The sequence below is a fragment of the Streptomyces aureocirculatus genome (genome assembly GCF_000720475.1).
GTDB lineage: Bacteria > Actinomycetota > Actinomycetes > Streptomycetales > Streptomycetaceae > Streptomyces > Streptomyces aureocirculatus.
This window is the reverse complement of sequence record NZ_JOAP01000014.1, coordinates 1-57671: the sequence shown is the minus strand read 5'-3', so window position 1 is coordinate 57671 and position 57671 is coordinate 1. Positions and strand designations below refer to the sequence as shown.

General features: G+C 71.1%; 49 protein-coding genes, 1 tRNA gene, 1 rRNA gene and 1 pseudogene (1 of these 52 running past the window's edge). 22 read left to right on the top strand and 30 right to left on the bottom strand.

Annotated elements, in window-relative coordinates:
• The 3 genes from dapF to miaA form a co-directional block, all read right to left on the bottom strand.
• Positions 1-313, bottom strand: partial view of a diaminopimelate epimerase gene (gene dapF, locus IG78_RS0114740; RefSeq protein ID WP_030563088.1) — the 5' portion only. The gene continues 584 nt to the left of window position 1, outside the view; the window shows 313 of its 897 coding nt (coding positions 1-313); the start codon lies at positions 311-313; its stop codon lies off the left edge, out of view.
• Positions 314-445: 132 nt separating this feature from the next.
• Complete coding sequence (locus IG78_RS0114735) at positions 446-937, bottom strand: hypothetical protein (protein WP_030563086.1); 492 nt, start codon at positions 935-937, stop codon at positions 446-448.
• A 107-nt stretch (positions 938-1044) separates the two neighbouring features.
• Positions 1045-1983 carry a tRNA (adenosine(37)-N6)-dimethylallyltransferase MiaA gene (miaA, locus tag IG78_RS0114730; protein ID WP_030563084.1) on the bottom strand — a complete coding sequence of 313 codons (939 nt, stop codon included), beginning with the start codon at positions 1981-1983 and terminating at the stop codon, positions 1045-1047.
• 182 nt (positions 1984-2165) lie between these two features.
• Between miaA and IG78_RS44055 the strand changes: the two genes are divergently transcribed.
• Together IG78_RS44055 and IG78_RS0114715 are read left to right on the top strand one after the other, a co-directional pair.
• Positions 2166-2657, top strand: coding sequence for a hypothetical protein (locus IG78_RS44055; protein WP_051852644.1), 492 nt, complete (start codon positions 2166-2168; stop codon positions 2655-2657).
• A gap of 24 nt (positions 2658-2681) precedes the next feature.
• A complete protein-coding gene (locus IG78_RS0114715) occupies positions 2682-3002 on the top strand; it encodes an antitoxin (protein ID WP_030563082.1) in 321 nt (106 codons plus the stop codon).
• A 287-nt stretch (positions 3003-3289) separates the two neighbouring features.
• Here the strand turns inward: IG78_RS0114715 and IG78_RS0114710 are convergent, their stop codons facing one another.
• Genes IG78_RS0114710 through IG78_RS0114690 form a run of 5 tightly spaced genes read right to left on the bottom strand, consistent with a single transcriptional unit; the run spans position 3290 to position 7345 of the window.
• On the bottom strand, positions 3290-4060 hold the full coding sequence (locus tag IG78_RS0114710) for a class III extradiol dioxygenase subunit B-like domain-containing protein (protein WP_030563080.1): 771 nt from the start codon (positions 4058-4060) through the stop codon (positions 3290-3292).
• Between the two features lie 19 nt (positions 4061-4079).
• On the bottom strand, positions 4080-5612 hold the full coding sequence (gene miaB / locus IG78_RS0114705; protein WP_051852643.1) for a tRNA (N6-isopentenyl adenosine(37)-C2)-methylthiotransferase MiaB: 1533 nt from the start codon (positions 5610-5612) through the stop codon (positions 4080-4082).
• Positions 5613-5670: 58 nt separating this feature from the next.
• On the bottom strand, positions 5671-6009 hold the full coding sequence (locus tag IG78_RS0114700) for an Asp23/Gls24 family envelope stress response protein (protein WP_030563076.1): 339 nt from the start codon (positions 6007-6009) through the stop codon (positions 5671-5673).
• Positions 6006-6767 (bottom strand): hypothetical protein, encoded by a 762-nt coding sequence (locus IG78_RS0114695; protein ID WP_051852642.1) that lies wholly within the window; start codon positions 6765-6767, stop codon positions 6006-6008. Before IG78_RS0114695 ends, IG78_RS0114700 begins: the two co-directional genes overlap by 4 nt.
• On the bottom strand, positions 6758-7345 hold the full coding sequence (locus IG78_RS0114690) for an RNA polymerase sigma factor (protein WP_030563072.1): 588 nt from the start codon (positions 7343-7345) through the stop codon (positions 6758-6760). Before IG78_RS0114690 ends, IG78_RS0114695 begins: the two co-directional genes overlap by 10 nt.
• A gap of 429 nt (positions 7346-7774) precedes the next feature.
• Between IG78_RS0114690 and IG78_RS0114685 the strand changes: the two genes are divergently transcribed.
• The 7 genes and pseudogenes from IG78_RS0114685 to IG78_RS0114655 all read left to right on the top strand — a co-directional run bounded on the left by IG78_RS0114685 (position 7775) and on the right by IG78_RS0114655 (position 13559).
• Positions 7775-8290, top strand: a complete 516-nt coding sequence (locus IG78_RS0114685) for an Asp23/Gls24 family envelope stress response protein (RefSeq protein ID WP_030563070.1) — start codon at positions 7775-7777, stop codon at positions 8288-8290.
• A gap of 89 nt (positions 8291-8379) precedes the next feature.
• Complete coding sequence (locus IG78_RS0114680) at positions 8380-8565, top strand: hypothetical protein (RefSeq protein WP_030563068.1); 186 nt, start codon at positions 8380-8382, stop codon at positions 8563-8565.
• Positions 8562-9815, top strand: a complete 1254-nt coding sequence (locus tag IG78_RS49185) for a DUF6286 domain-containing Asp23/Gls24 family envelope stress response protein (protein ID WP_051852641.1) — start codon at positions 8562-8564, stop codon at positions 9813-9815. The genes IG78_RS0114680 and IG78_RS49185 overlap by 4 nt, the downstream gene beginning before the upstream one ends.
• Positions 9812-10396, top strand: a complete 585-nt coding sequence (locus IG78_RS0114670; RefSeq protein WP_157855799.1) for a hypothetical protein — start codon at positions 9812-9814, stop codon at positions 10394-10396. Before IG78_RS49185 ends, IG78_RS0114670 begins: the two co-directional genes overlap by 4 nt.
• Positions 10397-10555: 159 nt before the next feature.
• Positions 10556-11404, top strand: a complete 849-nt coding sequence (locus IG78_RS0114665) for an SAM-dependent methyltransferase (RefSeq protein WP_030563063.1) — start codon at positions 10556-10558, stop codon at positions 11402-11404.
• A 105-nt stretch (positions 11405-11509) separates the two neighbouring features.
• A pseudogene (locus tag IG78_RS42125) lies at positions 11510-12450 on the top strand (aminoglycoside phosphotransferase family protein).
• A gap of 113 nt (positions 12451-12563) precedes the next feature.
• A complete protein-coding gene (locus tag IG78_RS0114655; RefSeq protein WP_030563061.1) occupies positions 12564-13559 on the top strand; it encodes a TAXI family TRAP transporter solute-binding subunit in 996 nt (331 codons plus the stop codon).
• A gap of 155 nt (positions 13560-13714) precedes the next feature.
• Here IG78_RS0114655 and IG78_RS0114650 read toward each other — a convergent pair whose 3' ends face one another.
• Positions 13715-15121 (bottom strand): sensor histidine kinase, encoded by a 1407-nt coding sequence (locus tag IG78_RS0114650; RefSeq protein WP_030563059.1) that lies wholly within the window; start codon positions 15119-15121, stop codon positions 13715-13717.
• 9 nt (positions 15122-15130) lie between these two features.
• The gene (locus IG78_RS0114645) at positions 15131-15820 is read right to left on the bottom strand and encodes a response regulator transcription factor (protein ID WP_030563057.1); all 690 of its coding nucleotides are present in this window, start codon (positions 15818-15820) and stop codon (positions 15131-15133) included.
• Between the two features lie 449 nt (positions 15821-16269).
• Here IG78_RS0114645 and IG78_RS0114640 point away from each other — a divergent pair, with 449 nt between their 5' ends.
• The 8 genes from IG78_RS0114640 to IG78_RS0114610 all read left to right on the top strand — a co-directional run bounded on the left by IG78_RS0114640 (position 16270) and on the right by IG78_RS0114610 (position 23029).
• Positions 16270-17046, top strand: a complete 777-nt coding sequence (locus IG78_RS0114640; RefSeq protein WP_030563055.1) for an amino acid ABC transporter ATP-binding protein — start codon at positions 16270-16272, stop codon at positions 17044-17046.
• A 46-nt stretch (positions 17047-17092) separates the two neighbouring features.
• A complete protein-coding gene (locus tag IG78_RS0114635; protein ID WP_030563053.1) occupies positions 17093-18013 on the top strand; it encodes a glutamate ABC transporter substrate-binding protein in 921 nt (306 codons plus the stop codon).
• 184 nt (positions 18014-18197) lie between these two features.
• Complete coding sequence (locus IG78_RS0114630; RefSeq protein WP_030563051.1) at positions 18198-18845, top strand: amino acid ABC transporter permease; 648 nt, start codon at positions 18198-18200, stop codon at positions 18843-18845.
• Positions 18842-19723 carry an amino acid ABC transporter permease gene (locus IG78_RS0114625; protein ID WP_030563049.1) on the top strand — a complete coding sequence of 294 codons (882 nt, stop codon included), beginning with the start codon at positions 18842-18844 and terminating at the stop codon, positions 19721-19723. Before IG78_RS0114630 ends, IG78_RS0114625 begins: the two co-directional genes overlap by 4 nt.
• Before the next feature lie 341 nt (positions 19724-20064).
• Positions 20065-21873: an FAD-dependent monooxygenase gene (locus IG78_RS0114620; RefSeq protein ID WP_078964976.1), complete on the top strand. Its 1809-nt coding sequence runs from the start codon at positions 20065-20067 to the stop codon at positions 21871-21873.
• Positions 21776-22006: a putative leader peptide gene (locus IG78_RS52640; RefSeq protein ID WP_404827683.1), complete on the top strand. Its 231-nt coding sequence runs from the start codon at positions 21776-21778 to the stop codon at positions 22004-22006. Before IG78_RS0114620 ends, IG78_RS52640 begins: the two co-directional genes overlap by 98 nt.
• 70 nt (positions 22007-22076) lie before the next feature.
• Complete coding sequence (locus tag IG78_RS0114615) at positions 22077-22625, top strand: cupin domain-containing protein (RefSeq protein WP_030563045.1); 549 nt, start codon at positions 22077-22079, stop codon at positions 22623-22625.
• Positions 22622-23029, top strand: coding sequence for a rhodanese-like domain-containing protein (locus tag IG78_RS0114610; RefSeq protein ID WP_225882027.1), 408 nt, complete (start codon positions 22622-22624; stop codon positions 23027-23029). Before IG78_RS0114615 ends, IG78_RS0114610 begins: the two co-directional genes overlap by 4 nt.
• 74 nt (positions 23030-23103) lie before the next feature.
• Here the strand turns inward: IG78_RS0114610 and IG78_RS0114605 are convergent, their stop codons facing one another.
• From IG78_RS0114605 to IG78_RS0114585, 5 genes are all read right to left on the bottom strand, one after another.
• The gene (locus IG78_RS0114605; RefSeq protein ID WP_030563042.1) at positions 23104-23733 is read right to left on the bottom strand and encodes a DUF6629 family protein; all 630 of its coding nucleotides are present in this window, start codon (positions 23731-23733) and stop codon (positions 23104-23106) included.
• Positions 23734-23824: 91 nt separating this feature from the next.
• The gene (gene recX / locus IG78_RS0114600; RefSeq protein WP_030563040.1) at positions 23825-24631 is read right to left on the bottom strand and encodes a recombination regulator RecX; all 807 of its coding nucleotides are present in this window, start codon (positions 24629-24631) and stop codon (positions 23825-23827) included.
• A 3-nt stretch (positions 24632-24634) separates the two neighbouring features.
• On the bottom strand, positions 24635-25762 hold the full coding sequence (gene recA / locus IG78_RS0114595) for a recombinase RecA (RefSeq protein WP_030563037.1): 1128 nt from the start codon (positions 25760-25762) through the stop codon (positions 24635-24637).
• Between the two features lie 401 nt (positions 25763-26163).
• The gene (locus tag IG78_RS0114590) at positions 26164-27447 is read right to left on the bottom strand and encodes an AI-2E family transporter (protein ID WP_030563035.1); all 1284 of its coding nucleotides are present in this window, start codon (positions 27445-27447) and stop codon (positions 26164-26166) included.
• Between the two features lie 184 nt (positions 27448-27631).
• Entirely contained in the window at positions 27632-27826 is a 195-nt protein-coding gene (locus IG78_RS0114585; RefSeq protein ID WP_030563033.1) for a DUF3046 domain-containing protein, read from the bottom strand.
• Between the two features lie 79 nt (positions 27827-27905).
• On the opposite strand from IG78_RS0114585, the gene IG78_RS0114580 reads away from it, so the two are divergent.
• Complete coding sequence (locus IG78_RS0114580; RefSeq protein WP_030563032.1) at positions 27906-28847, top strand: hypothetical protein; 942 nt, start codon at positions 27906-27908, stop codon at positions 28845-28847.
• A gap of 12 nt (positions 28848-28859) precedes the next feature.
• On the opposite strand, the gene IG78_RS0114575 is transcribed toward IG78_RS0114580, so the two are convergent.
• From IG78_RS0114575 to IG78_RS0114565, 3 genes are read right to left on the bottom strand one after another with little or no spacing between them, the layout of a single operon-like run.
• Positions 28860-29168: an AzlD domain-containing protein gene (locus IG78_RS0114575; RefSeq protein ID WP_030563030.1), complete on the bottom strand. Its 309-nt coding sequence runs from the start codon at positions 29166-29168 to the stop codon at positions 28860-28862.
• Positions 29165-30109, bottom strand: a complete 945-nt coding sequence (locus IG78_RS0114570) for an AzlC family ABC transporter permease (RefSeq protein WP_078964990.1) — start codon at positions 30107-30109, stop codon at positions 29165-29167. Before IG78_RS0114570 ends, IG78_RS0114575 begins: the two co-directional genes overlap by 4 nt.
• Positions 30110-30165: 56 nt before the next feature.
• Positions 30166-31131 carry an AraC family transcriptional regulator gene (locus IG78_RS0114565; RefSeq protein ID WP_078964975.1) on the bottom strand — a complete coding sequence of 322 codons (966 nt, stop codon included), beginning with the start codon at positions 31129-31131 and terminating at the stop codon, positions 30166-30168.
• 79 nt (positions 31132-31210) lie between these two features.
• On the opposite strand from IG78_RS0114565, the gene IG78_RS0114560 reads away from it, so the two are divergent.
• From IG78_RS0114560 to IG78_RS0114550, 3 genes are all read left to right on the top strand, one after another.
• Positions 31211-35902 carry an Lhr family ATP-dependent helicase gene (locus IG78_RS0114560; protein WP_030563024.1) on the top strand — a complete coding sequence of 1564 codons (4692 nt, stop codon included), beginning with the start codon at positions 31211-31213 and terminating at the stop codon, positions 35900-35902.
• A 405-nt stretch (positions 35903-36307) separates the two neighbouring features.
• On the top strand, positions 36308-37108 hold the full coding sequence (locus tag IG78_RS0114555; RefSeq protein WP_030563021.1) for an Fpg/Nei family DNA glycosylase: 801 nt from the start codon (positions 36308-36310) through the stop codon (positions 37106-37108).
• Positions 37109-37203: 95 nt separating this feature from the next.
• Positions 37204-37980: an SDR family NAD(P)-dependent oxidoreductase gene (locus tag IG78_RS0114550; protein ID WP_030563020.1), complete on the top strand. Its 777-nt coding sequence runs from the start codon at positions 37204-37206 to the stop codon at positions 37978-37980.
• Between the two features lie 206 nt (positions 37981-38186).
• Here the strand turns inward: IG78_RS0114550 and IG78_RS0114545 are convergent, their stop codons facing one another.
• The 9 genes from IG78_RS0114545 to IG78_RS0114505 form a co-directional block, all read right to left on the bottom strand.
• Positions 38187-38657 carry a Dps family protein gene (locus IG78_RS0114545; RefSeq protein WP_030563018.1) on the bottom strand — a complete coding sequence of 157 codons (471 nt, stop codon included), beginning with the start codon at positions 38655-38657 and terminating at the stop codon, positions 38187-38189.
• A gap of 298 nt (positions 38658-38955) precedes the next feature.
• Entirely contained in the window at positions 38956-39330 is a 375-nt protein-coding gene (locus IG78_RS0114540) for a helix-turn-helix domain-containing protein (RefSeq protein WP_030563016.1), read from the bottom strand.
• Positions 39331-39439: 109 nt separating this feature from the next.
• Positions 39440-40138, bottom strand: coding sequence for a CinA family protein (locus IG78_RS0114535; protein ID WP_030563014.1), 699 nt, complete (start codon positions 40136-40138; stop codon positions 39440-39442).
• A gap of 125 nt (positions 40139-40263) precedes the next feature.
• Positions 40264-41061 carry a CDP-diacylglycerol--glycerol-3-phosphate 3-phosphatidyltransferase gene (gene pgsA / locus IG78_RS0114530; RefSeq protein ID WP_051852639.1) on the bottom strand — a complete coding sequence of 266 codons (798 nt, stop codon included), beginning with the start codon at positions 41059-41061 and terminating at the stop codon, positions 40264-40266.
• Positions 41058-42608 (bottom strand): 30S ribosomal protein S12 methylthiotransferase RimO, encoded by a 1551-nt coding sequence (gene rimO / locus IG78_RS0114525; RefSeq protein ID WP_078964972.1) that lies wholly within the window; start codon positions 42606-42608, stop codon positions 41058-41060. Before rimO ends, pgsA begins: the two co-directional genes overlap by 4 nt.
• Positions 42609-42692: 84 nt before the next feature.
• Complete coding sequence (locus IG78_RS0114520) at positions 42693-43574, bottom strand: helix-turn-helix domain-containing protein (RefSeq protein ID WP_037685331.1); 882 nt, start codon at positions 43572-43574, stop codon at positions 42693-42695.
• 245 nt (positions 43575-43819) lie between these two features.
• On the bottom strand, positions 43820-46615 hold the full coding sequence (locus tag IG78_RS0114515) for an FtsK/SpoIIIE family DNA translocase (protein WP_030563008.1): 2796 nt from the start codon (positions 46613-46615) through the stop codon (positions 43820-43822).
• A gap of 486 nt (positions 46616-47101) precedes the next feature.
• Positions 47102-47785: a response regulator gene (locus tag IG78_RS0114510; protein WP_030563006.1), complete on the bottom strand. Its 684-nt coding sequence runs from the start codon at positions 47783-47785 to the stop codon at positions 47102-47104.
• A 265-nt stretch (positions 47786-48050) separates the two neighbouring features.
• Positions 48051-53633: a HAMP domain-containing protein gene (locus IG78_RS0114505; protein ID WP_107054904.1), complete on the bottom strand. Its 5583-nt coding sequence runs from the start codon at positions 53631-53633 to the stop codon at positions 48051-48053.
• A gap of 304 nt (positions 53634-53937) precedes the next feature.
• Between IG78_RS0114505 and IG78_RS0114500 the strand changes: the two genes are divergently transcribed.
• Entirely contained in the window at positions 53938-56556 is a 2619-nt protein-coding gene (locus tag IG78_RS0114500; RefSeq protein WP_030563002.1) for a SpoIIE family protein phosphatase, read from the top strand.
• A 90-nt stretch (positions 56557-56646) separates the two neighbouring features.
• Here the strand turns inward: IG78_RS0114500 and IG78_RS0114495 are convergent.
• From IG78_RS0114495 to rrf, 3 genes are all read right to left on the bottom strand, one after another.
• A tRNA-Thr gene (locus IG78_RS0114495) sits at positions 56647-56722 on the bottom strand.
• A 78-nt stretch (positions 56723-56800) separates the two neighbouring features.
• Positions 56801-57496, bottom strand: a complete 696-nt coding sequence (locus IG78_RS0114490) for a DegT/DnrJ/EryC1/StrS family aminotransferase (RefSeq protein ID WP_225882025.1) — start codon at positions 57494-57496, stop codon at positions 56801-56803.
• A 79-nt stretch (positions 57497-57575) separates the two neighbouring features.
• A 5S ribosomal RNA gene (rrf, locus tag IG78_RS44050) occupies positions 57576-57671 on the bottom strand; the annotation flags it as partial.

The window sequence follows — 57671 nt, the reverse complement described above, 5'->3', positions numbered from 1 at the left end:
CCTCGCCGACGTGCCCCGCGTACTGCAGATAGCGGGCGAAGACACGCACGCCGTTGCCGCACATCTCGGCGATGGAACCGTCGCCGTTGCGGTAGTCCATGAACCACTCGGCTTCGCCGGCCAGGTGCCGTGCGTCCGGGTGGGCGGCGGAGCGCACGGCGTGCAGGACGCCGTCGGCGCCGATCCCCGCGCGGCGGTCGCACAGGGCGGCGACGGTGGCCGGGGACAGCTCGATGGCGTTGTCGGGGTCGGGGACGATCACGAAGTCGTTCTCGGTCCCGTGCCCCTTGAGGAAGGCGATCCGCGTGCTCATTCCTCGATCGTACGGGGTGGCTGCGACAAACCTTCGGGGGCCGTCCACGCGGCCGGGATCCCGCTGTGCGGGCGGGGCCGGGGCTCGGCGGAGCCTGAACTCAGCGCAGCCGGGGCTCGGCGGGTCCTGGCCTCAGCGGAGCCGGGCCACACGCCAGACGGCGAGCACCGCGACGAGCGCCACGATCAGCACGTACGCGGAGACCACCCGCCAGTCCGGCCGCCGCCCGGAGCCGCGCTCCGGCAGGCCGGGCCAGGTGTGGCCGACGCGACGGGCGGCCATCATGCCCCAGCCCGCGGCACAGGAGCTGATGAGCAGCCCCAGCATGGCCACGACGGCACCGCCGTCGCCGAACTCGAAGGCCAGCGGGAAGGCGAACATCAGGGAGCCGACGGCGGCCAGGATCACAATCGGCGCGAGCTGCCAGATGCGCAGCCTGCGCTGCGGCCGCAGCTCGACCTCGACCTCCGGCTCCGTCGCCAGGCCCTCGTCGGTGGGGCCGTCGTCGGTCACGCCTCCGGCCACGATCCCGGGGCTGTCCGGTCCGTCCGGGCTGAGCGACTCACCGTGTCGTGCGGTGTGCCGCTCGCCGTCATGTGCGGTGTCACGAGGGCCGGCCTCCATCGCCACGCGCCCTCCCACTCCGGACTCATCTGGTCGATCGATGGTCGATGATGGCACGCCGTCAGGTGCCCCGATGACCGGCGGAGCGTCCCGATGCCATCACGTGATCAGGCTGTGACCGCTCGTTCGACCAACGTCAGTGCGCTTGCCTGGAGTTCCCCGCGGTCGGCCACGGCGCCGCTCAGCCAGTGCACCCGCGGATCGCGGCGGAACCAGGAGTCCTGTCGGCGGGCGAAGCGCTTGGTGGCGCGCACGGTCTCGGCGCGCGCCTCGTCCTCGGTGCACTCACCGGCGAGCGCCGTGAGCACCTGCTGGTAGCCGAGTGCGCGGGCGGCCGTGCGCCCCTCCCGCAGTCCCTGCGCCTCCAGCGTGCGCACCTCGTCCACGAGTCCGGCCTCCCACATGCGGTCCACGCGCGTGGCGATGCGCTCGTCCAGCTCGGGCCTGCCCACGTCGACGCCGATCTGCACGGTGTCGTACACGGACTCGTGGCCGGGCAGGTTGGCGGTGAACGGCTTGCCGGTGATCTCGATGACTTCGAGGGCGCGCACGATCCGGCGCCCGTTTCCGGGCAGGATGGCGCGGGCCGCGTCCGGGTCGGCCGCGGCGAGGCGGGCGTGCAGCGCGCCCGGGCCCAGATGAGCGAGCTCCTCCTCGATGCGGGCGCGTACGGCGGGGTCGGTGCCGGGGAACTCCAGTTGGTCGACGGCCCCGCGCACGTACAGTCCGGAGCCGCCGACCAGGACCGGCCAGCGGCCCTCGCCGAGCAGCCGGTCGATCTCCGCGCGCGCCAGCTTCTGGTACTCGGCCACGCTCGCCGCCTCGGTGACGTCCCAGATGTCGAGGAGGTGGTGCGGAACGCCTTCGCGCTCGGCGGGCGTCAGTTTGGCGGTGCCGATGTCCATCCCCCGATATAGCTGCATCGAGTCGGCGTTGACGACTTCGCCGCCGAGGCGCTGGGCAAGGAAAACACCCAGATCGGACTTTCCGGCCGCGGTCGGCCCGACGACGGCGATGACCCGCGGGGCGGGAGCTGCGCTTCTCACCGCACCAGTCTCGCAAACCACGGCGCACGTGCCCGAACGAGCTACGTGACGGCACGGCTCCGGGGTCGTTGCCTGTTGCGAGGTTCCGGCCGCCGGTTTCGAGAACCGGTGACCCGGGCGACGCAATGGGACGCACCGGGCGGCGCGGGATTTCGCCCACACGAGTAACGTATGGAGTAGATATGGGCGTTTTTGCACGGTTCCGCCGGAAGTCCAAGGACACGGAGGAGGCCTCGGCCGCGGAGGCGGCGGCCGACCGCCGGACGGCCGAGCAGGAGGCGGCCGACGAGCCCTCCGAGGCCGAAGGCGGGGCCGCGGCGGACGACGCCAAGGTCGAGGCGAAGAGTGATGCGGACACCGAGTCCGCCTCCGCTTCCGCCTCTGTTTCCGCCACGGGATCCGACTCCGGACCCGACTCCGACGGTGCTTCCGCTTCCGGTTCCGGTTCTCAGTCCGGTTCCGGTTCCGGTTCTCAGGCCGGTGCCAACGCCGAGGCGACGGAATCGGCCGCGTCGGCTGTCGCCGACAAGGGCGGAAGCGCTGACGGCGCCGCGGATGCCAAGGATGCCGACGATGCCGCCGCTGCCGACGGCGCGGACAACGTGGAGATCCCCAAGCAGCAGTCCGCGCAGGAAGCGGCCGACAACGAGGCCGGTGAGAGCGCCCGCAAATGACTCCCCGCAAGGGAAGGTGACCCCATGGGCTTCCTGAACCGTCTGAAAGACAAGCTCGCCCCGGCCAAGGGCAAGGCCTCCGACCTCGCGCATCAGCACGGGGACAAGATCGACCTGGGCCTGGACAAGGCCGCTCAGCTTGTCGACCGGAGGACCAAGGGCAGGTACAGCGACAAGATCCGGACGGGGACGGGCAAGGCGAAGGACGCCTTGGACCGTTTCGCGGGAGAGGACGACGGCCGTAAGGAGGGCGACGGTCATAAGGATGTTGGCGGCCGCACTCCCCCCGGCGATACCCCGCCGCCGTCACCGCCGTCGTCACCGACGCCCCCTGCGGCTTCCTGAGCGCACCCTGCACAACCGGCTGACGGCCGCGGAGCGCACTCGGCTTCGTGGCCGTCGGCCTGTGTACGGAGGCCGGTGCGGGTACGGCTGCGCTCCGGGAGGGACGGCTGCGTGCAGGGCTGTGGCTGGACGGAGGCGCGGCTGAGTACCGGGGGAGCATCGCGACCCCGTACGGACGGCCGACCGCCCCGTACAGACGGCCAGCAGCCCCCTACAGACGGCCGGGGTACAAAAAACAGCGGCCGCGCGCGAAGCGCCCGCGTCTGCCCCGCGAGAAGGCCGGGCCCCTACGACCAGGCCGCCACCAGGTAACCCACGCCGTACGGCGCGTCATCGAAGAGCAGCTCGCCGCTCAGGTCCGCCCCGCCCTGGGCACCCGCAGCGCCCGCGAGCACCTGCCAGGGCGCGCGTCCGGCCGCCTTGAGCTGCCCCGCGAGGTCCGCGTCAAGCTCCTTGAGCGCCGTCACGTCCGCGGCGGCCAGCGCCCGCGCCACGGCCGCGTCGAACCCTGCCGCCCGCTCGTCCAGATAGCCGGGGGCCTTCAGGGTCCGGCACGCGCTGGCGTCACCCATCACGAGCAGTGCCACCCGCTCCGCGCGCGCGGCGATCTCTTCCCCGAGTCGGATACACCGCTCGGCCTCAAGAGGTTCCGCCACACCGAGGCCTTCGAGGGGCGCGGCCGACCACTTCGTGCGCTCCAGGAGCCACCCCGCGACGGCCAGCGACACCGGGAGCTCCCCCGCCGCGCCCTCTTCGCCCGCGTGGGGGTCGGCTTCGCCCTCGTGGGGGTCGGCGGCACCCGTGGGGGCCGCTCCCAGGCGTACGTCGAGGTCCACACCGAATCCACGGAACGAGCCGCGCGCCCCCTGGGCGTGCGTTCCCCGGCCGCGCGCTCCGGCGGGGCCCACGACGACCAGGCGGTCGGGCCGGGACGCCGCGAGCACGCCGAGCACGTCGGAGCACGCCGCCCGCGCGGCATCCAGTTCCGGTGCCGCACCCGCGGCGACCTCGGGGACGAGCAGGGGCGGGCAGGGGCAGACGGCCGCGGCGACAAGCATGATCCGCAGCGTAACGGGTCTAGTCGCAGCCGCAGCCGCTCCCCGCAGCCGCCGGCAGCGGCTGCGGCACGCCCACCTTGGGCAGGCCGAGCAGGACGCCCGCGGGCTTCGCGGCCTCCGCCGCGTTCCGCTTCTCCCAGGCGTCGCCCGCGCGGGTGCGCCGTACGTCGAGGACGGCGCCCTCGGCGAGGAGGTGGTGCGGTGCCGCGTACGTGATCTCGACCGTCACCACGTCGCCGGGGCGGACCTCGGTGTCGGGCTTGGTGAAGTGGACCAGGCGGTTGTCGGCGGCCCGGCCGGAGAGGCGGTGCGTGGCGCCGTCCTTGCGTCCCTCGCCCTCGGCGACCGTCAGCTCCAGGGTGCGGCCGACCTGCTTCTTGTTCTCGTCCCAGGAGATCTCCTCCTGGAGGGCCACCAGGCGCTCGTAGCGGGCCTGCACGACCTCCTTGGGGATCTGGCCGTCCATGGTGGCCGCGGGGGTGCCGGGGCGCTTGGAGTACTGGAACGTGAACGCCTGGGCGAAGCGGGCCTCGCGGACCACGTGCAGGGTCTGCTCGAAGTCCTCCTCGGTCTCCCCGGGGAAGCCGACGATGATGTCCGTGGTGATGGCGGCGTGCGGGATGGCGGCGCGCACCTTCTCGATGATCCCCAGGTAACGCTCCTGGCGGTACGAGCGGCGCATCGCCTTCAGGACGGTGTCCGATCCCGACTGCAGCGGCATGTGCAACTGGGGCATCACGTTCGGCGTCTCGGCCATCGCGGCGATCACGTCGTCCGTGAAGTCGCGCGGGTGCGGCGAGGTGAAGCGCACCCGCTCCAGGCCCTCGATCCGCCCACAGGCGCGCAGCAGCTTGCTGAAGGCCTCCCGGTCGCCGATGTCGGATCCGTAGGCGTTCACGTTCTGCCCGAGGAGGGTGATCTCCGAGACGCCCTCGCCGACGAGCGCCTCGATCTCGGCGAGGATGTCACCGGTCCTGCGGTCCTTCTCCTTGCCGCGCAGCGCGGGCACGATGCAGAAGGTGCAGGTGTTGTTGCAGCCGACGGAGATCGACACCCATGCCGCGTACGCGCTCTCGCGGCGCGTGGGCAGCGTCGAGGGGAACGCCTCCAGGGACTCGGCGATCTCGACCTGCGCCTCTTCCTGTACGCGGGCGCGCTCCAGGAGTACCGGCAGCTTGCCGATGTTGTGCGTACCGAAGACGACGTCCACCCAGGGCGCCTTCTTCACGATGGTGTCGCGGTCCTTCTGGGCAAGGCAGCCGCCGACGGCGATCTGCATGCCGGGACGCTGCGTCTTCCTGGGGGCGAGGCGGCCGAGGTTTCCGTAGAGGCGGTTGTCGGCGTTCTCGCGGACCGCGCACGTGTTGAAGACGACGACGTCCGCGTCGCCGTCGGAGCCCTCGGGCGCACGCACGTAACCGGCGTCCTCCAGGAGGCCGGAGAGCCGTTCGGAGTCGTGGACGTTCATCTGGCACCCGTAGGTGCGGATCTCGTAGCTTCGCGCAACGGCCACTTCGTCCACTGCTCCGCTCCGGACACTGCTGCTGGTCATCCCTCAAGGGTAAGGGGGCACCCGTGGTGCACCCTCACCCCCTCGTCCGCCCCGGCGGTCACACGACCCCGGTCACCGTCACCTTGACCTGCGCGGAGCCGTTCTCCCTCGCCTCCGTAAGGAGGGCGTCGAGGACGGCCGCACGCACCGCGCGGGTCACGTCCAGGGCGCGGTGCCCGCGGTTGAGCACCACGTGCACCTCGATGTCGAGGCCCTTGGTGCCCTGCCGCCGCACGCGCACCCCAGAAACCCCGGCCCCGCCCCGCGCCGCTCCGAGGCCCACCGAGGAGCGCAGGAGTTCGGCGAGGCCGGGTCGGAGGAAGGCCACACCGCGGGTGGCGAGGACGGCGGCGCCCACGGTGTCCGCAAGGGTGCGGGGTGCCTGCTGGTCCGTCATCGCTGCCGTCCTTCCGCCGCGTCCTCGTCCCCGCCGCAATCTCCCTTGCCGAGTCCGGTGCTGTCCACGCCGGAATCCGTTTCGTCCCCGTCGCGTCCCCCGCCGTCCCCTCCGGGTTCGTCCTCGTTCCCGTCGAGCAGGTCGGTGACCACGACATCCACCGCTGCGATCCGCATGCCGAGCTCGTGGTCCGCGGCCCCGACGATCCGGGCGCGCACCTCGTCCGCCACGAGCTGCAGGTTCCAGGAGAGCCCCGCCTGCACTTCGACGCGGACCCTGGCCGGCCCCCGCGGCAGCCGTCCCGGAGGCGGCGCGGCAGCGGACGCTTCCTGCGGGTCGGCCTCGACACGGCAGCTTCCCGCGCGGACTCCCGGCAGGGTGTCGACGGCGGCCCGGAACGTCCGCGCGGCCGCCGCCTCCACGATCCACGCGTCCTCGTCGACATCGCCGAGCGGGAGCGTGCGTCCGGGCCGCAGCTCCAGGCGGACCACGTCCATGACGCGGTCCGCCAGCGCGGCGGTGTCCCACGGCGGTACCGGCGGCTCGTCGTCACGCGCCCGCGCGACGACACCCTCCAGTGCCCGCAGGGCCCGCAGCGCCTCGGCGCAGTGCGCGCAGCCGGCCGTGTGCGGGTCCGGCTCGCCCGCCTCCGCCAGCTCCCACACCTGTGCGAGCTCCCGGCCGCAGGGCAGGAGCTCCTCTTCGGAGGCGCCGCCGAACGATGTGCCGCCCGGTGCCCCGCTCTCGTTCATCGCCATCCGGCCATCGCCTCCGTCAGGTAGCGCCGGGCCCTGAAGACACGGCCGCGGGCCGCCTCCTGGCTGATGCCGACCGTCTCGGCAATGGACTCATAGGGCACGTCGTCCAGCTCCCGCAGGACCCAGCACACCCGCTGCTCCGGAGACAGCTCTTCTATGGCCCGTGACAGGTCGGCGACGGCCGCGTGGGCCTCCGCCGCGCGCGGCGGGGACACCTGGTGTTCGGGCGCCTGCGGCTCCGGAACGCTGTCCAGGGCCGTCACCGGCTGCCGCGAGCGCAGCACGTTGAGGCACCGGTTGGTGACGATCCGGTGTATCCAGGTGCTGAACCGGGCGTCCCCGCGGAACTCCGGCAGCTTGCGCCAAGCGCTCACGAACGACTCCTGTACGGCGTCCTCGGCCTCTGTCGGACTGCCGAGCAGCCGCGTCGCAAGGCGCAGCAGGACGGGTGCGTGACGGTGTACGAGCGCTTCGAAGGCCTCTTCGTCGCCTTCGGCCGCGCGTACCGCCAGCAAGGCGTCCTCGTGCGGCAACGGCGCATCCGCGTCCTCCGGCTCTCTGCCCCGGTCCCCGGGCACACGCGGCTCCTCTCGCTTCGGTCGTGCTCGCTCGTACGACACACGACAAGCCGCCCGCGTTACGCGGCGCAGGCACGCTACCCGCCGGCAGAAGAAATTTCCGGGAGGCGCGTAACGGATTCTGGGCATCCGTGTCAGTAGGAGTGAAGGACTCGAAGAGCGTGCGGCGCTCACCCCGCGAACCGGTGGGAGTGCGGCACCCGCCCCAGGGCGGGCGCGGCGCGTGCTCCGGCGCACGGCGCGCATCCGGGGCAGACGTACGGAGGGAGGGGCAGTGATGACTCACCCGTGTACGTCGTGCCCGCCCACCTCGTACCCCGCGCGACCCACGCCCCGCTCCCCGCTCCCCACGCCCCTCGCCCCTCGTACCTCGTACCTCGTACCTCGTACCGAGCATCAACACATCGCACACGACTAGGAGATGCCGATATGGCGACACAGGAGTTCACCTCGAAGCCGACGACGTCCGGCGGCAGCGAGAAGGACCTCGCCGGCGGTTCGCGGACCGGTGAGGGAGCCACCACCCTCACCGGCCGCACCGGCGCCGACGAACCGGCGGCGACGCGCGGCAGGACCTCCATCGCGGACGTGGTGGTCGTCAAGATCGCCGGTATGGCGGCGCGGGAGATCCCCGGAGTGCACGACATGGGCGGCGGCCTCTCCCGCACCATCGGCGCGGTGCGCGACCGCGTCCCCGGCGGCCGTCCGAACGTGGGGCGCGGCGTGAAGGTGGAGGTCGGCGAGCGGCAGACGGCGATCGACCTGGACATCGTCGTCGAGTACGGCGTGCCCATCACGGACGTCGCCCACGACGTGCGCGAGAACGTCATCGCGGCCGTCGAGCGCATCACCGGCCTGGAGGTCGTCGAGGTCAACGTCGCCATCAACGACGTGCACCTGCCCGACGACGACCGGGACTCCAGCGCCGAAACCCGCGTGGAGTAGCACCGCGAGCACTGTCCCCGCTGCATGGCCTCGCGGATCCCTCCGGCGGCGCCCTGCCCGAAGTCCTTCTCTGCGGTGTGAGGTGAGTGATGAACAAAGCCCTGGTGGGCCTGTTGGTGGGCATGGCGCTGGGATTCGCCGGGTGGTTCGGCGGGTTCGGTGCGTTCCTGCTGGTCGCCGCGCTCGGCGCGGTCGGTTACGTCCTCGGACGCCTGATGGACGACGGCGTCGACGTCCGCGACTTCCTGTCGGGCCGTGACCGGGAGCGGCGATGAGTGGTTCCGCCGCGGAGCCCGGTCCGGCACCCGTCGCCGGGCGGGCGGCCGCCCCCGCCGCAGAGCGCGGCGCGACCACCGTCGCGGACCGGGCGGTGCGCCGCATCGCGGAACGGGCCGCCACGGAGGCCCTGGGGCCGGGCGACGTCCGGGTCGGGCGGGGTTCGGCGGCCGTGCGTGGCCGCCGGGCCCGGGTGGGGGTCACGGTGTCCGTGCCCTACCCGGGTGTCCTGGACGACACCGGCGCGCGCGTGCGGTCCCATGTCGTCGACCGCACGGCCCAGTTGACTGGCCTCTCCGTGGACGCGGCCCGGATCCACGTGCAGGAACTGTCCGTGCGGGAGCTGCCCGCGCGGGTGCTGCCCGCGCAGGAGGCCCCCGTACAGGAGGCCTTCGTACAGGAAGCCCCCGTACAGAAGGCCCGCCTACAGAAGAACGTGCCCGTACAGGCGGCTGCTTCGCTCCGGAAGGCTTCCGTCGCGGAGCCGCCCTCTACGGAGGTGCCGATTTCCCGCGGCGGTCGGCGGCCGTGGTCCGAACGCCGTGTGCCCGTGGCCGTGTTGGCCCTGGTCGCAGCCGCCGTCTCCGGAGTCGTGCTGTACGACGTGGTGGCGGTGCACGCGGCCGGGCAGCCGCCCGCGCGGTGGCGGGTCCGACTCATGGAGTGGCTTGCCACGCACGGCCCGGAGGCGGGAACGGCGGTGAACCTCGCCGCTGCGGCGGCCGTGTTCGCGGTCGGCCTGTGGCTGCTGTTCCTGGCGGTCACCCCGGGGCTCCGGCGCCGTCTATCGCTCACGCCACCGCTGCCCGGGGTGCGGGCCGTCCTGGAACGCGGGGCGGCCGCGGCCCTGTTGCGGGACGCCGTCGCGGAGGTGCCGGGCGTCACGAAGGTCCGGGTGCGGTTCGGCCGCCGCCGGGCCCGGGTGCGTGGCGGGGTGGAGTTCGGGGATCCTGCCGCCGCCCGCCAGGAGGCCCTCAGGGCGGCTCAGGAGGCGCTGGCGGAGATGGGTCTCGTCAGGACGCCCCGGCTGCGCGTACGGCTGCGTACGGAGCCGTACTGGCGCGCACCGGAGGCGTCGCCGCAGGCGCCGGAAGAGCCGCAGGCGCCGGAAGAGCCGCAGGCGCCGGAAGAGCCGCCGACACCGGAAGAGCCGCCGGACCCCGAAGAAGCGCACGGCCCAGAAGAATCACAGGACTCGGAAGACCCCGAAGACCCGCAGGAGCCCACCGGGAGGAACACCCCCTCATGAGCGCACTCCGTCGAGGCGTGAACCGCGCGACGCTGCTCTGCGCGGCGGCGGCGCTCCTGGGCGCCGGCGCCGCGCTCGCCACCGCGGCGGACCCCGTCCGCGACCGGCTGCCGTCCGGCTGGCCGCTCCTGGACACCGGCCGCGTCTGGCTGGGCGAGAACACGGTCGACGGCTGGCGCGACCACGGCTGGTGGACCCCCGTGGCGATCACCGGCCTGTCCCTCGCCCTGCTGCTGTTCCTGTCCTGGGCCGTTATGGAGTTCCGCTCCGGACGCCTGCGCGTCCTGCAACTGGGAAGGCCCGGTGTGACCCTGGCGGGACCGGCACTGGCTGCCGCGATGGCCGAGCGCGTACGGGCTGTCGACGGCGTGGCCCGGGCCCACGTGCGTCTCGTCGGCCGGCCCCGGCGGCTGCGGGCCCGCATCACCCTCGTCCTGACTCCGGACGGCACCCCGCGCGCCGCACTGCGTCAACTGTGCTCGCAGGCCGTGGCGGAGGCGCGTGCGGCCGCGGCCCCGCGGGAGCTGGAGGCGGAGGTACGGATGAGCGTCCAGACCCACAAGGCCCGGCGTATCCGCTGAGCAGTGCGCCCCGAAGCCGAAGCGGGACGCCCGCGCGCGTACCCCCTGCGCGCACGCGTAAGCTGCCCTTGCGCAAGTTGGTGCGGGAGCGACAAGTTCCGGCAGTAGATTGCCCGTTGGCGTCACCACCCTCATTACGTCACGCCAGGAGGCGATCACGTGACCGCGAGTTCATCCCCGCAGGGCGCATCCGGATCCCCGCAGGACGCGGCCGCCGCCGTGCGGGACCGGATCAACACCGCGCAGCCGCACACCGCCCGGATCTGGAACTACTGGCTCGGCGGCAAGGACAATTACGCGGTCGACCGCGAGGCGGGCGACAGCATCCGCGAACTGCACCCGGGAATCGGTGACTACGCGCGCGCGGACCGGCTGTTCCTCGGTCGCGCGGTACGGCACCTGGTGGCCGACTGCGGCGTACGCCAGTTCCTCGACATCGGCACCGGCCTGCCGACCGCCGACAACACCCACGAGGTGGCCCAGCGGATCGCCCCGGAGTCACGCATCGTCTACGTAGACAACGATCCGCTGGTGCTGACCCATGCGCGTGCCCTGCTGACCAGTTCCCCCGAAGGACGCACGGACTACCTGGATGCCGACATGCGCGATGTCGACTCCGTCCTTGAGCATGCCGCGAAGACTCTGGACTTCAGCCGGCCGGTGGCGTTGATGCTCCTCGGGGTGGTGATTTTCATCGAGGACGACCAGGAGGCACTCGGTCTCGTACGCCGCGTGATGGACGCGCTGCCCTCGGGCAGCCACCTGGTGCTCTCGCACACGATCACCAGTCCCGCGATGCCCGACGTCGACGCGGCCGTGGCCTTCTGGAACGAGCACGGAACGCCGAAGCTCACGCAGCGCACGCCTGAGCAGGTCGCCCGCTTCTTCGACGGTCTCGCCCTCCTCGATCCCGGCGTGGTGTCCTGCTCGCGGTGGCGCCCGGATCCGACCGACCAGGGCGAGCCGGACGAGGTGGCGATGTTCGGCGGGGTGGCCCGCAAGGACTGAATCGCCGCCTCGCCCGAGCCGAGCCGGGTACCGCCGCCACGGGCGGGCGACGCACCGCGGGGAATTCGCTTTCGCCGCGCCCCCGTGACGATCAACAATGCGCGCATGCAGTCGCCCACGCCGTCCTCGAACGACACCCTTCCGCACGACAAATTGCACGCCGGTGAACCGGACATCGACGTACCGCTGGTGCGCGATCTGCTCGCCGCGCAGTTCCCGGAGTGGGCCGACCTGCCGGTCGAGCGGTTTCCTTCGTCCGGCACCGTGAACGCGGTGTTCCGGCTCGGCGACACCATGACGGTGCGCCTCCCGCGCACCCCCGGGGCGCCGACGACGTGGCCATGGAGAGCCGCTGGCTGCCGTGGCTGGCCCCGCAGCTCCCGGTGGCCGTCCCGGCCGTGCTCGGCCGTGGCGAGCCCGGCGAGGGCTACCCCTGGTCCTGGTCGGTGCACCGCTGGCTCGACGGCGAGCATCCGGTCGCCGGTGAGCTGACGGCGCCCGGCCCCCTGGCCGCTGACCTGGCCGCGTTCGTCGCGGCGCTGCGCCGCGTCGACACCGCCGCAGGGCCGCCCGCCTATCGCGGAGGCCCGCTGGCGGGGGAGGACACCGAGACGCGGAACGCCATCGCCGAGCTGCGGGATCTCGACGAAGGCTTCGACCTGGACGCCGCGACCGCGGTCTGGGAGTCGGCCCTGCGCGCCCCCGCCTGGGACGGCCCGCCCGTCTGGGTCCACTCCGACCTCATGCCCGGCAACCTCCTGGTCCGCGGCGGCCGCCTCGACGCGGTGATCGACTTCGGGACCGCGGGCGTCGGCGACCCAGCCTGCGACCTGATCGCCGCGTGGAACCTCCTGCCCGCCGACGTACGCGAAAAGTTCCGCACCGGCACGGGCGCCGACGACGCGACGTGGGAGCGCGGGCGCGGCTGGGCGCTGTCCATGGCGCTGATCCAGCTCCCGTACTACGCCGTGACGAATCCGGTGATCGCCGCCAACGCCCGTCACGTCGTCCGCGAGGTCCTCGCCGACCACGCCCGGCAGGGCTGACGTGCCCCGCTGAGCGCCCGCTCAGCACTCGCCGGACCCCTGGGCCTCGTCTCCGGCTCCTCCGGGGGACCGGCCCTGGTCAGCACGGCGTACGAAGTGGCAGGATCGCCGCCATGCTCGCGGCCCTGCCCCATCTCAGCCGGCGCCGGGCCCTCCAGGCCTCGGCGGCCGGGTTCGTGGTGTGCGGGCTGCTGCTGTGGTGGCTGCTCCCGGTCGGCGAGAGTTCGCCGCAGGGCCGGATGACGTTCAGTACGGGCGTCAAGGGCGCCGTCTACGAGCGGTACGGGAAGCTGCTGCGAAACGCCGCGGCCAACGACATGCCGGACGTCGACATCAAACTCCTCAACAGTGAGGGGTCGCAGCAGAACGTCGAACGGGTGGCCACCGGGAGGGCCGACTTCACCATCGCGGCGGCCGACGCCGTGGCGGCGTACCGCCTCGACAACCGGCCGGGCGCGCACCGGCTGCAGGGCTGCGCGCGCCTGTACGACGACTACGTACAGCTCGTCGTCCGGCGCTCGTCCACGATCGAGAAGGCACAGGACCTGCGGGGCAAGCGCATCGCCGTGGGCCAGCCCCGCTCGGGCGTGCGACTGATCGCGGGCCGCGTGCTCAAGGCCGCGGGGCTGAACCTGGACAAGGACCTCACGGCCCTGCCCGCGGGCATAGACACCGCTCCCGACATGCTGCGGCACAACAAGATCGACGCGTTCTTCTGGTCCGGCGGACTGCCCACGACGTCGGTGCGCGAGCTGTCCCAGGGCCTGGACATCCGCCTGGTGCCGCTCGGCGACCTGGTCGACGCGCTGCACGAGCAGGGTGGCGCGTCCCGCTACTACCGCGCCGCGGTCATGCCGGCCGACGCCTACCCCCACGCCCAGCAGAACGGGTCCGTGCCGACGCTGGCCGTGGCGAACCTCCTGGTGACCACGGACCGGGCCGACCCCGAGCTGACCGAGGGCCTGACCCGTACGGTGATCGACAGCCGGGACCATATCGGCGCGCGCGTGCACGCGGCGCAGTTGGTCGACCTGCGCACCGCCCTGTACACGGACCCGCTCACGCTGCACGAGGGCGCGCGCCGCTACTACCGGTCGGTCAAGCCCTGAGCGGACCCTTGAGGGGCCTGCCGAGCCGGAGCCAGGGGCTTGCCCGAGCCGGAGCCAAGGGCCTACCCGAGCCGGAGCCAGGGGCTTGCCCGAGCCGGAGCCGGAGGCTTGCCCGAGCCGGAGCCAGAGGCTTGCCCGAAAGCGTCCTAGGGGCCCTAGGGAGCCTGGCGGGGGATCCCCACCGTCACCTTCAAGCCGTGCGGCTCATGACGCTCGTACGCCATGCTGCCGCCCCCCGCGGCGAGCAGCGCGCGTGAGATCGAAAGGCCGAGGCCGGACCCCTTGACGTTCTGGTGGCGGTTGCTGCGCCAGAAGCGGTCGCCGACGCGGTCGAGTTCGTCGTCCGTGAGCCCGGGGCCGCCGTCGGTGATGACGACGGTCGTGGTCGAGTCGGCGGAGGCGACCCGTACAAGGACCTCCTCTCCTTCGGGGGTGAACTTCAGGGCGTTGTCGATCACCGCGTCCAGGGCGCTGGACAGGGCGACCGGGTCGGCCCAGCCGGTCGTCGCCGGGCACTGTCCGATGAGCCGGACGCCGCGCTCGTCGGCGAGCGGGCGCCACGCGGCGACCCGCTCGGCCGCCAGCTCACCGATGTCGGTGAGCCGCAGATCCGCCGCCGCGTGTTCCGCGAGCGCCAGGTCGAGCAGGTCGTCGAGGACCTGCGCGAGGCGCTTGCCCTCGGTGCGCACCGAGGCGATCTCCTCGTTCCCCTCGGGCAGTTCGAGGGCCAGAAGCTCGATGCGGAGCAGCAGGGCGGACAGCGGATTGCGCAGTTGGTGGGAGGCGTCGGCGACGAAGGCGCGCTGCTGCTCGAGGACGTCTTCGACGTTGTCGGCCATCTCGTTGAACGACCGGGCCAGGCGTCTGAGTTCCGGGGGCCCGCCGGCGGCCGCGACCCGCGAGTTGAGACGTCCGGTGGCGATGTCGTGGGTGGTGGCGTCCAGGACCCGTACCGGACGCAGGACCCAGCCGGTGAGGCGCAGCGCTGCGCCGACCGCGAGGAGCATCGCGGCCGACTCGCCCGCGGCGATCAGCAGCCAGCCGTGCAGGGTCTTCGCGCGCATGCGCCCGGTGGGCGAGTCGGTGACGACGACGGCCACCACGTCGCCGTCGCGGATCACCGGTGAGGCGACGACGATGCGCCCGCCCTCCTCCCAGGGCCACACCTGGGGAGGGTCGTGGCTGCCGCGGGAGCGCAGGGCCTCTTCGAAGGCGCCGCTCACCCCGTCGCTGCCGGTGGGCAGGAACCAGTCGCCCGGGGCGTGCGCCATGGGGAAGCGGTCGCGGAAGAAGACGCCCGCCTTGATGCGGTACACCTCGTGGTAGTAGTCGAGCTCCTTCTGGAGGGTCGCGCGCCGCTCGTCCTTGTCCTGCACGCGTGAGCCCGAAGGCCGCTGGGTGACGAACTGGGCGAGCGCGGCGAAGCGTGCCGTGTCGTCGATGCGGTCGACGACCACCTTCTGCTGCTGTGCCGATGCCACGCTGACCGCGAGCGGGAAGCCGAGGGCCAGCAGTACGCCGGCCATCAGGACGATGAGGAGCGGCAGGAGGCGGGCGCGCACCTGTGCCCGCTACGACGCCGGGGCGACGAGCCGGTAACCGACTCCGCGCACGGTCTCGATCAGGGCGGGCATGTGCAGCTTGGCGCGCAGGGACGCCACATGCACCTCCAGCGTGCGGCCCGTGCCCTCCCAACTCGTGCGCCACACCTCGCTGATGATCTGTTCCCGGCGGAAGACGACCCCGGGGCGCTGGGCGAGCAGCGCGAGCAGATCGAACTCCTTGCGGGTCAACTGGACGGCGGCTCCGTCCACGCTGACCTGGCGGGTGGGCAGCTCGATGCGGACGGCGCCGAGGCGCAGCTCGGTGTCGGCGGGCGTCTGCGGGACGTCGGCGGCGGGGCGACGGATGACCGCGTGGATGCGGGCGATGAGCTCCCCTGTGTCGTACGGCTTCACTACGTAGTCGTCGGCACCGAGGTTCAGGCCGTGGATGCGGGAACGTACGTCGGCGCGGGCGGTGACCATGATGACGGGCGTGGCGGTGCGCTTGCGGATCTTTCCGCACACCTCGTAGCCGTCCTGGTCGGGCAGGCCGAGGTCGAGGAGCACCACTCCGAAGGGTGCCGCTTCGCAGGGCAGCAGGGCCTGGAGGGCCTCCTCGCCGTTGCGTGCGTGGGTGACGGCGAAGCCGTGCCGGGCGAGGACCGCGGACAGGGCTGCGGCCACGTGGTCGTCGTCCTCGACGAGCAGCAGTCTCATGCGGTCCCCCTCCAGCCCATCGGCCCCCCAGTGGTTCATCGGACGTCAGTGGTTTACAGATGTCGGTGGTTCACCGTCGTCGGTGGTTCACCGTCGTCGGTGGTTCACCGTCGTCGGTGGTTCATCAGACGTCAGTGATTGACCGGCGTCAGCGGTTCATCGGTCGTTCCGTCGTCCCTCACGCCGTGCTGTGCGTCCGTTCGCGAGCACCCGGCACGCGCGCGTGAACGCACCAAGGCATCCACGCCGATGAATAAGGACCGCGTCAAGACCTCTCGGGTCACGGACACGTTCCGTTATGCACCCGGTACGCAGCCGGTGCGCCCCCTTCACACGGAGTGTCCGGTTGCGGCCGGATCGTTATGCTCAATTTCCCCTCAGATGTAATGACGCTGGTCGCACCGGGTTACTACTGTCCTCCCAACCCGAGGAGGATGGAGCAACAAGCCGTGACCGAAGTATCGGTGACCAAGGACGCCAAGCCCACGGCGGACGACCTTGTCGTGCTGAAGGGTGTCAACAAGCACTTCGGCGCCCTGCACGTCCTCCAGGACATCGACCTGACCATCGCCCGCGGCGAGGTCGTGGTGGTGATCGGCCCCTCGGGGTCGGGCAAGTCGACGCTGTGCCGCACCATCAACCGCCTGGAGACCATCGACTCGGGCGCGATCTCGATCGACGGCAAGCCGCTGCCCCAGGAGGGCAAGGAACTCGCGAGGCTCCGCGCGGACGTGGGCATGGTCTTCCAGTCCTTCAACCTTTTCGCGCACAAGACCGTGCTCGAGAACGTGATGCTGGGCCAGGTCAAGGTGCGCAAGACGGCCAAGGCGGAGGCAGAGGAGAAGGCACGCGGCCTGCTCGACCGGGTGGGCGTCGGCTCGCAGGCCGACAAGTACCCGGCGCAGCTCTCCGGCGGTCAGCAGCAGCGCGTCGCGATCGCCCGCGCGTTGGCGATGGGCCCCAAGGTGATGCTCTTCGACGAGCCCACATCGGCGCTCGACCCCGAGATGATCAATGAGGTCCTCGAGGTCATGCAGCAATTGGCCCGTGACGGCATGACCATGGTGGTCGTCACGCACGAGATGGGCTTCGCCAGGTCGGCGGCCAACCGCGTCGTCTTCATGGCCGACGGCCGGATCGTCGAAGAGGCCGTGCCGGATCAGTTCTTCAGCAACCCGCGCAGCGACCGGGCCAAGGACTTCCTGTCGAAGATCCTTAAACACTGAGGCTTCACGCCGTCTCAACGCCAGTCAAGACAAAGGATGTTCACTCATGAAGCTCCGTAAGTCCGCGGCCGTCGCAGCGGCCATCGCTGCGCTCTCGCTGACGGCCACCGCGTGTGGCGGCAAGGACGGCTCCGCCGGCGACGAGCCCGAGGGCCCCGCCAAGTCCGGCGGCAAGGAACTCAGCTACACGGTCAAGAAGGACGCCGCGGTCGACTCCTCGGTCTTCAAGGCGGCCAAGAAGCGCGGCAAGCTCGTGGTCGGCGCCAAGGCCGACCAGCCGTACCTCGGCTTCCAGGACCAGTCGACCAAGAAGTACTCCGGCTTCGACATCGAGATCGCCAAGATGATCGCCGCCGACCTCGGCTTCTCGGCAGACCAGATCGAGTGGAAGACGGTCGACTCCGGCGCCCGTGAGACCGCGGTCTCCAAGGGCGACGTCGACCTGATGATCGGCACGTACACGATGAACCCCGAGCGCAAGAAGCAGATCGACTTCGCGGGCCCGTACTACCACGCCGGTGCCTCCCTGCTCGTCCGCAAGGACGAGAAGGACATCAAGGGCCCGGACACCGTCCGCGGCAAGAAGGTCTGCTCGATCGTCGGCTCCACGCCGCTGCAGAACATCAAGAAGCCGAAGTACGGCGCCAAGGTCACCGAGCTCTCCAAGTACTCGGAGTGCGTCGCCCAGATGTTGAACAACCAGGTCGACGCCGTCACCACGGACGACGCGATCCTGATGGGCTACGCCGCGCAGAACAAGGGCAAGCTCAAGGTCGTCGGCGAGACCTTCTCGGACGAGCCGTACGGCGTCGGCCTGAAGAAGGGCGACGCCGCCCTGCAAAAGGCCGTCGCGGACGCCATCAAGGCGCACCAGGCGAACGGCGACTACAAGAAGGCCTTCGAGGCCACCATCGGCATCTCGGGCTCCAAGTACCAGGAGCCGCCGGCCTTCACGGACCCGAAGTAGTCCCGGACGTCCCGCTCCGCGCCGCGCGGCGCGGAGCGGGACGTTCCCTGTCAGAACCGAAGCCGGAATCGCTGTCGGCCCCGTCGCGAACACCTGCCGCCCCGCCGATGTCACCCCGCCGACGTCGACGGGTTGGGCCTGTCGTGAACCCTGCGACCCGTCGCGAACACCTCGCGGAGAATTCATGGACGTATTGCTCGACAACCTGTCGCTCTTCCGCGAAGGGTTCTACGGCACTGTCAAGTTGACCGTCGTCAGTGCGCTGGTGGCCGTCGTGGCCGGTGTCGTCGTCGCGGGGTGCCGCGTCTCGCCGGTGCTTCCGCTGCGCATATTCGGCACCGCCTGGGTCACCCTGCTGCGGAACACCCCGCTGACGCTGCTGTTCCTGGTGGCGTTCTTCGTGGTGCCGAAGGTCCTCTTCCCGGACCTGGACTCCTTCGCGCTCGCCGTGACCGCGTGCGGCTTCTACACCTCGGCGTTCGTGGCCGAGGCGGTGCGCTCCGGCATCAACACGGTGCCGCTCGGTCAGGCCGAGGCGGCCCGCTCGATCGGCCTCACGTTCGCCCAGAGCATGCGCCTCGTCGTGCTGCCCCAGGCCACCCGGAACGTGGTGCCGCCGCTTTCCAGCATCTTCATCGCCCTGACGAAGAACACCGCCATCGCGGGCGCCTTCGACAACACCGAACTGTTCAACGTGTCGAAGACCCTCAGCAACGACGGCTACGACATCGTGATGATCTTTGTCTGGATCACCGTCGCCTACCTGATAATCACGTACGCCATCAATGGCCTCTTCCGGGTCCTGGAGCACCGTTTGGAGGTCGCCCGATGAGTGCGAACGTCCTCTTCGACGCCCCGGGCCCCAAGGCCCGTGTCCGCAACATCATCTACACCGTCGTCGGCGGTCTCGCCGTCCTCGGCGGCATCGTGTGGATCATTCTGCGGCTGAACGACAAGGGCGAGTTCGACCCGGACCTGTGGGACATCTTCAACTACTCCGGTATCCGGCAGAACATCCTCGACTCGCTGGTCGCCACCCTGAAGGTGTTCGCTCTCGCCGGTGTCCTCTCGCTGGTCTTCGCCGTGGTCCTGTGCGTGGCGCGGCTCTCTGAGCACCGTCCCGTGCGCTGGATCGCCGTCGCCTTCATCGACCTCTTCCGGTCGATTCCGCTGCTCATCACGATCTTCGCGTTCTGGGTCGGTCTCGTCGGTGACATGACGCCGTTCTGGGCGCTCGTCCTCGGCCTGACGATCTACAACGGATGTGTGCAGGCGGAGGTGCTGCGTGCTGGCATCAACGCGGTGCCCAGGGGCCAGAAGGAGGCCGCGTACGCGCTCGGCCTGCGCAAGACGCAGGTCATGGCGACGGTCCTGTTCCCGCAAGCCATCCGGTCGATGCTACCGTCGATCATCAGTCAGCTCGTGGTGACGCTGAAGGACACCTCCCTCGGCTTCATGATCCTCTACCCGGAGCTGCTGCAGTCCGCCCGGCTCATCGCCAACAACACTCCGGTGAACGGCGTCTATCCGTTCGTGCAGACGGTCACCGTCTTCGGTTTCATCTACATCTCGCTCTGCATGCTGCTCTCCGCGCTCGCCACCTGGCTCGAGCGGCGCGGGCGGCGCGCGAAGACGGGCATCAGGGTGGCCGCCGCGACCGAGCCCACCGCGGCGGTGGAGATCGCCGACGGGGCGCCGGGGCCGAAGTAGTCGGCCTCGGGCCCGAAGTAGGACGAAGAGTCCCTGGTATGAACGTGTGAGGGTCCGCCGGGGTTCCGGCGGACCCTCACACGTTCCCTCCCCGGGCCGCGGCGCGTTCCTCTCCGGGGAGGGCGGCACGTTCCCTCCGGGCCCCGGCACGTTCCCTCCGGGCCGCGGCACGTTCTGGCAGGTCATGGGCGATTCTGGGGGTTCCGCCCCCGAGCGTCCGGCTTGACGGGGTGGCACGCAGTCTGTTGCATACGTTCTGTGATCGTGCACCGGGCTCCAACTGCCATTTCCTGTACGTACGTCCAGCGTTCGCGGACCGTGGTGACAGGAGGCCGTGCCCCGTGGACCCGGTGATCGTCGTCGGCGCGGGCCCCGTCGGTCTCACCCTCGCCCTGGCTCTCGCACGTCACTCCGTCCCCACCGTCGTCCTCGACGAAGGGCCCGGCAAGGACGAGCACCGGCCCGCGCGGACCGCCGTCCTGCGGGACGACACCGCGGCACTGGTGGAGCGGCTCGCCGGGCGCTCCCTCACCGGCGGGGACACCGGCACGCGCTGGAGCGGCTGGCGTTCGATGCGCCGCAAGCAGGTGGTGCGGCAGCTCACGTTCAGTGACGAGCAGCCCTCCCCCCTGCACGTCCCCCAGCACGTGCTGACCGGTGCCCTGCGCGACGCCGTCGCCGACGAACGCCTCGTCAAGATCGCCGTCGAGAGCAAACTCGACAGCCTGGAGCAGCACGCGTCCGGCATCACCGCGCACACCCGCGGCCCCAAGGACGCCTGGTGGCGCGGCAGCTACCTGGTGGGTTGCGACGGCCCGCGCTCGACCGTGCGCAAGCTGCTCGACGTCCGCTTCCCCGGACGCACAGCGGTGGAACGGCACGCGGTCGCCGCGCTGCGCACGGAACTTCCGTGGCCCGGTGAGGCGTTGTTGCACCGTAGCCCTCCTTGGCGCGGCGGCGGCGCCGAGGTTTCGGCGCGGCCGCTCGACCACGGGGTGTGGCGGATCGACTGGCTGCTGCCCCCGCGCGGCGAGCTCGTGACGCCCGAAGTCCTCGTGGCCCGCATCCGCGAGACCCTCGCCGGGTGGTGCGGCGGCGCCATTCCCTCGTACGAACTGCTCGACACCGGTGTGCACACGGTCCACCACCGTCTCGCCCGCCGGTGGCGGGTGAACCGCGCCTTCCTCGCCGGTGACGCCGCGCACCTCCTGGGCACACTCGGCACCCAGGGCCTCGACGAGGGTCTGCGCGACGCCGACAACCTCGCCTGGAAGCTGGCGCTCGCCTGGCACCACGGCCCGCACGAAGCGCTGCTAGACAGCTACCAGACCGAACGGCGCGGCGCCGTCACCACCCGCCTGCGCACCGCCGACCAGGCGCTGCCCCTGCTGCGCGGCGGCAAGGGCCTGCGCGCGTACGTCCCCGGCTCCGCGCGCAGCCAGGACGCCCTGCTCATGGACGGCCATGTGGGCAGCGGGCAGTTGGGCACGCCCGCGTCCTACGCCGACTCGCCGCTGGCGGCGGAACCCTCGGGCTCCGTGGTGCCGGTGGGCACGCCGCCGGGCGCCCCGATCATCGACGTGAGCGTGACGGCGCCCGACGGGTCCTTCGTGCCGCTGCGGGGGCGGCTCGGCCGCGGCAAGTTGCTCGTGGTGCTCGTCGCCCCCGGCACCGTCGTGTGGGAACGGCGGCACTGGGTCACGGCCGGGATCATGCCGCGGCTCGCCGCGGCGGTCGCCGCACTGCCCCACCCCGCCGAACTCCTCGTCGCGGAGAGCTATCCCGGCGCCGCCGCGCACACCGTCCTCCTCGTACGACCCGACGGCCATCTGGTCACCGCCCTCAGCGGCGTACGTCCCGCGGAGTTGTACGCGGCGGCGGAGGCGGCGCTTGGCAGGAACGGGGGGCGCGGGCAGCGGCCACGCGCCACCGAAAGCGGGGAAGGCGGGGAAGGCGGCGAAACCGTGGAGAGCAAGGGCGAGGGCGTGTCCGGGGAGCCGGTCGGGGTGCCGTCGGGGCCGGCGTCCGAACGCCGGTCCGGGACTGCGTCAGATGCCCACAGCCGAACCTCGTCCACCGCTTCCACCAGCGCAAAAGGTGGTCCTCAAGGTCCTGAAGCGACGCCTGGGAGCAACCGACCGACCGGATGATGAGCATGAGTTGACCGGTCTTCTGCTCCATGGTCTACTCCGGACCATGACCGACACCGCTGTTCGCCTGTGGCGGCGGGTCCACATGGACCTCGTGCGCTACGCAGGCTGCGTGTGTCGGCCGTCCCTCTGAATTCGCCTCCTCCATCTTTCTGCGCGCCGTGTGCCGGCGCGCCGTTCCGCGAACTCACTGGACGGTTTCCATGTCTGCTTCCGTACCGGCTTCCGCCTCCGTACCGACGCCCGCCCGTTCCGCGGGCACGCCCACCTCGGCCGAGCTTCTCGACTTCGTGCGCCGCACCGCGGCCGACGCCGACCTGGTCGCCTCGCTGCCCCTGGACCCTCAAGGTCGTACGTGGGTACGGCTGGAGGGCCCCCGGGGCAGTGAGGCCTGGCTGATCGGCTGGCCCCCGGGCACCGGCACCGGCTGGCACGACCACGCCGAGTCCGTCGGCGCCTTCACCACCGCGGCGGGCACCCTCAAGGAGAACTCGCTCGCCGCCCGCCTCCCCACCGACGGCTGGAAGACCCTGGAACTCACCGAAGGCGTCGACCGGGAACGGAACCTCGCCACGGGCCAGGGCCGGGCCTTCGGCCGCAACCACGTGCACGAGGTGCTCAACGAGTCCCCGACCGAACACGCCGTCTCCGTACACGCCTACTATCCGCCGCTGCCCCAGATCCGCCGCTACAGCCGCACCGGCCCCCTACTGCGCCTCGAGCACGTCGAGCGCCCGGAGGACTGGCAGTGAGCATCGACCACCCCCCTTTGAGCATCGACGAGTTGCTCGACCGCGTACGGCTCGGCCTCGACCGGGTCACTCCGGAGCAGGCACACGACATCGCGGGCTCCGGCGGGCTGCTCGTCGACACCCGGTACGCGGCCCTGCGCGAGCGCGACGGCCTCGTCCCGGGTGCCCTCGTCGTCGAACGCAACGAACTGGAGTGGCGCCTCGACCCCCAGGGAAGCCACCGTGCCCCCGAGGCCGTCAGCCACGACGTGCGCGTCGTGGTGTTCTGCAACGAGGGCTACGCGTCGAGCCTCGCGGCAGCCTCACTGCGGCAGTTGGGGCTGCGGCACGCCACGGACCTCATCGGGGGCTTCCAGGCGTGGAAGGCCGCGGGGTTGCCGGTCGAGGAGAGCGGCCTCTCCTAGGCGGCTTCCCATGCAGCGCTCGCCCTCCCCCGGGCCGGGGAGTACGGCGCGCGTGGGGGCGCCTGCTCCCGGCCCTACGGTCGTGCAACGTGGGGCCGGCGCCTTGCGGCCCACAGCGTCAGGACCACCGAGCTGACCGCGGCGAACGCGCACCACGTCGAGATGTACTCCTGCCGCCACAGCACCACGGACACCGCGGCCCCGACGGCGACCAGGACACCGAACAGAACCAGGCCCCGGTCGCCGGACAGGAGCAGGGAGCCGATGGTGGCGAAGAGGTAGCCGCCGACGATCAGCTCCGCCTGTGACAGCCCCAGGGAGTATCCGACGGTGTGGCCACGGATCTCGGCCGTCACGGTGCGGGTCGCAAGGGCGTACGCCAGCGCCGCCGCCGTCGCTGCTCCCGCCGCCAGGGGGATGAGCAGACGGCGGCGGGCGCCCGGCGGCGCGGCGCACAGCACGGCCGCCGGTACCCACAGCGCGAGGAGCGGCAGCGCGATGACGGCCCAGGCGATGGTGGCGGGCCCGGTGCCGCCGTCGTTGCGCCAGACCGCGGCCTCGACGATCTGGTGGGCCCCCAGGAGGAGCGGCAGTGCGGCGAGCGGCAGGTCACGGGGGCGGCGGGCCGCCAGGGCCACCGAGACGACCCCCACGGCCGCGATGCCCGTACCCGCGACGAGGTCGGCCGTTGCGCTCCAGCACATGACAGCAACGCTACGACCGCCGCGGTGCGGGAGCGCGCCGAAGCCTTCCGCGGGGCTACGTCACGCAGGCCCGGGCGAGCCGGGGACCTGCTCAGACCCCCTCGTGCCCCAGCTCCTCGGTGTCCTCGCCCTCTTCCTCAAGGGCCTGCCTGACGACTCGGAGGGCCATGCCTTCCGGATAGCCCTTGCGGGCGAGCATGCCCGCGAGGCGGCGGAGCCTCTTGTCACGGTCGAGGCCGCGGGTGGAGCGGAGCTTGCGGGCGACGAGCTCGCGGGCGGTGGCTTCTTCCTGGTCCGAGTCGAGCTGGCCGACGGCCTCCTCGATCACCGACGAGTCCACGCCCTTGGTCCGCAGCTCCCGCGCGAGTGCCCGCCTGGCCAGGCCCCTGCCGTGGTGCCGGGACTCGACCCAGGCGTCCGCGAAGGCCTCGTCGTTGATCAGGCCGACCTCTTCGAAGCGCGAAAGGACTTCCTCCGCCACGTCTTCGGGGATCTCCCGCTTGCGCAAGGCGTCGGCCAGTTGCTTGCGCGTGCGCGGGGTCCCGGTGAGCAGGCGCAGGCAGATCGCCCTCGCCCGCTCAGCCGGGTCCCCCGTGGGCGGTTCCCCGTCCTCGGCCCTCGACGAGGACGGGGAACCGCTGTCCTGTGGGCTGCCGAAACCGCCGCGCCGTCGACGGCCACCGCTGCGAGCGCTCCTGTTGCCCTGCCCTCCGCCCTGCCGCTCGCCGCTCCGCCGACCACTGCCCTGGCGACCGCCGCCCTGGCGACCGCCGCTCTCGCCGTCGTCCGGGGTCCCGGGGTCGGCATCCTCCAGGGCGTACTCCTCCGGCCCGACGGCGGTGAAGCGGTCGCGCTCCGCGGGGACTGCGTGCTCCGCCCAGTCGGTTCGTCGTGTCACGGCCTAGCTCTTGGCCGCCGCGGCCTTGGACTTGGTGGCCTTGACCGCGGGGGCGGGCACCGTCTTGGCCGCTTCCTCCGCGGCGGGAGCGGCGGCTGCTACCACGTCGGCGCCGGGCTCCGCCGCGGGCTCCGGGCGCACACCGACGCCCAGCTTCTCCTTGATCTTCTTCTCGATCTCGTTGGCGAGGTCGGGGTTGTCCTTGAGGAAGTTGCGGGCGTTCTCCTTGCCCTGGCCGAGCTGGTCGCCCTCGTACGTGTACCAGGCGCCTGCCTTGCGGACGAAGCCGTGCTCCACGCCCATGTCGATCAGGCCGCCCTCACGGCTGATGCCGTGGCCGTAGAGGATGTCGAACTCGGCCTGTTTGAAGGGCGGCGCGACCTTGTTCTTGACGACCTTGACGCGAGTGCGGTTGCCGACCGCGTCCGTGCCGTCCTTCAGGGTCTCGATACGGCGGATGTCCATGCGCACCGAGGCGTAGAACTTCAGCGCCCGGCCACCGGTCGTGGTCTCCGGCGAGCCGAACATCACGCCGATCTTCTCGCGTAGCTGGTTGATGAAGATCGCGGTGGTCTTCGACTGGTTGAGCGCGCTGGTGATCTTCCGCAGGGCCTGGCTCATCAGCCGGGCCTGGAGACCCACGTGCGAGTCGCCCATCTCACCCTCGATCTCCGCGCGCGGCACCAGGGCGGCGACGGAGTCGATGACGATCAGGTCGAGCGCGCCGGAGCGCACCAGCATGTCGACGATCTCCAGGGCCTGCTCGCCGTTGTCCGGCTGGGACAGGATCAGGTTGTCGATGTCGACGCCGAGCTTCTTCGCGTACTCCGGATCGAGGGCGTGCTCCGCGTCCACGAAGGCGACGGCGCCGCCGGCCCGCTGTGCGTTGGCCACGGCGTGCAGCGTCAGGGTCGTCTTGCCGGAGGACTCCGGGCCGTACACCTCCACCACACGGCCGCGCGGGATACCGCCGACGCCGAGCGCGACGTCGAGCGCGGTCGACCCGGTGGGGATGACCTCGATGGGCTCGTTCGGCCGCTCGCCCATGCGCATCACTGCGCCCTTGCCGAATTGCCGTTCAATCTGTGCGAGCGCGGCGTCGAGCGCCTTCTCGCGGTCGGTTCCTGCCATGGGTTCCACCCGATTTGCTTGAGTCGATCGCTTCACGTCAAAGACGCTAACGCCTGCCACTGACAATGCGCCTCGACGCCCTCCCGGCCTGTGGACAACTCGGGCCGATCCGTCCGCCGCAATCCACCGGCGCGGCCCGGGAACACCCCCGCGAACCCCCGGGACGACGCCGCCGGAACCTCCATCAGAATGGATGTTCGATTTTACTGTCAAGCGCACCACGCGGCACCGGCTCGAGCTGTTCAGCAGTCGGCGACGGCCCCGGTCTCGCGCCGCCCCCCGGGGCTCCGCGGCGTGCGACCGCCTACGGCTTGCGGGCAGGCCGCCGTGCTCGCCGATGGGCTCCGGGGCCGGGGAAGCCGCGTCCGGCCGCCAGAACGGCACCGATGCGCTGCCCGCGGCTACCGCGGACCGCTGGGCGGCGTCCGGTCGCCGCCCGCGGGCGGAACCGTGTCCGGGCCGGGTCTCTCCGGGCCTGTCAGCAAGCGCCGCACGCGCGCGAGGAGGGGCGATCCGCCGCGCCGGTGGTGCCCGTGGACGCGCGGGTCGTCCGTCACGTCGTACCGCTTCACGTACGCCCCCAGGAACGCCTGGAGCGTCGCCACCGCCGGGATGGCGATCAGTGCGCCGACCGCGCCGAGGAGCGCCGTGCCCGCGATGACGGACCCGAAGGCGACCGCCGGATGGATGTCCACGCTCTTGGCGGTGAGCTTGGGCTGCAGGACGTAGTTCTCGAACTGCTGGTAGATCACGACGAACACCAGCACCCACAGGGCGTACCAGGGGTTCACGGTGAAGGCGATCAGCATCGGCAGGGCGCCCGCCAGATAGGTGCCGATCGTGGGGATGAACTGGGATACCAGGCCGACCCAGACCGCGAGCACGGGCGCGTACGGCACGTCGAGGAACTCGAGCAGGATGTAGTGCGCGATTCCGGAGATGAGCGCCATCAGGCCGCGGGAGTAGAGATAGCCGCCGGTCTTGTTGACCGCGATCTCCCAGGCGCGCAGGACCTCGGCCTGCTTGGCGGGCGGCAGCACCGAGCACAGCGCGCGCCGCAGCCGCGGCCCGTCGGCCGCGAAGTAGAACGAGAACAGCAGGATCGTCAGGAGCTGGAACAGACCGCCGAGCACCTGCGCGGATACGTCCAGGACGCCACTGGCGCTGTTCTGCACGTACTTCCGCAGCCAGTCGGAGTGGATCAGGCTGTCCTGGACCTCCACCCGGGACAGATCCGTGTCGAAGTTCTGGTTGATCCAGCGGATGACCTTGTCCAGGTAGTCGGGGAAGTCCTCGACCATGTCGACGATCTGGCCGGCGAGCATCGACCCCATCATCGTGACGAACCCGGCACTCGCGATCACCACGCCGAGGAAGACGATGCCGGTGGCGAGGCCGCGGCGCAGGCCGCGCGCCGCCATCCAGCTCACGGCAGGTTCCACGGCGAGCGCCAGGAAGAACGCGATCAGGATGTTGATCAACAGCCCGGTGAGCTGGTGGAAGGCCCAGCTACCGAGCTGGAAACAGGCGAACAGCGTGAGCGCGAGCACCATGGCGCGCGGCAGCCAGCGCGGCATTCCGGTGCCACGGCCCTGGTCACTCCCCGCGGGGGGCTCGGTGGGCGGCGTGGTGCCGGGCGGTGCTGCCTGGGAGGTGATGTGCGCGGTCTCGTCTATGGGTGCCACCGTGACAGTCTGGCCCACGGCGCCGACATCCGGCCGCCGACCCCTGTTTCCGGGGTCCTACGCGTGTTTTCGGGGTCCTACGCGTGTTTCCGGGGTCCTACGCGCGCGTGCGGCAGTGCGTGGTGACGCGCCGGCCGGTCGGCGTGCCTCGGGCGGCCCGCCGTCCTGGGGCATCGGCCGGGTGTCAGTGGTTCTCAGCCGGTACGTCCATGGCGGAGCACACCGCGCGCCATACGTCCTTGGCCTCCCAGCCCGCGTCCAGTGCCTGGCGCACCGTGCGCCCGCCGAGCTCCGTCATCACGTGATCGCGCGCGAAGGTGTCGGCGTACCCCGCACCGAAGTGCTCCGCCATCCGCTCCCAGAAGACCGTCAACCGCATGCGTCCAGTATCGCGCCCCTGAGAGTGCAGCCCCGCGCAGAGGGCTCCCCGACGCCGCGTTCAGCCCTACCTTCGGAGCATGGCCGAAACTGGAGCGTCCCCGCACGCCGCTTCCCCTCCGCTCTCCCCCTTGCAGCGCGCCGAGCGGTTCGTCTGGCTCACCGCCCGCGTCCTCGAACAGCGGCGGTTCGCGTATCACTTCCTGGACGGCGGAGCCGACGTGGTGGAGACCGCGCTGGCCGCGTACGGCAACGAGGACGGCGGTTACGGCCACGCGCTGGAACCGGACCTGCGCGGTCCGGTGAGTCAGCCGCTGCACACCGGGTACGCGCTGCGCGTCCTGGACTCCGTCCGGCGCTGCGGGGGCATGCGCGTGGAGCGTGTGTGCCGCTATCTGACCTCCGTCTCGACGTCCGACGGCGCCCTGCCCGCGGTCCATCCGAGCCAGCGCGGCTACCCCTGCGCGCCGTTCGTGCCGGTGGTGGACCACCCGCGGAGCGAGCTCCTGTCGACCGGTCCTGTGGTGGGTCTTCTGCACCGCAACGAGGTGTGGCACGCCTGGCTGTTCCGGGCCACCGACTTCTGCTGGCTGACCGTGGAGTCCCTGGAGAAGTCGCATCCGTACGAGATCCAGGCGGCCGTCGCCTTCCTCGACGGGGCACCCGACCGCCCGCGCGCGGAGGCGGCAGCGGACCGGCTCGGCCGCCTCGTGCGCGAACAGCAACTGGTGGTCCTCGACCCGGCACGCGCCGACGCCGCCCCGGTCTCTGCGGGGTACGGGCCCGGGAAGCACCACTTCGCGCACGACTTCGCGAAGGCACCCGAATCGCTCGCCCGCGCGTGGTTCACGGACGAGGAGATGACACGCTCCCTGGACTTCCTGGTGGACGAGCAGCAAGAGGACGGCGGCTGGCCGATCCGGTGGCGCCGCTGGGCTCCGGGCACCGCCCTGGAGTCACGTCCGATCGTCACGATCGAGGCGCTGCGTACGCTGCGTGCGTTCGGCCGGGCCATCGCCTGAGGGCCGCACCGCTCACCCCGCGAGCGCCCGCACTCCCGCGGTGACGACGACGGCCGCCCCGATGACCACCAGGAAGGGCGCGCGCAGCAGCAGGGCCACGAGGGCCGCTGCCAGGCCTGCCGCCCTGGCGTCGAGCACGAGCTCCCGGCCGTCGGCGAAGGCCTGCTGGGCCGTGAGCGCGGCGAGCAGCGCCACCGGGAGGAGGGCGGCCAGGCGCTGTACGAGCGGCCGCTCCAGAGTGCCCGCGGACACGAGAAGCCCCGCGAGCTTGACGGCGTAGCAGCCGACGACCGTCACGGCGATGGCGATCCAGATGTTCAACGGTCCTCTCCTTGCACACGGTTCGGCTGCGGAGCGTCCGCGCACGAAAGGTCGGCGTCCGCGCACGAAAGGTCCGCGTCCGCGCAAGAAGGGTCGGCCTCCGCGCGCGAGGGGTCGGCCTCCGCGCGCGGGAGGTCGTCGTCCTGCGCGCGCCCTCCTCGGTCCTGCCGTGTCATGCGCCCCTCTACGTAGAGGACGGTCGGCACGGCCAGGGCGGCGGCAAGGACCGGCACCCCCGCCGGGAGGACCGGCAGCAGTCCCAGGCCCAGAAGTACGGCCACGGCAGCGACAGCCCGCTGCCGCCCGGTCCGCACCATCGGTGCGAGGAGGGCGAGGAAGACGGCGGGGCCGGCGGCGTCGAGCCCCCAGGGGTCGGTGTCGCCGATCGCTTCGGCCCCCAGCGCGCCCAGGAACGTGGTGAGGCCCCACAGGAAGTACAGGCTGGCCCCCGTGACGGCGAACCCGAGGCGGGCGGCACGCCGTCCCAACTGCGCCAGGGCCACCGCCGTCGTCTCGTCGATCACGAAGTGGGCGGCGAAGGGGCGCACCACGCGCGGGAGGGCCAGCAACTGGGACAGCCGCAGTCCGTAGAACGCGTTGCGCATGCTGAGGAAGACGGCGCCCACGGCGGCCGTGACCGGACTGCCTCCACCCGCGAGCGCGCCCACCAGGGCGAACTGGGAGGCACCGGTGAACGCCAGCAGGCTCAGGGCGCAGGTCTGCAGCACGGTGAGACCGCTGCCGGCCGACGTCACTCCGAAGGCGAACCCGGAGAGGCCGACAGCGATGCCGACACCGAGGGCGTCCCTGACGACAGCGGAATCGGCCCGACCCCCGCCACCGACGCCACCTCCACCATCACCGCCTCCACCGACACCTTGCTCACCTCCACCGGTGCCCTGCTCGTCCTCGGAACCGGCCTCGCCCGAGGGCCCGCGCAGCACGGTCTCCCGGGACGGTTCGGTCGAGCGGGATGCTCCGGAAATGCCTGCGGATGCTATTCGCTCTGCTGCCACCCCGGGGACGCTACGAGAGACGCCCACGAACGGTCTTGTACGTTCTTGCGCTCCCGCTGGTAGGCCCCCGGAGGCACCCCCACGATGCGGGCGAAGTGGCGGTTCAGATGCGGCTGGTCGGTGAAGCCGACGGCGACGGCCGCGGCGGCAGGGGACGTGCCCGCGTCCAGGAGGTGGCGGGCACGGCGCACGCGCGCGTCGGTCAGCCAGGCGTGCGGCGGCATGCCGTACGCGTCACGGAAGGCACGCAGCAGCGCGAAGGAGCTCACGCCGAGACCGGCGGCAAGCCGCTCCAGGCTCGGCGGGTCGGCGAGCTGCTCCTCCAGGACGGCACGCGCGCGTGCCGCCACGCGCTGTCCCGCCGAGCGCACGGTGCGCCGCGGCAGATTGCCGCCGTTGCGCCGCAGCAGCCGGGTGACGGCGACCCGCAGGAACGTGTCGGCGGCCAGCGCGTTGCCCTCCTCCGCAGCGCGCAGCACGCGGTGGACCAGAGCCACCGCGTACGGATCGTCGAGCACCGGAAGGACGAATCCGGGCGTCCCCCTGAGGGTGGTCGTCTCCGCGGCGATGGCGGCGACCACCTCGGGTGCGGGGTAGACGGCTCCGTACCGCCAGCCCTCGGGTGCCCCGGCGCGACCCGTGTGCGCGGTTTCGGGGTTGATGAGGGCAAGGGTCCCCGGCCCGGCGTGCCGGTCGGCACCGGTGTGATGGAACACGTCGACGCCTTCGCGGATCGCGGCGATGACGAAGTGTTCGTGGGTGTGGCGGCTGAACGTCTTGCGGACGTAGTGGGCGCGCAGCAGGTCGACGCCGGGCAACTCGGCGTAGGTCCAGTGCCGCGCCTGCTCGGCCGGACCGGCCGTGCCCCCCGCCGGACCGGCCACGCCCGCCGCCGGACCGGCCACATCCGCCGCCGACCCGGCCACGGCCCCCGTCGAACCAGCCATGCCCCCATTCTGCGCCACGGGCGCAACCCGTTTTCCGCAGGTCGGAGGCATTGTCAGTGGCGGGGTGCACGATGGGTCCATGGTCAGGTCCGCACGCAGTCCCGACGACGCCCTCGACGGCTTCTCCCCCGCGACCCGCGGCTGGTTCGCGGGGGCCTTCTCCGCGCCGACGTCCGCCCAGGCCGGTGCCTGGCGGGCCATCGCCGAGGGCTCGGACGTGCTGGTGGTGGCGCCGACAGGCTCCGGCAAGACCCTGGCCGCGTTCCTCGCCGCGCTCGACCAGTTGGCTTCGACCCCGCCCCCCGCCGACCCCAAGCAGCGCTGCCGGGTCCTGTACGTGTCGCCGTTGAAGGCCCTCGCCGTCGACGTGGAGCGCAATCTGCGCAGCCCGTTGACGGGCATTCGCCAGGAGTCCGTGCGCCTCGGCCTGCCCGAGCCCGAGGTGCGGGTGGGCATCCGCTCCGGGGACACCCCGGCGGCCGAGCGCCGTGCCCTGTCCACGCGCCCGCCGGACATTCTGATCACGACACCCGAGTCGCTGTTCCTCATGCTGACGTCCGCCACGCGGGACGCCCTCACGGGCATCGAGACGGTGATCCTGGACGAGGTGCACGCCGTCGCGGGCACCAAGCGCGGGGCGCATCTTGCGCTGTCCCTGGAGCGTCTCGACGCCCTCCTGAAGCGTCCCGCCCGCAGGATCGGCCTGTCCGCGACGGTGCGCCCGGTGGACGAGGTCGCGCGGTATCTGTCGCCGCAGCGCCGCGTAGAAGTCGTCCAGCCCGCGTCGGGCAAGGAGTTCGACCTCTCCGTGGTGGTGCCGGTCGAGGACCTGGGCGAGCTCGGCGGCTCCCCGGCGGCCGACTCCGACGAGGGTGCCGAGCGCCCCTCGATCTGGCCGCACGTCGAGGAGCGCATCACCGACCTCGTGCAGGCCCATCGCTCGACCATCGTCTTCGCCAACTCCCGCCGTCTCGCGGAGCGCCTGTGCAACCGCCTGAACGAGATCGCGTACGAGCGCGCGACGGGCGAGGCGCTGCCCGAGGACCACAGCCCGGCCGAGCTGATGGCGCAGTCGGGTGCCGCCAAGGGCGTGCCGCCGGTCCTTGCCCGCGCCCACCACGGGTCCGTCTCCAAGGAGCAGCGCGCCCAGGTCGAGGAGGATTTGAAGGCGGGCCGGCTGCCCGCGGTGGTCGCCACGTCGAGCCTGGAGCTCGGCATCGACATGGGCGCGGTGGACCTGGTGGTCCAGGTCGAGTCACCCCCCTCCGTGGCGTCCGGCCTGCAGCGAGTGGGCCGCGCGGGTCACCAGGTGGGAGCCGTGTCCACGGGAGTGGTCTTCCCGAAGTACCGCGGGGACCTGGTCCAGGCCGCCGTGGTCACCGAACGGATGCGCACGGGCGCCATCGAGTCGCTGCGCGTCCCCGCCAACCCCTTGGACGTGCTGGCCCAGCAACTCGTCGCGATGGTGGCCCTGGACCCCTGGCAAGTGGACGACCTGCTGGCCGTGGTCCGCCGTGCCGCGCCGTTCGCCTCGCTTCCGGAGTCGGCGTTCACGTCCGTCCTTGACATGCTCGCCGGGCGCTATCCGTCCGACGCCTTCGCGGAGCTGCGTCCGCGCGTGGTGTGGGACCGCGTGGCGGGCACGGTCACGGGCAGGCCGGGCGCCCAGCGCCTCGCGGTGACCTCCGGCGGCACGATCCCCGACCGCGGCCTGTTCGGCGTCTTCCTCGCGGGCGCCGACCCGAAGAAGGGCGGCGGCCGCGTCGGCGAGCTCGACGAGGAGATGGTCTACGAATCCCGCGTGGGCGACGTCTTCACGCTCGGTACGAGCTCCTGGCGCATCGAGGACATCACTCGCGACCGCGTCCTGGTCTCCCCCGCGCCCGGTGTGCCCGGCAGGCTGCCGTTCTGGAAGGGCGACCAGTTGGGCCGCCCGCTGGAGCTCGGCCGGGCCCTCGGCGCGTTCCTGCGTGAGGTCGGTTCACAGCCCCAGGACGACGCGCGGGCACGCCTGCTGGCCGCGGGCCTCGACACCTGGGCCGCGGAGAACGTCCTGACGTACCTCACCGAGCAGCGCGAGGCCTGCGGGCACATCCCTGACGACCGCACGATCGTGGTCGAGCGCTTCCGGGACGAGCTGGGCGACTGGCGCGTGGTGGTGCACTCGCCGTTCGGCGCCCAGGTGCACGCCCCCTGGGCGCTGGCCCTCGGCGCCCGCCTCACCGAGCGGTACGGCATGGACGCCCAGGTCATGCACGCCGACGACGGCATCGTGCTGCGCCTGCCCGACGCCGACCTGATGGGCCTCGGCCTCGACCTGCTAGACCAGAATCCGGCGCAGGACGGCGCGCCCCTCGACGCCCCCGTCTCGGCGTTCGACTCCGATCAGCCCCCCGTGGGCGCGGGCGACGTGGCCTTCGACAAGGGCGAGGTCCGTCAGATCGTCACCGACCAGGTCGGCGGCTCGGCGCTGTTCGCCTCCCGCTTCCGCGAGTGCGCGGCCCGCGCGCTGCTGCTCCCGCGGCGCAGCCCGGGCAAGCGCACCCCGCTGTGGCAGCAGCGCCAGCGCGCCGCCCAGCTCCTCGAAGTCACCAGCGAGTTCGGCTCCTTCCCGATCGTCCTGGAGGCGGTCAGGGAGTGCCTCCAGGACGTCTTCGACGTACCGGGCCTGACCGAGCTGATGGGCGACATCGAGTCCCGCAGCGTCCGCCTCGTCGAGGTCACCACCCCGGAGCCGTCCCCCTTCGCCCGCTCCCTCCTGTTCGGGTACGTGGCCCAGTTCCTGTACGAGGGCGACTCCCCCCTGGCCGAGCGCCGCGCCGCCGCGCTGTCCCTCGACTCCCGTCTCCTGGCCGAACTCCTCGGCCAGGCCGAGCTGCGCGAGCTCCTCGACGCGGACGTCCTCGGCACGCTGGAGCAGGAACTCCAGTGGCTCACGGAGGACCGCCGCATCAAGGACGTCGAGGGCGTGGCGGACCTGCTGCGCCTCCTCGGACCGCTCACGGACGCGGAGCTCGCCGAGCGCGGCGCGGAGCCCGAGTGGGCCACGGATCTCGCCGGGGCCCGCCGCGCCATCCGCGTACGCGTCGCGGGCGCCGACCACTGGGCGGCGATCGAGGACGCGGGCCGACTGCGGGACGCGCTGGGAACGGCACTGCCGGTCGGAGTCCCGGAGGCCTTCACCGAACCCGTGAAGGACCCCCTGGGCGACCTTCTCGCACGCTTCGCCCGCACACACGGCCCGTTCACCTCCGCCGCGGCCGCCGCCCGCTTCGGTCTCGGGGCGGCGGTCACTGACGGGGCGCTGCACCGCCTTGCGGCCAACGGCCGGGTCGTACAGGGCGAGTTCCACCCGGCGGGGATCGGCCAGGAGTGGTGCGACGCCACCGTCCTGCGCCGACTGCGCCGCCGCTCGCTCGCAGCCCTGCGCCACGAACTGGAGCCGGTGCCGCCCACCGCCCTCGCCCACTTCCTGCCGCAGTGGCAGCACTTGAGCGGACACGGACTGCGCGGCATCGACGGCCTCGTACGCGCCATCGAACAGCTCCAGGGAGCGACCGTCCCGGCCTCCGCCCTGGAGAAGCTCGTCCTGCCCTCCCGGGTCAGCGGCTACACCCCGGCCATGCTCGACGAACTGACGACAGCCGGAGAGGTGATCTGGGCCGGAGCAGGCGCGCTCCCCGGCAAGGACGGCTGGATCACCCTTTACCTGGCGGACGCGGCCCCCCTGCTCCTCGCGCCCCCGCACCCGTTGGAACTGACGGCGCTCCACCAATCCGTCCTCGACACTCTGTCCGGCGGGTACGGCCTGTTCTTCCGCCAGATCGCCGACCAGGTCCGCGCCACCACGCATCCCGAGGCCACCGATCCCCAACTGGCCGACACCATCTGGGACCTGGCCTGGTCGGGCCGCCTCACCAACGACACACTCACCCCCATGCGCGCCCTCCTGGGCTCCGGCCGCACCGCGGGCGCGACGGCGCACCGCGCCAGACGCAGCGTCCCGCGAGGGCGGTACGGCACGCTGACGGGCGCGGCCCGCCCCGTCTCACGCACGGGCCCGCCCACGGTCGCGGGCCGGTGGTCCCTGCTGCCCGCCCGCGAGCCCGACACGACCCTGCGGGCCCATGCCCTGGCCCGTACGCTCCTCGACCGGCACGGTGTGGTGACCCGGGGGGCGGTCGGCGCCGAGGGCGTGGAGGGCGGTTTCTCCGCGGTGTACCGCGTCCTCTCGGCCTTCGAGGACAACGGCCAGGCCCGGCGGGGCTATGTGGTGGAGGGCCTCGGGGCCGCGCAGTTCGCGATGGACGGCGCGGTGGACCGGCTGCGGGCCGGGGCCAACGCCCGTGAGCGCGGCGACGGCTCCCCGCGGTCCGACGCCCAGGCCGTGGTCCTGGCCGCCGCCGATCCCGCCAATGCGTACGGTGCCGCGCTGCCGTGGCCCGAGTCACCCGACGACGCCGGCCACAAGCCGGGCCGCAAGGCGGGCTCCCTGGTAGTTCTGGTAGACGGTGACCTGGTGCTCTACATGGAGCGCGGCGGCAAGTCGCTCCTGGCCTGGCCGATGCCTTCAGGCGACACGCCCCCGGCCGACGACCCGCGCCTCCTGGCCGCCGCCGGAGCACTGACCACCGCGGCCAAGGCAGGCGCCCTGGGCACGGTGACGGTAGAACGAATCAACGCCTCCCCCGCCCTGACCTCCCCCTACTCCCCCCTCCTGGAAAACTCCGGCTTCCACGCCACCCCCCGAGGCCTCCGCCTCCGCCCCTGACCCACACCCCCTCCACGCCACCACACCGCAGCCCCAGCGACGAAAGCCACAAGCCCCCGACCCGGACGGCGAAAGCCGCAAGAGGCACCGGCCCGCAGACACTGAACAACCCCAGGAGACCCGGACGGCGAAAGCCGCAAGAGCCACCGGCCCGCAGACGCCGAACCGACGGGAGGGGTCGTGGCGGGATGACCGAGCGCAGCGTGCCAAGCAACACACTGACGGCGCGATGAAACCAGGCAGTGTCCACTACGCGAGCACGGCCATACCGCCACGACCCCGCCACCCCCACAAACGGAGAGCCGAACCGAGACGAGGCAAGACGAGCCGAGCCGAGCCGAGCCGAGCCCACCAGCAAAAGACGCCCCTCCCACCACCCCCCACCAAAAATGCGACGCTACCCCCATGCCCGAAGGAGACACCGTCCACCAAGCGGCCCGCCGCCTACACACAGCCCTGGCAGGCCACCCCCTCACCCGCTCCGACCTCCGCGTCCCCAAACTCGCCCTGACCGACCTGACCAACCGCACCGTCCTGGACGTGACCCCCCGCGGCAAACACCTCCTCACCCGCGTCGAAGGCGGCCTCACCCTCCACTCGCACCTGGGCATGGACGGCTCCTGGCGCCTGTACACCCCGGGAGAACGCTGGCGCGGCGGCCCCGCCCACCAGATCCGAGCCATCCTCGCCACCGAGGAACGCACAGCCGTCGGCTACCGCCTGCCGGTCCTCGAACTGCTCCGCACGACCGACGAACACCGGGCGGTGGGCCACCTGGGCCCCGACCTCCTGGGCCCGGACTGGGACCCCGAGCAGGCACTGCACAACCTCCGCGCCACCCCCGAGCGCTCCCTGGGCGAGGCCATCCTCGACCAGCGCAACCTCGCGGGCGTCGGCAACATCTACAAGAGCGAGATCTGCTTCCTGCTGGGCGTCACCCCCTGGCTGACCGTCGGCGAGCTCCCCGAGGAGACGGCGACCCGCGTCCCCGCCCTGGCCAAGAAGCTCCTGGAGGCCAACCGCAACCGCCCGGCTCGCATGACGACGGGCGTCGACAGCCCGGGCCGGCGCCTGTACGTGTACGGCCGCGCACCCCGCCCCTGCCTCCGCTGCGGCACACGGGTACGCCAGGCGGAACAGGGCGACCCGACCCGCCGCCGCCCCACGTACTGGTGCCCGACCTGCCAAGAGGGCCCAACCCCCTGAACACCCCCGCCACCTGAACGCCCCCCTGAACAACCCCCCATCACCGCCAACACCCCCAGTTGACGCCCCGTCAGATCCGCCCCTACGGTCCGCCCATGCCCATAAAGGCGTACGACCTCACCGGCCGCACCGCATTCGTCACCGGCGCAGCCAGCGGCATAGGCCGGGCCACGGCGGTGCTCCTCGCGGAGGCAGGAGCAGCGGTGCACTGTGCCGACCGCGACGCGCGGGGCCTCGCGGAGACGGCCACCCGCGTCAGGAAGAGCGGCGGCACGGCGGCGACGTACACCGTGGATGTCACCGACAGGGAGCAGGTCGACCGGGCGGTGGACGAGGCCACGACGAGCACGGGCCGCCTGGACGTCATGGCGGCGATCGCCGGGATCATGCACAGCAGCACGGTCCTGGAGACCCGCGACGAGGACCTGGACCGGGTCCTGGCGGTGAACTTCAAGGGAGTGCTGTACGCCTGCCAGGCGGCGGCCCGCACGATGATCGCCGCCGGTACGGGCGGCAGCATCGTGACGATGGCGTCGGGCGCGGTCGACGCCAGCCGGCCGGGCCTGCTCTGTTACGCCTCGGCGAAGGCCGCCGTCGTACAGCTTACGAAGACGCTGGCAGCGGAGGCCGGCCCGCACGGCATCCGGGTCAACGCGGTGGCTCCGGGATGGATCCGTACGCCGATGACGCACCGCCACGAGCAGGAGGCCCAGGAAGCGGTCGAGACCTCGCTGGCGCGCAGGTCGCCGCTTGGCAGGGTGGGCGAACCCGAGGACGTCGCGCAGGCGGTGCTGCACCTGGCGTCGGACGCGTCGACGTTCACGACGGGCCAGATCCTCCGCCCGAACGGCGGGGTGGCCATGCCTTGGTGACACGGACACGCCCCCGCCGAACCTGCCTCATGGCCCTGGCCTTCGGCACACAGTGCACCGGCAGCAGACTCAGCCCCCACCCCCCGGCGGCGACGGCACCTTCGAGCACGCCCGCGTCGGGAGCGAGGGCGAGCCGGAACACGGCCCACCACCACAGCGCGGCGAGGCCCAGGGCCGATGCCCGCCGGAGCACGACCCGCGACCCGCTATCCGTTCTCGGCCTGGAACATCCAGTGATGTTTCTCCAGGTCGGCCGTGATCTGGATGAAGATGTCCTGGCTGACCGGATCCGCTTCCCCGGTGGCGCTCACCCGCTCCCGCATCCGTGTGATCACCGCGCCCAGCGCGTCCACGAGCGTCCCGACCGCGTCGACGTCCTTGACCCAGCCGTCGGAGACGTTGCCGATGCCGCTGCTCGACGCCACCGTCGCGGCCCGCCCGTCGGGCGAGACGCCGAGGGCCGAGGCCCGCTCCGCCACGGTGTCCGAGTGCTGCCGGGCGGTGTCCACGACGTCGTCGAGTTGGAGGTGCACGGAGCGGAAGCGGGAGCCGATCACGTTCCAGTGGATCTGCTTGGCCACCAGGGACAGGTCGACGAGGTCCACGAGCGCCCCCTGCAGCGCCTCGGACACCGTCTTGAGGTCGGCGTCGGACAAGGGGCTCTTCACGACGTACATGGTTCCTCCGCGTCTCGGCGTGATGCGCTTCGGCAGTGATGCGTTTCGGCAGTGATGCGTCTCGGCAGTGATGGAGAACAAGTCGTCCCGAACCACCATCGCGCAAGCACACGAGTACGGCCACTTCGGTACAGACCATCACCCACGCCGCAAAAACAAACAAAATCACCCCACTGCCGAGCCCCGCCCTGCCGAACACCCCGCACAAAACGAAAACCCCGCACACGACAAGAACCCCGACCGATCACCCGGCCGGGGCTGTCTGTGCACGTACATGTGCGTGGGGGCGACGCGAGCGTCAGGCGGCGACGACGCCGACCGCCTCCGCGGGCGCCTTGATGGTCACCCGTTCCGGTGGCACACCGGTCACCGAGACGGCGTTGAGCATCGGACGTACCGGTGCGCGCACCGGTTCCGTAGCCGCTGCCGACTCGGCCAGCTCGGCGAGCGAGAGCTCGTCGCTCACTTCCCGCATGAGCTCGGACATCCGTACGTCAAGCGCGTCGCAGATCGCGGAAAGCAGCTCGGAGGAAGCCTCCTTCTGCCCCCGCTCCACCTCGGAGAGATAGCCGAGTGAGACTCGGGCGGACGAGGAGACTTCGCGCAGAGTACGGCCCTGGCGCTGGCGCTGCCGACGCAGCACGTCACCCAACAGGCGACGGAGCAGAATCATCGGTGGCTCCCTCCTCGGACCGCGTAGCCGCATCCTTCTCGCCCCACCGTACCGCCTCGCGCGGCGGCCGTGCGGGGAGCGATGTCGTGTTCACTCAGGGCTGCAAACATCAAGTCCCCCCGTTCTGTTCCGTATCCTGTGCCCGCCCATTCCCGGTCCGTTCGCCGGAGAGCTGGTCGAGAAGCAGTTCCAGCACGCTCCGGACGCTCTCCATACGGATTTCCGTACGGTTTCCGTTCAACCGCAGCGCGGCCACTTTCCCCTCAGAGCGAAGCACGGAACTCGAGGCGGAATCGAGGCAACCGTCAGTTTCAGGCCGCTCCAATGCCTCTGTACCGCCTTCTGTACCGCCTTCTGTACTGCTTTCTGTACTGCTTTCTGTACTGCTTTCTGTACTGCTTTCTGTACTAGCCTCTGTACCGCCCTCGGCAGGCCGGGCAGCGGGCCCGGCGACAGCGACGAACACCGTTCCGACCGGCTGGCCGTCCTGCCGCTCCGGCCCGGCGACGCCGGTGGTGGCGACGCCCCAGTCCGTGCCGAGCAGCTCGCGCACCCCGATGGCCATCTGCAGCGCGACCTCGCCGTCCACGGCGCCGCGCTCGGCCAGGAGGTCGGCGTCGACACCGAGGAGGTCGCGCTTCACCTCGGTCGCGTACGAGGTCACCGAGCCCTTGAAGGCCTGTGAGGCACCCGGGGCGGCGGTCACCTCGGCGGCGACGAGGCCTCCGGTCAGCGACTCGGCGGCGGCCAGGGTCTCCCCGCGCTCGCCGAGCACCCGCAGCACCTCGGCGGCGGACTTGGCGAGCAGGGCCCCCTCGGCGACCCGCGCGGCCACCGCGGCCCGGGCGTCCTCGACCGCGTCGGCCGCGTCGGCGGCGTCGGCGCCCTCAGCAGCAGACCCCGAACCAGCCACTCCGTCACGCTCCGGATCAGTCACTTCGCAGCCCTCCGAGCAGTCGGTGTCCCGCCCTCCGACTCGGCCCCGGCATCGGGAACGCCCTCCGCGCCACCAGGAGCGACCCCCGCGGCGCCGGGTACGGCCCCCACGGCCCCAGGATCCTCCACAGCCCCAGGAACGGCCTCCGCGGCCCTCCCGAGGCGCCGCAGCACGACCGCCTGCTTCACGTAGTCAAGGCCGGTCACGACGGTCAGGGCGACCGCGACCGCCATCACCCAGAAGCGCAGCGTGGCCAGCGGCCCGGTCAGCGCCAGGACGTACATGCCGACGGCGGTGCCCTGGGCCAGGGTCTTCATCTTGCCGCCGCGGCTTGCGGGGATGACGCCGTAGCGGATCACCCAGAAGCGCAGCAGGGTGATCCCGAGCTCACGCCCGAGGATCACCCCCGTCACCCACCACGGCAGATCGCCGAGCCAGGACAGACAGATCAGCGCCGCACCCATGATCGCTTTGTCGGCGATGGGGTCGGCGATCTTCCCGAAGTCCGTGACCAGGTTGTACGTGCGGGCGAGATGACCGTCGAAGAGGTCGGTGATCATGGCGATGGCGAACGCCGCCCAGGCGAACGAGCGCCAGGCCGGGTCGTAGCCGCCGTCGGCGAGGAGCAGCATCACGAAGCCGGGCACGAGCAGCAGCCGGATCATGGTCAGCAGGTTGGCGACGTTCCACAGACTGGCCTGGTCGACCGCGGCGGCGCCCAGCTTGCCACCGCGCACCGGCTTCGCGCCGGGCGCGCCGGAGCCGCCCGCCGCGGATGCCGGGACCTGGGTCATCTGCCCGTCCCCTCGCCGACGCCATGGGATCGGCCCGATCGGCCCGTGCCGAGGGCTTCAGGACGGGCCTCGGGACCGGCTCCGGCCCCGTCTTCCAGGAGCTCGCACTGCTCCGCCACCAGATCCACGCCTTCCGTGCCGACGACCTTTGCCACGACCATACGGCCGACGCGCAAGGCCTCACCGGCCGTCGCGTCCGCGAAGCGGATCTGGCCGTCCGTCTCCGGGGCCTGGTGCGCGGCCCTGCCGAGGGCGCCGTCCTCCTCGTCGACGGACTCGATCAGGACTTCGAGGCGCTCACCGAGGCGCTCCTCGGCACGCTGCGAGGTCAGCTCCTCGGCGAGCCGGGAGACCCGCGCGAGCCGCTCGTCGACGACGTCCTGGTCGAGCTTGTGCTCGTACGTCGCCGCTTCCGTGCCCTCCTCGTCGGAGTAGCCGAAGACGCCGATGGCGTCGAGCCGCGCGCCCGTGAGGAACCGCTCGAGCTCGGTCACGTCGTCCTCGGTCTCCCCGGGGAAGCCGACGATGAAGTTGGAGCGCACACCGGCCTCGGGGGCCTTCTCGCGGATCGTCTCCAGGAGCTCCAGGAAGCGGTCGGTGTCTCCGAAGCGGCGCATCGCGCGCAGCACGCCGGGCGCGGAGTGCTGGAAGGAGAGGTCGAAGTACGGGGCGACCTTCTCCGTGGAGGTGAGGACGTCGATGAGGCCGGGGCGCATCTCCGCGGGCTGCAGGTAGCTGACCCGGACGCGCTCGATGCCGTCGACGGCGGCCAGCTCGGGCAGCAGCGTCTCCAGGAGACGGATGTCACCGAGGTCCTTGCCGTACGACGTGTTGTTCTCGGAGACCAGCATGACCTCCTTCACGCCCTGCTCGGCGAGCCAGCGCGTCTCGCCGAGCACGTCCGAGGGGCGGCGCGAGATGAACGAGCCGCGGAAGGACGGGATGGCGCAGAAGGAGCACCTGCGGTCGCATCCGGAGGCGAGCTTCACCGAGGCCACGGGGTTGCTGCCGAGACGGCGGCGCAGCGGCGCACGCGGCCCGGAGGCGGGCGCGACGCCGTCGGGCAGGTCGACGGGCGCGTGTCCCGGCAGGGCGACGTCAGAGCCCGCGTCCTGGCGCTCGGCGGGGCTGATGGGGAGCAGCTTGCGGCGGTCGCGCGGGGTGTGCGAGGCGTGGATGCCGCCGTTGAGGATGGTCTGGAGGCGGTCGGAGATGTCGGCGTAGTCGTCGAAACCGAGGACTCCGTCGGCTTCGGGGAGCGCTTCGGCGAGATCCTTGCCGTAGCGCTCGGCCATGCAGCCGACGGCCACGACGGCCTGGGTGCGGCCGCGACCCTTGAGGTCATTGGCCTCGAGCAGGGCGTCTACGGAGTCCTTCTTGGCGGCTTCGACGAAGCCACAGGTGTTGACGACGGCTACGTCCGCGCTCTCGGCGTCCTCCACGAGGTCCCAGCCGTCCGCCTCCAAGCGGCCTGCCAGCTCCTCCGAGTCCACCTCGTTACGGGCGCAGCCAAGCGTGACAAGGGCGACGGTGCGGCGTTCGGGCATGGAATCAAGACTACTTCGTCCATGCGTCGGCGCCCGCCGCCAGGGTTCTGGGTGCCCGCGACGGGCGCTCGGAGCGGGGGCGCGTCAGCCGACTTCCGGGTCACCCTTCGTGTACGTGAGGCGCTCGACCTGGCCCGGTTCGAATTCGTTGTCGACGGGCTTGCCGTTCACGAACAGCTTGATCGCACCGGCGTCACCGAGCACCAGGTCGATCTTGTCCTTGTCCTGGAAGGTCTTGGTCTGGCCCTGCTCGAGCAGGCCGTCGAAGAGCAGGCGGCCGTTGTGGTCCTTCACCGAGATCCAGCTACGGCCGTCGGTGGCGTCGACCTTGACGGTCACCTTGTCCCGCGGGACGCCGGCGATCGCGCTGTCCGAGGGGTCGGGCTTGGGGTCGGCGGGCTTGGTGCCGCTGGGCTTGGGGGCGGCGGGCTTGCTGGCGGGCGTGCCCTCGGCGACCTGCTGGCCCGCGTCGCTGTCGTCGTCGCCGCTGAAAGCGGTGTACCCGACGAAGGCGATCACGGCGACGATCGCGGCGACCATGGCCGCGGTCCAGTTCGGCCTGCGGGGGTCGGAGCGGATCCGCTCGGCTTCGAACAGCGGCGCGGCCGGTGTCGGTGCGGGCGGCCTGCCGCCGTGCCCCTCGTCGTACTGGGCGATGAGCGGCGCAGGGTCGACGCCGACGGCGCGCGCCAGCGTACGGATGTGCCCGCGCGCGTACACGTCGCCGCCGCAGCGGGAGAAGTCGTCCTGTTCGATCGCGTGCACGATCGGGATGCGCACCCGGGTGGACGTACTGATCTCGTCGACGGTCAGGCCCGCGTCGACACGGGCCTGCTGCAGCACACGCCCGATCGGGATGCGGTCCTCGGCGGGATGTTCCTCCGCGGGATGTTCGGCCGCGGGGCTGTCCGCTGCGAGGCGGTCGTCTGAAGGGTGGTCGTCTTCAGGAGAGTTGCCGATGGACACGGGTGCGCCTTTCGAGCGTGTAGCCACCTGCCGGACATTCAGTCTAGGGGGGCCGAGAAAGGGTGGGGCAACCGGGCGGACGGACTTTGTACGCCATCAGAATGGCCGGACATCCTGATGGTGGGGCATGGTGCTGTTGTTCCCCTCAACTTGACGTGAGCCGAAGAGAAACGGTTGCTTTCATTCTCGAACGGGTGGGCTGCTCCTCGTACGAGTGAATCGGTTGCGTACGGGTGAACCGCTCGTCAAGAAGCCTCCCCGCGGATCACCGCGAGCACTCCATCCAGCTCATCGGGTTTCACAAGAACGTCACGTGCCTTCGAGCCCTCGCTCGGCCCGACGATGTTGCGCGACTCCATGAGGTCCATGAGGCGTCCTGCCTTGGCGAAGCCGACGCGCAGCTTGCGCTGGAGCATCGAGGTGGACCCGAACTGGGTGGAGACGACCAGCTCGGCGGCCTGGCACAGCAGGTCCAGATCGTCGCCGATGTCCTCGTCGATCTCCTTCTTCTGCTTGGTGCCGACGGTGACGTCGTCCCGGAAGACCGGCGCCATCTGGTCCTTGCAGTGCTGCACGACCGCGTGGATCTCGTCCTCGGTGACGAAGGCGCCCTGCATACGGGTCGGCTTGTTGGCGCCCATCGGCAGGAAAAGGCCGTCGCCCTTGCCAATCAGCTTCTCGGCGCCCGGCTGGTCGAGGATGACGCGGCTGTCGGCGAGCGAGGAGGTCGCGAACGCGAGCCTGGAGGGAACGTTTGCCTTGATGAGGCCGGTGACGACGTCCACGGACGGCCGCTGGGTGGCGAGCACCAGGTGGATGCCGGCGGCGCGCGCGAGCTGGGTGATGCGCACGATCGAGTCCTCGACGTCGCGCGGCGCGACCATCATCAGGTCGGCGAGCTCGTCGACGATGACCAGGAGGTACGGGTACGCCTTCAGCTCTCGCTCGCTGCCCTCGGGCGTCTTGAGCTTGCCCTCGCGCACGGCCTGGTTGAAGTCGTCGATGTGGCGGTAACCGAACGCGGCCAGGTCGTCGTAGCGCAGATCCATCTCGCGTACGACCCACTGCAGGGCCTCGGCCGCCCGCTTGGGGTTGGTGATGATCGGCGTGATCAGGTGCGGGATGCCTTCGTAGGCGGTGAGTTCGACGCGCTTGGGGTCGACGAGGACCATGCGGACGTCCTCGGGGGTGGCCCGCACCATGATCGAGGTGATCAGACAGTTGATGCACGACGACTTACCGGAACCGGTGGCTCCGGCGACGAGGATGTGCGGCATCTTGGCCATGTTGGCCATGACGTAGCCGCCCTCGACGTCCTTGCCGAGCGCGACCAGCATCGGGTGCTCGTCCTCGGCGGCGTCCGCGAGCCGCAGCACGTCGCCGACCTTGACCATCTCGCGGTCGGTGTTCGGGATCTCGATGCCGACCGCGGACTTGCCGGGGATCGGCGAGATGATCCGCACGTCCGGGGACGCGACGGCGTACGCGATGTTCTTGGCCAGGGCCGTGATCTTCTCGACCTTCACCGCGGGGCCCAGCTCGATCTCGTAGCGCGTGACCGTCGGGCCGCGCGTGAAGCCGGTGACCCGCGCGTCGACCTTGAACTCCGTGAAGACGTTCGTCAGGGATTCGACGACCGCGTCGTTCGCGGCGCTGCGGGCCTTGCCGGGGCCGCCGCGCTCCAGGAGGTCGAGCGAGGGCAGCGAGTAGGTGATGTCTCCGGAGAGCTGCAGTTGCTCCGCGCGCGGGGGCAGGTCGCGTGGCGTTTCGGGGGCGGCCTTCGTCAGGTCCGGGACGGCACCGCTCGCGGGCTCCTGAGGCGGGTTCCTGCGGCCTGCCACCGGGGCCTGTGACGGCGTCTTGCGCCCGGCCACCGGAGCTTCGGTCGCGCGGGCGGAGGGCACGGGCGCGGACTGCTCCGCCTCGTCGCGGTCCCCGGAGACGCCCTGGGTGAGGTCGGCGACCAGGGCCGAGGGCGGCATGCCGTGCAGGACGGCGCCGTCGAGCGCCGCGGCCGCGGCGGCGGCGACGTCCACCGCGTCCCGGGAGCGGTCCGTCCCGGCCTTTCCTGAGCCGCGACGCGGCCTGCGCCGCTTCGTCAGTGCCGCTTCCTCGGCCTCGTCGGGCGAGGGCCCCTGCGGGCCGTCTGCGGGCGTTCTGCGCCGGCGTGCGCGGGCGGGCAGCGCCTCCCGCCACTGTTCCTCGTACCGCTCCTCGTCGTCGCCGTACTCGGTGTACGCGTCGCTCTCCCCGTACGCACCCGCCTCCTGGAAGGCGGCCCGGTCCTCGACGATGCCGAGCCGCACCCCGAGCTGCCGCAGCCGCTGCGGGATGGCGTTGACCGGGGTGGCCGTGACCACGAGCAGGCCGAAGACCGTCAGGAGGACCAGCATCGGCACGGCGAGGACCTCGCCCATGGCCTTGTTCAGCGGTGTGGCGGCGCCCCAGCCGATGAGCCCGCCCGCGTCCCTTATCGCCTGCATGCCATCCGCGCGCGCGGGCGATCCGCACGCGATGTGCACCTGCCCGAGCACGCCCACGACGAGCGCGGACAGACCGATCACGATGCGGCCGTTCGCGTCGACCTGCTCCGGGTGCCGGATGAACCGCACGGCCATGACGGCGACCAGTATCGGCACGAGCAGGTCGAGCCGCCCGAAGGCTCCGGTCACCAGCATCTCGACCAGGTCGCCCACCGGTCCGCGCAGATTGGACCAGGTGCCCGCGGCCACGATGAGGGCGAGGCCCAGCAGCAGCAGCGCGAGGCCGTCCTTGCGGTGCGCCGGGTCCAGGCTCCTGGCGCCGCGTCCCACACCTCGGAACATCGCGCCCACGGCGTGCGCGATACCGAGCCATATGGCGCGCACCACGCGGTACAGACCGTTGGTGGGGTTCGGCGCCGGCTTCGGAACCTGCGCCTTCTTCGCCGCGGGCTTCTTCGCGGGCGCCTTCTTGGCAACGGCCTTCTTCGCCGGAGCCTTGGTCGGCGCGGCCGCCTTCTTCGCGGGCGGCTTCTTGGCTGCGGGCTGACGTGAGGCCATGGGTGTGAGGTTACCGGGGGAGACGACGGTGGACACGTGTGCCTACTGCTTCACCCATCCGTGTCGCCCTTACCGAGGACGCGAACTGACGGGTGCTCACAGTGGGCGTACGAAGCCGGGGCTTGCGCGCGGCACGCGGGCGTACGGGACCGGTGCTCGCGCACGGCACCTCAAGCGCACGGAACCAGTGCTTCGCTGGGCGCCGCGGGCGTACGGAACTTCCGCTTCCGGGCGCCGTACGTCCCACCGGAGCCTCCGCTTCCGAGCGCAACGCGCTCGCCGGACACCTGCTTCCGAGCACGAGGCGCCCCAGGACTCCCGCCTCCGGGAAAGGCCCCCGGGGGGATTTCCGTCGCTGGACGTGACGCACCCCGAAGCGCCCGCCTCCGGGCACAACGCGGCCCCAAGAATTCCGCTCCCAGACGCACCGCAGCCCCCGAAACCTTCGCTTTCCGCCGCGAGCGGGCCGGGAGCCGCCTGCTCGCGTCAGTTCTGCGAAGGCACGGAGGCGGCACCGCTGCCCGTGCCCGGCTCCAGGGCGTCAAGAGCCCTGCGCAGGCCGGTGAGTTTGCGTTCGAGATGAGCTGCCGTGGCGACGGCCGCCGCGTCGGCGGAGTCGTCGTCGAGCTGCTTGGAGAGCGCCTCCGCCTGTTCCTCGACCGCGGCGAGGCGCGCGGACAGCTCGGCGAGGAGACCGGCCGGCTCCTTGGTCTCCGCGGCCGCGGCCTTGGCGCCGCCCTCGAGCTGGAGGCGCAGCAGCGCGGCCTGCTCGCGCAGTTGGCAGTTCTTCATGTACAGCTCGACGAACACCGAGACCTTCGCGCGCAGCACCCACGGGTCGAAGGGCTTGGAGATGTAGTCCACGGCGCCCGCCGCGTACCCGCGGAAGGTGTGGTGTGGGCCGTGGTTGATGGCGGTGAGGAAGATGATCGGGATGTCCCGGGTCCGTTCCCGCCGCTTGATGTGCGCCGCGGTCTCGAATCCGTCCATGCCCGGCATCTGGACGTCCAGCAGAATGACTGCGAAGTCGTCCGTCAGCAGTGCTTTGAGCGCTTCCTCCCCGGACGATGCCCGTACCAGCGTCTGATCGAGCGCAGAGAGGATGGCCTCCAGCGCCAGCAGATTCTCCGGCCGGTCATCGACCAGGAGGATCTTGGCCTTCTGCACCATGGCCCGCCCTCCTCGCCCCGGCGGTACACCGGGCGCCGCCCCAGAGGACGACTCCCTTGCGCCGTCCGTCCTTGTGCCGGTCATCGTAGCCGCACCCCGCCTGTCGCCACACCCTGTCACCGCGATGTCACTGTGCACGTAGCAGAAACGCAGCGGCGGACCAGAAGGTTCCCCGAATACCGTGGTTCTACACGACGTCGGCAACACTCTGTCAGCAACTGCGTGTAGCGACGCGGCGTCCCCCCGCCGTCCGCGAACCGCTCCGTCACTCCGTGTGCATCCACTGTTCCATGACCGACAACAGGTGATCGGGGTCGACCGGCTTGGTCACGTAGTCCGACGCCCCGGAGTCGATCGCCTTCTCCCGGTCGCCCTTCATGGCCTTCGCCGTGAGCGCGATGATCGGCAGTCCGGCGAACTGCGGCATCCTGCGGATCGCCGTCGTCGTCGCGTACCCGTCCATCTCCGGCATCATGATGTCCATCAGGACGAGGGTCACGTCGTCGTGCTGCTCCAGGACTTCGATGCCCTCCCGGCCGTTCTCCGCGTACAGCACGGAAAGGCCGTGCTGCTCCAGGACGCTGGTGAGCGCGAAGACATTGCGGATGTCGTCGTCGACGATGAGCACCTTCTCACCGCCGAACTGGAACCTCACCCGCGCCGCCGGCGTCTCCTGCCCCTGCCCTTCGGGCCACTGCTCCGGCGTTCCCGCGCCCGCCGCCGCGGCGGGCTGCCCCGGCAGCGGCGGAGTGGGCTCCGCGGCGGGCGGCGCGGCCCTGCGGCGGCGCCGGAACAGCGCGGCGGGGCCGGGGGCGGCCCCCGGCGGCGTGGCGGGCGACGGCGCGGGCGCGGGCCGCCCGCCGTTCCGCAGGGACTCCTGGGACCCCTGGGACCCCTGAGAACCGGCCTCCTCCCCGGCCTCCCTGGGGTGGAGGAGTTCCCGGGACTCCAGGGCGGGCAGTTCGGGCGTCGCGGGAGGCGGCGGCAACTGGGTGTAGCCCTGCGGCGGCAGTTCGCTGGGGTGCAGCGGCAAATACAGCGTGAAGGTGGAGCCGCGCCCCGGTTCGCTCGCCGCGTGGATCTCACCGCCGAGCAGCCGCGCGATCTCCCGGCTGATCGACAGGCCGAGGCCCGTACCGCCGTACTTGCGGCTCGTCGTGCCGTCGGCCTGCTTGAAGGCCTCGAAGATCACCCGCATCTTGCTCGCCGCGATGCCGATGCCGGTGTCGGCCACGGAGAACGCGATCAGGTCGGCATCCGCGTCCCGCAGCGAACCGGCCTCGAGAAGCTGCTCCCTGATGGCGTTGGGCACATCGTTGCCGGCGAGCCGGATGACGAGCTCCACCGCTCCGGAGTCGGTGAACTTCACCGCGTTGGCCAGCAGATTGCGCAGCACCTGAAGGAGGCGCTGTTCGTCCGTGTGCAGCGTGGCGGGCAGCTCCGGTGACACACGTACGGAGAAATCGAGCCCCTTCTCCGCGGTCAGCGGACGGAAAGTGGCCTCTACGTAGTCGACGAGTTGGACGAGCGCGATACGGGTCGGGCTGACGTCCATCTTGCCGGCCTCGACCTTGGACAGGTCGAGGATGTCGTTGATGAGCTGGAGCAGGTCCGAGCCCGCGCCGTGGATGGTCTCGGCGAACTCCACCTGCTTGGGCGTGAGGTTCGCCTCGGCGTTGTCGGCCAGCAACTTGGCGAGGATGAGCAGCGAGTTGAGCGGCGTACGCAACTCGTGCGACATGTTCGCGAGGAACTCGGACTTGTAACGCATGGAGACCGCGAGCTGTTCGGCGCGCTCCTCCAGGACCTGCCTGGCCTCTTCGATCTCGGTGTTCTTGACCTCGATGTCGCGGTTCTGCTGCGCGAGCAGCGCGGCCTTGTCCTCCAGTTCGGCGTTGGACTCCTGCAGCGCCTTCTGCCGGTTCTCCAACTCCGCGGAGCGCTCGCGCAGTTGCTCGGTGAGTTCCTGCGACTGCTTCAGCAGGATCTCCGTCTTGGTGTTGACGCTGATCGTGTTGACGCTCGTCGCGATCATCTCGGCGATCTGGCTGAGGAAGTCCTTCTGGATCTGCGTGAACGGCTGGAACGACGCCAGCTCGATGACGCCGAGCACCTTGCCCTCGAAGAGCACCGGCAACACGATGACCTGCGCAGGAGGCGCCTCACCGAGCCCGGAGGCGATCCGCAGATAGCCGGACGGCGCGTTCTCCACGAGGATGGTGCGCCGCTCCTTGGCGGCCGTGCCGATCAGCGTCTCACCGGGCAGGAACGACGTCGGCATCGACCCCATCGAGTAGCCGTAGCTGCCCTGCATGCGCAGCTCGTACGCGTCCTCGTCACCGTCGCCGTCGAGGTCCTTCGCGTCGTCCAGGGGCATCGCGAGGAAGAACGCGCCGTGCTGCGCCGAGACCACCGGCGTCAGCTCGCTCATGATCAGCGAGGCGACGTCCTCCAAGTCGCGGCGGCCCTGCATGAGGCCCGAGATGCGCGCGAGGTTGCCCTTCAGCCAGTCCTGCTCCTTGTTGGCGAGAGTGGTGTCGCGCAGGTTCGCGATCATCGTGTTGATGTTGTCCTGAAGGACCTGGATCTCCCCCGCGGCGTCCACGTCGATCTTCAGGTTCAGATCGCCGCGGGTCACCGCCGTGGCGACGGCCGCGATGGCCCGCACCTGCCGGGTCAGGTTCCCGGCCATCTCGTTCACCGACTCGGTCAGGTCGCGCCAGGTGCCGTCGACGTCCCGCACCCGCGCCTGACCGCCGAGCTGCCCCTCGGTCCCCACCTCACGGGCGACCCGGGTGACCTGCTCGGCGAACGACGACAACTGGTCCACCATCGTGTTGATGGTGGTCTTGAGCTCCAGGATCTCCCCGCGCGCATCGATGTCGATCTTCTTGGTCAGGTCGCCCTTGGCGATGGCCGTGGTGACCATCGCGATGTTGCGGACCTGTCCGGTCAGATTGGACGCCATCCCGTTCACGGACTCGGTGAGGTCCTTCCACGTACCCGAGACTCCCGGGACGCGGGCCTGCCCGCCGAGGATGCCGTCCGTACCCACCTCACGGGCCACCTTGGTGACCTGGTCGGCGAACGAACTCAGCGTCTTCACCATGGTGTTGAAGGTGTCCGCGAGCTGCGCGACCTCACCGCGCGCCTCGATCGTCACCGTCTTGGTCAGATCGCCGTTGGCGACGGCGGCGGCGACCTGCGAGATGTTCCGCACCTGCATGGTCAGGTTGTTGGCCATCAGGTTGACGTTGTCGCTGAGGTCCTTCCAGATGCCCGTGACGCCGACCACGCGCGCCTGGCCACCCAGCTTGCCCTCCGTGCCCACCTCACGGGCCACCCGCGTGACCTGCTCCGCGAACGACGACAACTGGTCCACCATCGTGTTCACGGTCGTGACGAGTTCGAGGATCTCGCCCTTCGCGTCCACGGTGATCTTCTTGGACAGGTCACCCATGGCGACGGCCGTGGTGACCTCGGCGATGTTCCGCACCTGAAGGGTGAGGTTGTTCGCCATGCCGTTCACGGACTGCGTCAGGTCCTTCCACGTACCCGACACGCCCTGCACCTCGGCCTGACCGCCCAGGATGCCGTCCGTACCCACCTCGCGGGACACCCGTGTCACCTGCTCGGCGAACGCGGAGAGCTGGTCCACCATGGTGTTGAGGGTGTTCTTCAGCTCCAGGATCTCGCCCCGGGCGTCCACGTCGATCTTCTGCGACAGGTCACCGCGCGCCACCGCCGTCGCGACCTGCGCGATGTTGCGCACCTGAGCCGTGAGGTTCCCGGCCATGCCGTTCACCGAGTCGGTGAGGTCACGCCACACCCCGGCGACACCGGGCACCTGCGCCTGCCCGCCGAGCCGCCCTTCCGTGCCCACTTCACGCGCCACTCGCGTCACCTGGTCGGCGAACGCGGAGAGCTGGTCGACCATCGTGTTGATGGTGTTCTTCAGCTCCAGGATCTCCCCGCGCGCGTCCACGTCGATCTTCTGCGACAGGTCACCACGCGCCACCGCCGTCGTCACCTGCGCGATCTGACGGACCTGCGAAGTGAGGTTGCCCGCCATGAAGTTGACGGAGTCGGTCAGTTCCTTCCACGTACCGCTGACGCCGTCCACCCGCGCCTGACCGCCGAGCCGTCCCTCCGTGCCCACGTCCCGCGCCATCCGCGTGACCTGGTCGGCGAACGACGAGAGCTGGTCCACCATGGTATTCACGGTGTTCTTCAGTTGAAGCATCTCTCCGGAGACGTCGACCGTGACCTTCTGGGAGAGGTCGCCGTTCGCCACCGCCGTCGTCACCTGCGCGATGTTGCGCACCTGCCCGGTGAGGTTACGGAATGCGGTGTTCACCGAGTCGGTGAGGTCCTTCCAGGTGCCCGCCGCGCCCGGCACCTGCGCCTGCCCGCCGAGCTCGCCCTCGACGCCGACCTCCCGCGCGACGCGCGTCACTTCGGCGCCGAATGCCGACAGTTGGTCCACCATCGTGTTGACGGTGTTCTTCAACTCGAGCATCTCGCCCGCGACATCGACGGTGACCTTCTGCGACAGATCGCCGTTCGCCACCGCCGTCGTCACCTGCGCGATGTCCCGCACCTGCGTGGTCAGGTTCCTGAAGACCGTGTTGACGGAGTCGGTGAGGTCCTTCCACGTGCCCGCCGCGCCCGGCACGTTCGCCTGCCCGCCGAGCTGCCCCTCGGCACCGACCTCGTTGGCGACGCGCGTGACCTCGTCCGCGAACGTCCGCAGCGTCTCCGTCATCTGGTTGATGGTCTCGGCGAGCTGCGCCACCTCGCCGCGCGCGCTCACCCGCACCTTCTGCGACAGGTCACCGTTCGCGACGGCCGTCGTCACCTGCGCGATGCCCCGCACCTGCGCCGTCAGGTTGCCCGCCATCAGGTTCACCGAGTCGGTGAGGTCCTTCCACACCCCCGCGACGCCCGGCACCTGCGCCTGCCCACCGAGCTCACCCTCCGTTCCGACCTCCCGCGCGACGCGGGTGACCTCGGAGGAGAACGAGGAGAGCTGGTCCACCATCGTGTTGACGGTGTTCTTCAGCTCCAGCATCTCACCGGCGACATGCACGGTGACCTTGCGCGACAGATCGCCCTTGGCCACCGCCGTCGTCACCAGGGCGATGTCGCGCACCTGCGCCGTCAGCCGGTACGCCATGGTGTTGACCGAGTCCGTGAGGTCCTTCCACGAACCGGACATACCGCGCAACCGGGCCTGCCCGCCCAGCTTGCCCTCCGTGCCGACCTCGCTGGCCACCCGCGTGACCTCGTCGGTGAACGTCGACAACTGGTCGACGAGGTTGTTGACCGTACGCCCGACCTTCAGGAACTCGCCGCGCAGCGGATGGCCGTTGCCCTCGTCCACCTGCGCGCGCAGCTCCATGCGCTGCTCCAGATCGCCCTCCGCGACCGCGGAAAGGACACGGCCGACCTCGGAGACCGGCCGCACAAGATCCTCGACGAGCGCGTTGGACGCCTCGATCGCGGACGCCCAGGAGCCCTCCATGGCCCCGCCCTGCAACCGCTCTGTGAGCTTTCCCTCACGTCCGACCGTGCGCCGCACCCGCGACAGCTCACCGGTGAGGTGGAGATTGCGGTCGGCGACCTCGTTGAAGACGGCCGCGATCTCCGACATCACGTCGTCGCCGGACACCGTCAGGCGCTTGCGGAAGTTTCCGTCCCGCATCGCCACCAGGGCCGCGAGCAGCCTGTTGAGGGCCGCCGCGTCCACTGTGGCGGTCGTCCCGTGCCGCGGTTTGCGCTGACTGCCCGGGGACGGTCCGTCTTTCGCGCGCGTCTTAGCAGCCCGCGTCGCAGCGCCAGACTCCACTGTGTCCCTCCCGCAAGGGTCGACCGTACTGCTGGGTTCCGTTCGGCAGCTTCCCCAGTGTTTCACCATGGCCGAACCAGGCCATAACAGTTCGGCAGCTTCGCACACCGTCCGCACACCCTCCGGGCGGAAACACTGGCGACCGGCATCAGCATGGACGGCGAAGGTAAGTAACCTGGCATCCGGCTGTCCAACCACCCCGGTCCTGCCCGGCCAGGGCGGTGGCACACATAACAGCGGGCATCTGAGGGGCGGCCGCACCATGGGACTGCAGATTCCCGGGGGACTGAGGACGAGGAGCTCTGTGATCACCGCGCGCGCGGCTGCGACTTTCGAACCCGTCGGGCGTTCCGTCGCGACGGCACGCTCGTTCGTCCGCGACACCCTCCAGGGCTGGGGTTTCACGGACGTCGTCGACGACGCGGTCGTTCTGACCAGCGAACTCGTCACCAACGCGGTCGTGCACGCGGGCACGGCCGCCGATGTCCTGTGTCTTCGTACAGAAGACGCCGTCCGCATCGAGGTCTCGGACCACTACCCCGAGCGGGAGATCCCGCTGCAGAACTCGCCCGCGACCATGGGCAGCCCGGACCGCGAGGGCGGCCGCGGCCTCCAGCTCTGCGCCGCGCTCGCCACCCGCTGGGGCGTCGACTACACCTCCACGAACAAACAGGTCTGGTTCCAAATCGACCTGCCCGACCGCCCGGTGGGCACCCGCACCGCGGGACCCCAGCTCCCCCTCGACCTGCTGCCCGTCACCGACGGCCGCGTCCGCGTCGCCGTCGTCCAGATCGACCGCACGGGCGCCATCTCCGCGTGGAACGAGGACGCGGAGGAACTGTTCGGGTACGTCGCCGAGCAGGTCACCGGCAAGCCCCTCACGGACTTCGCCGCCTGGCCGCACACCCCCGGCACCAGCACCGGCATCGCCGACGCCCTGCGCCTCTCCCGCTGGGAGGGCAGCTACGGCATCCGCGACTCCGGCGGCCGCGTCATCCCGGTCTACGCCTCGCACCTGCGCGTCCGCGACACCGACGGCGAGCCGTCCACGGTCTGCCTTCTCGTACGGGACGACGAGCGCGCCGTCCTGCAGACCCCGCTGCGCGGCCCGTCCCCCGAGCCGGGCACGCTCAGCGAGCCGCACACCGCGGACCCCTTCGAAATCTTCATCGGTTCCCCCGCGCCCGACGACCTGGACGGACTCCTCCAGCGCACGGTCGAGCGGGCACGCGACATGCTGGACGGCGACGCGGCCTTCCTGCTGCTCGCCACGGACGACGAGACGGAGCTGGAGGTCCGCGCCTCCACGGGCCTGCCCTCGGCCCGCCAGCGCTTCGCCCGCGTCCCCGTAGAGGCGGGTCCCGGCCGGTACGGCTCCGCCCGCATGCCCGCGGTCCACGAGGACCTCACGGTCGTGCCGGGCGCCGTCCCGCTGCTCAACGGAACCGGCATGCGCTCGGTCGTCACCGTCCCGCTGAAGGTCGAGGGCCGCCTCACGGGCTCCCTCGGTGTCGCCGCGGAGGCCCGCGACCGGTACTCGAACGAGGAGGCCCTGCGCCTGCAGTTCGCCGCCGATCGCATCGCCCTCGCCGTCGAGTCGGCCCGCCTCGGCGAGCTGGAGCGGCTGCGCAGAGGCTCGCTCTCCTTCCTGGTGGAGGCCTCCGACCTGCTCGCGGGCACACTCGACCGCGACCAGACGCTGGCTCTCATGGCCCAGATGACGGTTCCGACGCTGGCCACGTGGTGCGCCGTGTACACCATCGCCGACCAGGCCTCCGAGCCGTATCTGTCGTACGTTCTGCACGAGGACGAGGACCGCATCGACGGCGTGAAGGCGCTTCTCACGAAGGTCGACCCGCCGGACCCGGTCCCGACACCTGGCGCCCGCGTCTGGGCGGCGCCGTCCGAGGCCGCGCACCAGACCGCCCTGCGCACGTCGATGCGGAACCTCGGCCTCGGTGAGCCGATGACGGTCGGCTCGGGCATCGGGACGACGCTCGCGACGGCCTCCGCCGTGGGCGGTGAGACGGTGGTCCTGCCCCTGGTCGCCCGGAACCGCGTCATCGGCATGCTGGTCCTCGGCAAGCCGTCGGACGAGCACTTCCGCCAGGAGATCCTGGAGCTGGCCGAGGACCTGTCCCGCAGGGCCGCCCTGGCCCTGGACAACGCCCGTCTCTACTCGGAGCGCATGGCGATCAGCCAGTCCCTCCAGCGCAGTCTCCTGCCGCCGGAGCTGCCGCAGGTCCCGGGCGTGGAGGTCGAGGTCATCTACCGCGCGGCCGGCGAGGGCAACGAGGTCGGCGGCGACTTCTACGACCTCTTCCCGATCCGCGACGGCGCGTACGGCTTCGCCATCGGGGACGTCTGCGGCACGGGCCCGGAGGCCGCCGCGGTCACGGGCCTGGCCCGGCACGCCCTGCGCCTGCTTGCCCGGGAGGGCTTCGGCGGCCCAGCGGTCCTGGAACGCCTGAACGCGGCGATCCTCGACGAGGGCGCCCGCAGCCGCTTCCTCACGCTCCTGTACGGGGAGTTGTGGCCCCAGGAGGACGGCTCCGCGGTCCTCAAGGTCGTCTGCGCCGGCCATCCGCTTCCGCTGCGTCTGCGCCAGGACGGCACGGTCGAGCCGTACGCGGAACCGCAGCCGCTGCTCGGCGTCATGGACGACCTCGAGCTGTACGAGCAGACGGTGACCCTTGACCCGGGTGATGTCCTGCTGTGCGTCACCGACGGCGTCACGGAACGCCGTGAGGGCACGCGCATGCTGGGCGACGACGGTCTCGCCGATGTCCTCACGACCTGCACGGGCCTCACGGCGGGGGCGGTGGCGGCGCGCATCATGCGCGCGGTGGAGCGGTTCGCGACGGACGCTCCGTCGGACGACATGGCGATTCTCGCGATGCGCGTTCCCGGTCTGGACGACTGAGAACGGGCGAACGGGCGAACGGGCGCGGGCGACCCGCGGGACACAGCAAAGAGGGCCACCGTCGCGGACGGTGGCCCTCTTCGTTGTCTCTGGAGCCCCCAAGCGGAATCGAACCGCTGACCTTCTCCTTACCATGGAGACGCTCTACCGACTGAGCTATAGGGGCCAGTTGCGCTGTGCGAGTTTTCCCCGCGGCAACGAAAGAAATCATACCCGATCGTGGGAGGGCCCCGAACCGCCTTATTCAGAAGGCGGCCTGGAGGAGTCCTCCGAGGGCGTTGCAGGCGGAGACGATCCGCTGGAGTTCACGCCGTGTCAGCGAGGCGTCGACGGGCAGCGCGAGTGTTTCGTCGGCGGCCCGCTCGGTTTCGGGCAGTTCCACGTCCCGCCAGTACTTCGGTGTGCGGTGCAGCGGGGTCTTCACGGGTACGTGGCAGTCGACTCCGCGTGCGCGTACGGCTCGTGCGAAGGCGTCCCGGTCGGGTCGGCCGTTGCCGGGCACCCGGACGACGTACTGGTCGCTGTGGGGGGCGTTCTCGGCCGGTGTTATGACGCCGGTCAGCCGTCCGTTGAGGTAGGTGGCGTAGGCCCGGCGCTGGGCGCTTCCGTCCTGCGGCGTCTCGGGTTCCCGGTGTTCAAGGACGAGGAATCCGTTGCGCCGTCCGAGGGTTCGAAGGCCTGCGGTGTCGGCCTGGTTCCCGAAGCGGTGTACGGCGATCACGGCGGCGGTGCGGGGTGTGGTGACGGCGTCGACCGCCACGGGGTCGAGGCAGTACGTCAGCGGGTCTATGTCCGCGAACACGGGCATGGCGCCGGCGAGCACGACGGCCTCGGCGACTTCGGCGTTTCCGTACGCGGGCACGATGACCTCGTCACCGCTTCCGACTCCGGCGGCCCGCAGCATTGCATGTGTCCCCATGTCTGGGGATGGTTGTCGCACAACGTGAACAGCGCGTGACGGGCAACAAAAAAGAGCTGGTCCCCGAACCGAAGTTCGGGGACCAGCTCTTCTACGTTTAGTTCGGCGGCGTCCTACTCTCCCACAGGGTCCCCCCTGCAGTACCATCGGCGCTGTGAGGCTTAGCTTCCGGGTTCGGAATGTAACCGGGCGTTTC

Bases quoted from the DNA above. Each gene is read 5' to 3' on its own strand.
- IG78_RS0114735 (WP_030563086.1), bottom strand. From the start codon at position 937: ATGGAGGCCGGCCCTCGTGACACCGCACATGACGGCGAGCGGCACACC.
- IG78_RS44055 (WP_051852644.1), top strand. From the start codon at position 2,166: ATGGGCGTTTTTGCACGGTTCCGCCGGAAGTCCAAGGACACGGAGGAG.
- IG78_RS0114715 (WP_030563082.1), top strand. From the start codon at position 2,682: ATGGGCTTCCTGAACCGTCTGAAAGACAAGCTCGCCCCGGCCAAGGGC.
- IG78_RS0114710 (WP_030563080.1), bottom strand. From the start codon at position 4,060: ATGCTTGTCGCCGCGGCCGTCTGCCCCTGCCCGCCCCTGCTCGTCCCC.
- miaB (WP_051852643.1), bottom strand. From the start codon at position 5,612: ATGACCAGCAGCAGTGTCCGGAGCGGAGCAGTGGACGAAGTGGCCGTT.
- IG78_RS0114700 (WP_030563076.1), bottom strand. From the start codon at position 6,009: ATGACGGACCAGCAGGCACCCCGCACCCTTGCGGACACCGTGGGCGCC.
- IG78_RS0114695 (WP_051852642.1), bottom strand. From the start codon at position 6,767: ATGGCGATGAACGAGAGCGGGGCACCGGGCGGCACATCGTTCGGCGGC.
- IG78_RS0114685 (WP_030563070.1), top strand. From the start codon at position 7,775: ATGGCGACACAGGAGTTCACCTCGAAGCCGACGACGTCCGGCGGCAGC.
- IG78_RS0114680 (WP_030563068.1), top strand. From the start codon at position 8,380: ATGAACAAAGCCCTGGTGGGCCTGTTGGTGGGCATGGCGCTGGGATTC.
- IG78_RS49185 (WP_051852641.1), top strand. From the start codon at position 8,562: ATGAGTGGTTCCGCCGCGGAGCCCGGTCCGGCACCCGTCGCCGGGCGG.
- IG78_RS0114670 (WP_157855799.1), top strand. From the start codon at position 9,812: ATGAGCGCACTCCGTCGAGGCGTGAACCGCGCGACGCTGCTCTGCGCG.
- IG78_RS0114655 (WP_030563061.1), top strand. From the start codon at position 12,564: ATGCTCGCGGCCCTGCCCCATCTCAGCCGGCGCCGGGCCCTCCAGGCC.
- IG78_RS0114645 (WP_030563057.1), bottom strand. From the start codon at position 15,820: ATGAGACTGCTGCTCGTCGAGGACGACGACCACGTGGCCGCAGCCCTG.
- IG78_RS0114635 (WP_030563053.1), top strand. From the start codon at position 17,093: ATGAAGCTCCGTAAGTCCGCGGCCGTCGCAGCGGCCATCGCTGCGCTC.
- IG78_RS0114630 (WP_030563051.1), top strand. From the start codon at position 18,198: ATGGACGTATTGCTCGACAACCTGTCGCTCTTCCGCGAAGGGTTCTAC.
- IG78_RS0114625 (WP_030563049.1), top strand. From the start codon at position 18,842: ATGAGTGCGAACGTCCTCTTCGACGCCCCGGGCCCCAAGGCCCGTGTC.
- IG78_RS52640 (WP_404827683.1), top strand. From the start codon at position 21,776: ATGCCCACAGCCGAACCTCGTCCACCGCTTCCACCAGCGCAAAAGGTG.
- IG78_RS0114615 (WP_030563045.1), top strand. From the start codon at position 22,077: ATGTCTGCTTCCGTACCGGCTTCCGCCTCCGTACCGACGCCCGCCCGT.
- IG78_RS0114605 (WP_030563042.1), bottom strand. From the start codon at position 23,733: ATGTGCTGGAGCGCAACGGCCGACCTCGTCGCGGGTACGGGCATCGCG.
- recA (WP_030563037.1), bottom strand. From the start codon at position 25,762: ATGGCAGGAACCGACCGCGAGAAGGCGCTCGACGCCGCGCTCGCACAG.
- IG78_RS0114585 (WP_030563033.1), bottom strand. From the start codon at position 27,826: ATGCGGTTGACGGTCTTCTGGGAGCGGATGGCGGAGCACTTCGGTGCG.
- IG78_RS0114580 (WP_030563032.1), top strand. From the start codon at position 27,906: ATGGCCGAAACTGGAGCGTCCCCGCACGCCGCTTCCCCTCCGCTCTCC.
- IG78_RS0114565 (WP_078964975.1), bottom strand. From the start codon at position 31,131: ATGGCTGGTTCGACGGGGGCCGTGGCCGGGTCGGCGGCGGATGTGGCC.
- IG78_RS0114560 (WP_030563024.1), top strand. From the start codon at position 31,211: ATGGTCAGGTCCGCACGCAGTCCCGACGACGCCCTCGACGGCTTCTCC.
- IG78_RS0114555 (WP_030563021.1), top strand. From the start codon at position 36,308: ATGCCCGAAGGAGACACCGTCCACCAAGCGGCCCGCCGCCTACACACA.
- IG78_RS0114550 (WP_030563020.1), top strand. From the start codon at position 37,204: ATGCCCATAAAGGCGTACGACCTCACCGGCCGCACCGCATTCGTCACC.
- IG78_RS0114545 (WP_030563018.1), bottom strand. From the start codon at position 38,657: ATGTACGTCGTGAAGAGCCCCTTGTCCGACGCCGACCTCAAGACGGTG.
- IG78_RS0114540 (WP_030563016.1), bottom strand. From the start codon at position 39,330: ATGATTCTGCTCCGTCGCCTGTTGGGTGACGTGCTGCGTCGGCAGCGC.
- pgsA (WP_051852639.1), bottom strand. From the start codon at position 41,061: ATGACCCAGGTCCCGGCATCCGCGGCGGGCGGCTCCGGCGCGCCCGGC.
- rimO (WP_078964972.1), bottom strand. From the start codon at position 42,608: ATGCCCGAACGCCGCACCGTCGCCCTTGTCACGCTTGGCTGCGCCCGT.
- IG78_RS0114515 (WP_030563008.1), bottom strand. From the start codon at position 46,615: ATGGCCTCACGTCAGCCCGCAGCCAAGAAGCCGCCCGCGAAGAAGGCG.
- IG78_RS0114510 (WP_030563006.1), bottom strand. From the start codon at position 47,785: ATGGTGCAGAAGGCCAAGATCCTCCTGGTCGATGACCGGCCGGAGAAT.